The organism is Amycolatopsis arida (genome assembly GCF_900115565.1).
Taxonomy (GTDB): domain Bacteria; phylum Actinomycetota; class Actinomycetes; order Mycobacteriales; family Pseudonocardiaceae; genus Yuhushiella; species Yuhushiella arida.
In genome coordinates, this window is sequence record NZ_FOWW01000005.1 from 1 (window position 1) to 56981 (window position 56981).

51 protein-coding genes, 1 other RNA gene and 3 pseudogenes (1 of these 55 running past the window's edge) are annotated in these 56981 nt (G+C 73.9%); 15 read left to right on the forward strand and 40 right to left on the reverse strand.

Going from position 1 to position 56981, the window contains the following annotated elements:
* The 7 genes and pseudogenes from BM051_RS30515 to BM051_RS15680 form a co-directional block, all read right to left on the reverse strand.
* A pseudogene (locus tag BM051_RS30515) lies at positions 1-2126 on the reverse strand (hypothetical protein); the annotation flags it as partial.
* 8 nt (positions 2127-2134) lie between these two features.
* Positions 2135-3133, reverse strand: a complete 999-nt coding sequence (locus BM051_RS15655) for a C40 family peptidase (protein WP_092530918.1) — start codon at positions 3131-3133, stop codon at positions 2135-2137.
* 3 nt (positions 3134-3136) lie between these two features.
* Complete coding sequence (locus tag BM051_RS15660) at positions 3137-3736, reverse strand: hypothetical protein (protein WP_092530919.1); 600 nt, start codon at positions 3734-3736, stop codon at positions 3137-3139.
* A 3-nt stretch (positions 3737-3739) separates the two neighbouring features.
* Entirely contained in the window at positions 3740-5806 is a 2067-nt protein-coding gene (locus BM051_RS15665) for a hypothetical protein (RefSeq protein ID WP_092530920.1), read from the reverse strand.
* The gene (locus tag BM051_RS15670) at positions 5803-8718 is read right to left on the reverse strand and encodes an ATP-binding protein (protein ID WP_092530921.1); all 2916 of its coding nucleotides are present in this window, start codon (positions 8716-8718) and stop codon (positions 5803-5805) included. Before BM051_RS15670 ends, BM051_RS15665 begins: the two co-directional genes overlap by 4 nt.
* Positions 8719-8721: 3 nt before the next feature.
* Positions 8722-9183 carry a hypothetical protein gene (locus tag BM051_RS15675; RefSeq protein ID WP_092530922.1) on the reverse strand — a complete coding sequence of 154 codons (462 nt, stop codon included), beginning with the start codon at positions 9181-9183 and terminating at the stop codon, positions 8722-8724.
* 12 nt (positions 9184-9195) lie between these two features.
* Entirely contained in the window at positions 9196-9465 is a 270-nt protein-coding gene (locus BM051_RS15680) for a hypothetical protein (RefSeq protein ID WP_092530923.1), read from the reverse strand.
* A 627-nt stretch (positions 9466-10092) separates the two neighbouring features.
* Between BM051_RS15680 and BM051_RS15685 the strand changes: the two genes are divergently transcribed.
* The gene (locus BM051_RS15685; RefSeq protein ID WP_092531228.1) at positions 10093-11292 is read left to right on the forward strand and encodes a cytochrome P450; all 1200 of its coding nucleotides are present in this window, start codon (positions 10093-10095) and stop codon (positions 11290-11292) included.
* A 20-nt stretch (positions 11293-11312) separates the two neighbouring features.
* Positions 11313-11510: a ferredoxin gene (locus BM051_RS15690; RefSeq protein WP_092530924.1), complete on the forward strand. Its 198-nt coding sequence runs from the start codon at positions 11313-11315 to the stop codon at positions 11508-11510.
* Positions 11511-11655: 145 nt separating this feature from the next.
* Here the strand turns inward: BM051_RS15690 and BM051_RS15695 are convergent, their stop codons facing one another.
* The 6 genes from BM051_RS15695 to BM051_RS15720 all read right to left on the reverse strand — a co-directional run bounded on the left by BM051_RS15695 (position 11656) and on the right by BM051_RS15720 (position 16752).
* Complete coding sequence (locus BM051_RS15695) at positions 11656-12555, reverse strand: SCO6745 family protein (RefSeq protein WP_092530925.1); 900 nt, start codon at positions 12553-12555, stop codon at positions 11656-11658.
* A gap of 64 nt (positions 12556-12619) precedes the next feature.
* Positions 12620-12811 (reverse strand): PIN domain-containing protein, encoded by a 192-nt coding sequence (locus BM051_RS30660; protein WP_177216945.1) that lies wholly within the window; start codon positions 12809-12811, stop codon positions 12620-12622.
* 810 nt (positions 12812-13621) lie between these two features.
* An RNA gene (gene rnpB, locus BM051_RS15705) (RNase P RNA component class A) lies at positions 13622-14011 on the reverse strand.
* Between the two features lie 32 nt (positions 14012-14043).
* Positions 14044-15177, reverse strand: a complete 1134-nt coding sequence (locus BM051_RS15710) for a bifunctional RNase H/acid phosphatase (protein WP_177216946.1) — start codon at positions 15175-15177, stop codon at positions 14044-14046.
* The gene (locus BM051_RS15715) at positions 15174-15911 is read right to left on the reverse strand and encodes a zinc ribbon domain-containing protein (protein ID WP_092530926.1); all 738 of its coding nucleotides are present in this window, start codon (positions 15909-15911) and stop codon (positions 15174-15176) included. The genes BM051_RS15710 and BM051_RS15715 overlap by 4 nt, the downstream gene beginning before the upstream one ends.
* A 22-nt stretch (positions 15912-15933) precedes the next feature.
* On the reverse strand, positions 15934-16752 hold the full coding sequence (locus tag BM051_RS15720) for a Nif3-like dinuclear metal center hexameric protein (RefSeq protein WP_092530927.1): 819 nt from the start codon (positions 16750-16752) through the stop codon (positions 15934-15936).
* Positions 16753-17023: 271 nt separating this feature from the next.
* On the opposite strand from BM051_RS15720, the gene BM051_RS15725 reads away from it, so the two are divergent.
* The gene (locus BM051_RS15725; RefSeq protein WP_092531230.1) at positions 17024-17560 is read left to right on the forward strand and encodes a low molecular weight protein-tyrosine-phosphatase; all 537 of its coding nucleotides are present in this window, start codon (positions 17024-17026) and stop codon (positions 17558-17560) included.
* On the forward strand, positions 17557-18444 hold the full coding sequence (locus BM051_RS15730; RefSeq protein ID WP_092530928.1) for a fructosamine kinase family protein: 888 nt from the start codon (positions 17557-17559) through the stop codon (positions 18442-18444). Before BM051_RS15725 ends, BM051_RS15730 begins: the two co-directional genes overlap by 4 nt.
* 68 nt (positions 18445-18512) lie before the next feature.
* Here BM051_RS15730 and BM051_RS15735 read toward each other — a convergent pair whose 3' ends face one another.
* Positions 18513-19091, reverse strand: a complete 579-nt coding sequence (locus tag BM051_RS15735) for a DUF4142 domain-containing protein (RefSeq protein ID WP_092530929.1) — start codon at positions 19089-19091, stop codon at positions 18513-18515.
* A gap of 161 nt (positions 19092-19252) precedes the next feature.
* Here BM051_RS15735 and BM051_RS15740 point away from each other — a divergent pair, with 161 nt between their 5' ends.
* Complete coding sequence (locus BM051_RS15740; protein WP_092530930.1) at positions 19253-20155, forward strand: SURF1 family cytochrome oxidase biogenesis protein; 903 nt, start codon at positions 19253-19255, stop codon at positions 20153-20155.
* Here the strand turns inward: BM051_RS15740 and BM051_RS15745 are convergent.
* The 6 genes from BM051_RS15745 to BM051_RS15770 form a co-directional block, all read right to left on the reverse strand.
* The gene (locus BM051_RS15745) at positions 20088-21053 is read right to left on the reverse strand and encodes a cobalamin biosynthesis protein CobD/CbiB (protein WP_092530931.1); all 966 of its coding nucleotides are present in this window, start codon (positions 21051-21053) and stop codon (positions 20088-20090) included. The genes BM051_RS15740 and BM051_RS15745 overlap by 68 nt on opposite strands.
* Positions 21054-21144: 91 nt before the next feature.
* Positions 21145-22137, reverse strand: coding sequence for an NAD(+) diphosphatase (nudC, locus tag BM051_RS15750; RefSeq protein WP_092530932.1), 993 nt, complete (start codon positions 22135-22137; stop codon positions 21145-21147).
* Positions 22134-23498 (reverse strand): M16 family metallopeptidase, encoded by a 1365-nt coding sequence (locus BM051_RS15755; RefSeq protein ID WP_092530933.1) that lies wholly within the window; start codon positions 23496-23498, stop codon positions 22134-22136. Before BM051_RS15755 ends, nudC begins: the two co-directional genes overlap by 4 nt.
* On the reverse strand, positions 23495-24778 hold the full coding sequence (locus BM051_RS15760; protein ID WP_092530934.1) for a M16 family metallopeptidase: 1284 nt from the start codon (positions 24776-24778) through the stop codon (positions 23495-23497). The genes BM051_RS15755 and BM051_RS15760 overlap by 4 nt, the downstream gene beginning before the upstream one ends.
* A 10-nt stretch (positions 24779-24788) precedes the next feature.
* Positions 24789-25682 carry a DUF2207 domain-containing protein gene (locus BM051_RS15765; protein ID WP_092530935.1) on the reverse strand — a complete coding sequence of 298 codons (894 nt, stop codon included), beginning with the start codon at positions 25680-25682 and terminating at the stop codon, positions 24789-24791.
* A gap of 6 nt (positions 25683-25688) precedes the next feature.
* Positions 25689-26618, reverse strand: a complete 930-nt coding sequence (locus BM051_RS15770; protein WP_092530936.1) for an RDD family protein — start codon at positions 26616-26618, stop codon at positions 25689-25691.
* Between the two features lie 96 nt (positions 26619-26714).
* On the opposite strand from BM051_RS15770, the gene BM051_RS15775 reads away from it, so the two are divergent.
* On the forward strand, positions 26715-27722 hold the full coding sequence (locus BM051_RS15775; RefSeq protein ID WP_092530937.1) for a stage II sporulation protein M: 1008 nt from the start codon (positions 26715-26717) through the stop codon (positions 27720-27722).
* A gap of 1485 nt (positions 27723-29207) precedes the next feature.
* A complete protein-coding gene (locus BM051_RS28500) occupies positions 29208-29732 on the forward strand; it encodes a hypothetical protein (RefSeq protein WP_134046179.1) in 525 nt (174 codons plus the stop codon).
* A gap of 54 nt (positions 29733-29786) precedes the next feature.
* Here BM051_RS28500 and BM051_RS15780 read toward each other — a convergent pair whose 3' ends face one another.
* The 6 genes from BM051_RS15780 to BM051_RS15805 all read right to left on the reverse strand — a co-directional run bounded on the left by BM051_RS15780 (position 29787) and on the right by BM051_RS15805 (position 35383).
* Positions 29787-30125 carry a hypothetical protein gene (locus BM051_RS15780; protein ID WP_092530938.1) on the reverse strand — a complete coding sequence of 113 codons (339 nt, stop codon included), beginning with the start codon at positions 30123-30125 and terminating at the stop codon, positions 29787-29789.
* A 54-nt stretch (positions 30126-30179) separates the two neighbouring features.
* Positions 30180-31475, reverse strand: a complete 1296-nt coding sequence (locus tag BM051_RS15785; RefSeq protein WP_092530939.1) for a DUF58 domain-containing protein — start codon at positions 31473-31475, stop codon at positions 30180-30182.
* 70 nt (positions 31476-31545) lie between these two features.
* Complete coding sequence (locus BM051_RS15790) at positions 31546-32502, reverse strand: AAA family ATPase (RefSeq protein ID WP_092531231.1); 957 nt, start codon at positions 32500-32502, stop codon at positions 31546-31548.
* Between the two features lie 26 nt (positions 32503-32528).
* Positions 32529-33683: a DUF4350 domain-containing protein gene (locus BM051_RS15795; RefSeq protein WP_092530940.1), complete on the reverse strand. Its 1155-nt coding sequence runs from the start codon at positions 33681-33683 to the stop codon at positions 32529-32531.
* Positions 33680-34315 (reverse strand): DUF4129 domain-containing protein, encoded by a 636-nt coding sequence (locus BM051_RS15800; protein WP_092530941.1) that lies wholly within the window; start codon positions 34313-34315, stop codon positions 33680-33682. Before BM051_RS15800 ends, BM051_RS15795 begins: the two co-directional genes overlap by 4 nt.
* A 3-nt stretch (positions 34316-34318) precedes the next feature.
* Positions 34319-35383 carry a YciC family protein gene (locus BM051_RS15805; protein ID WP_092530942.1) on the reverse strand — a complete coding sequence of 355 codons (1065 nt, stop codon included), beginning with the start codon at positions 35381-35383 and terminating at the stop codon, positions 34319-34321.
* Positions 35384-35627: 244 nt separating this feature from the next.
* Between BM051_RS15805 and BM051_RS15810 the strand changes: the two genes are divergently transcribed.
* Complete coding sequence (locus BM051_RS15810) at positions 35628-36716, forward strand: neutral zinc metallopeptidase (RefSeq protein WP_092530943.1); 1089 nt, start codon at positions 35628-35630, stop codon at positions 36714-36716.
* Between the two features lie 152 nt (positions 36717-36868).
* Here BM051_RS15810 and BM051_RS15815 read toward each other — a convergent pair whose 3' ends face one another.
* From BM051_RS15815 to BM051_RS15830, 4 genes are all read right to left on the reverse strand, one after another.
* Entirely contained in the window at positions 36869-37288 is a 420-nt protein-coding gene (locus BM051_RS15815; protein WP_243859562.1) for a hypothetical protein, read from the reverse strand.
* 261 nt (positions 37289-37549) lie between these two features.
* Positions 37550-38554 carry a potassium channel family protein gene (locus BM051_RS15820; RefSeq protein ID WP_243859593.1) on the reverse strand — a complete coding sequence of 335 codons (1005 nt, stop codon included), beginning with the start codon at positions 38552-38554 and terminating at the stop codon, positions 37550-37552.
* A 155-nt stretch (positions 38555-38709) separates the two neighbouring features.
* Complete coding sequence (locus BM051_RS15825; protein WP_092531233.1) at positions 38710-41955, reverse strand: ATP-dependent helicase; 3246 nt, start codon at positions 41953-41955, stop codon at positions 38710-38712.
* Between the two features lie 5 nt (positions 41956-41960).
* Positions 41961-45140: an ATP-dependent helicase gene (locus tag BM051_RS15830; RefSeq protein ID WP_092530945.1), complete on the reverse strand. Its 3180-nt coding sequence runs from the start codon at positions 45138-45140 to the stop codon at positions 41961-41963.
* 130 nt (positions 45141-45270) lie between these two features.
* Between BM051_RS15830 and BM051_RS15835 the strand changes: the two genes are divergently transcribed.
* The 3 genes from BM051_RS15835 to BM051_RS15845 all read left to right on the forward strand — a co-directional run bounded on the left by BM051_RS15835 (position 45271) and on the right by BM051_RS15845 (position 47019).
* Positions 45271-45567, forward strand: coding sequence for an MGMT family protein (locus tag BM051_RS15835; RefSeq protein ID WP_092530946.1), 297 nt, complete (start codon positions 45271-45273; stop codon positions 45565-45567).
* Positions 45568-45604: 37 nt separating this feature from the next.
* Positions 45605-46435, forward strand: a complete 831-nt coding sequence (locus BM051_RS15840) for a siderophore-interacting protein (RefSeq protein ID WP_092530947.1) — start codon at positions 45605-45607, stop codon at positions 46433-46435.
* A 110-nt stretch (positions 46436-46545) separates the two neighbouring features.
* Positions 46546-47019, forward strand: coding sequence for a carboxymuconolactone decarboxylase family protein (locus BM051_RS15845; RefSeq protein ID WP_092530948.1), 474 nt, complete (start codon positions 46546-46548; stop codon positions 47017-47019).
* A 69-nt stretch (positions 47020-47088) separates the two neighbouring features.
* On the opposite strand, the gene BM051_RS15850 is transcribed toward BM051_RS15845, so the two are convergent.
* Together BM051_RS15850 and BM051_RS15855 are read right to left on the reverse strand one after the other, a co-directional pair.
* Positions 47089-47892, reverse strand: a complete 804-nt coding sequence (locus BM051_RS15850) for a uroporphyrinogen-III synthase (RefSeq protein ID WP_092530949.1) — start codon at positions 47890-47892, stop codon at positions 47089-47091.
* Positions 47885-48853 (reverse strand): helix-turn-helix transcriptional regulator, encoded by a 969-nt coding sequence (locus BM051_RS15855; RefSeq protein ID WP_092530950.1) that lies wholly within the window; start codon positions 48851-48853, stop codon positions 47885-47887. The genes BM051_RS15850 and BM051_RS15855 overlap by 8 nt, the downstream gene beginning before the upstream one ends.
* A gap of 62 nt (positions 48854-48915) precedes the next feature.
* On the opposite strand from BM051_RS15855, the gene BM051_RS15860 reads away from it, so the two are divergent.
* Together BM051_RS15860 and BM051_RS15865 are read left to right on the forward strand one after the other, a co-directional pair.
* A complete protein-coding gene (locus BM051_RS15860) occupies positions 48916-49314 on the forward strand; it encodes a DUF3224 domain-containing protein (protein WP_092530951.1) in 399 nt (132 codons plus the stop codon).
* A gap of 12 nt (positions 49315-49326) precedes the next feature.
* Positions 49327-50439, forward strand: a complete 1113-nt coding sequence (locus tag BM051_RS15865; protein ID WP_092530952.1) for a winged helix DNA-binding domain-containing protein — start codon at positions 49327-49329, stop codon at positions 50437-50439.
* Between the two features lie 35 nt (positions 50440-50474).
* Here the strand turns inward: BM051_RS15865 and BM051_RS30665 are convergent.
* The 3 genes and pseudogenes from BM051_RS30665 to BM051_RS15875 all read right to left on the reverse strand — a co-directional run.
* Positions 50475-51248: pseudogene (locus BM051_RS30665) on the reverse strand (Scr1 family TA system antitoxin-like transcriptional regulator); the annotation flags it as partial.
* A 42-nt stretch (positions 51249-51290) separates the two neighbouring features.
* Complete coding sequence (locus BM051_RS15870; protein WP_208325959.1) at positions 51291-52088, reverse strand: ABC transporter permease subunit; 798 nt, start codon at positions 52086-52088, stop codon at positions 51291-51293.
* Positions 52089-52109: 21 nt separating this feature from the next.
* The gene (locus BM051_RS15875) at positions 52110-52976 is read right to left on the reverse strand and encodes an ABC transporter ATP-binding protein (protein WP_243859563.1); all 867 of its coding nucleotides are present in this window, start codon (positions 52974-52976) and stop codon (positions 52110-52112) included.
* Positions 52977-53054: 78 nt separating this feature from the next.
* On the opposite strand from BM051_RS15875, the gene BM051_RS15880 reads away from it, so the two are divergent.
* Positions 53055-53528 (forward strand): GbsR/MarR family transcriptional regulator, encoded by a 474-nt coding sequence (locus BM051_RS15880; protein WP_243859564.1) that lies wholly within the window; start codon positions 53055-53057, stop codon positions 53526-53528.
* Positions 53525-53959, forward strand: a complete 435-nt coding sequence (locus BM051_RS15885) for a DUF6653 family protein (protein ID WP_243859565.1) — start codon at positions 53525-53527, stop codon at positions 53957-53959. Before BM051_RS15880 ends, BM051_RS15885 begins: the two co-directional genes overlap by 4 nt.
* Here BM051_RS15885 and BM051_RS29920 read toward each other — a convergent pair.
* The 5 genes and pseudogenes from BM051_RS29920 to nirB form a co-directional block, all read right to left on the reverse strand.
* Positions 53926-54216, reverse strand: a complete 291-nt coding sequence (locus BM051_RS29920) for a hypothetical protein (protein ID WP_243859603.1) — start codon at positions 54214-54216, stop codon at positions 53926-53928. The genes BM051_RS15885 and BM051_RS29920 overlap by 34 nt on opposite strands.
* Before the next feature lie 149 nt (positions 54217-54365).
* Positions 54366-54617, reverse strand: a pseudogene (locus tag BM051_RS29925) (sirohydrochlorin chelatase); the annotation flags it as partial.
* On the reverse strand, positions 54617-55717 hold the full coding sequence (locus BM051_RS15895; RefSeq protein ID WP_243859566.1) for a uroporphyrinogen-III synthase: 1101 nt from the start codon (positions 55715-55717) through the stop codon (positions 54617-54619). The pseudogene BM051_RS29925 and the gene BM051_RS15895, both read right to left, overlap by 1 nt.
* Complete coding sequence (gene nirD, locus BM051_RS15900) at positions 55714-56070, reverse strand: nitrite reductase small subunit NirD (protein WP_092530953.1); 357 nt, start codon at positions 56068-56070, stop codon at positions 55714-55716. The genes BM051_RS15895 and nirD overlap by 4 nt, the downstream gene beginning before the upstream one ends.
* Positions 56067-56981, reverse strand: partial view of a nitrite reductase large subunit NirB gene (gene nirB / locus BM051_RS15905; protein WP_092530954.1) — the final stretch only. The gene runs 1614 nt beyond the window's last position; only the last 915 of its 2529 coding nucleotides appear in the window; its start codon lies off the right edge, out of view; it ends in the stop codon at positions 56067-56069. Before nirB ends, nirD begins: the two co-directional genes overlap by 4 nt.

Here is a 56981-nt window from a genome sequence, read left to right on the forward strand (position 1 = left end):
GCGGCGTCGGGTTCAGCGGCGTCGGGTTCAGCGGCGTCGGGTTCAGCGGCGTCGGGTTCAGCGGCGTCGGGTTCAGCGGCGTCGGGTTCGGTGGGGGCGGGCTTGGCGGGGGCGGGTTCGGCAGGGCGGTCGGACCTGGCGAATCCAGGCTCGACCGTCTCGGGCCGGCCATCGGACCCGGCCCTGCCTGGCGTGGCGCCGGGCGGGCCCGTCTCCGCCGTTGCCGAGTCCGCGGCGTCCGCCACGGTTACGTCCATGGCCATGTCCGCCGTGGCCATGTCCGCCGTGTCCATGTCGGCCTTGGTCAGGTCCGCCTCGTCCGAGTCGGCCCTGGTCGGAGCCGCCTCGGTCGGGTCGATCTCGGCCGCACCCGTCGAGGCCACCGCGGGCGCGGTGGGTTCGGTGGTGTCGAAGCGTGGCGGCTCCGGCCCCGCGGGCGTGGGCTCGGTGACCGGTGCCGGCTCTGCCCCGGCCGACTCTGCCCCGGCCGGTTCCGGCTCGGTTGGGACCCGCTCGGTTGGGACCCGCTCGGTTGGGACCCGCTCGGCCGGCCTCGGCTCGGTCGAAGGCGGCTCGGTCGGGGACGACCGGGCGGGGGCCGGCGTGGCCGACCCCGTCCCGAACGGCGGGGTGCCGAACGGCGCGGGCTCCGGCGGGGTGGGCGTCGGCGGAGTGGGGTCGGCCGGAGGCGGCGGAGCCGGGCGCACCGAAGGGGCCACCGGCGGAGCCGGCAACGGTGGCGGCGGGGGGCCGGTCGGCGCGGTCTTCCGCGGAGTGGGCCACTTCGGCTGGGGCCCGATGTTCATCGGTGCCGGGATCCGCGGCGGCGGGGGCGCGGCCGACGCGGGGAACGACCCGGACGGCGGCCCCTGCGCGGGGAACGACCCCGAGGACGGCCCCTGCGCCGCGAACGACCCGGAGGACGGGCCCTGCGCGGGAAAGGACCCCGACGACGGTCCCTGCTGCGCCGGAAACGACCCCGACGACGGCCCCTGCGCCGCGAACGACCCGGAGGACGGGCCCTGCGCGGGAAAGGACCCCGACGACGGTCCCTGCTGCGCCGGAAACGACCCCGACGACGGCCCCTGCGCCGGCGAGTCGAGCGGGGCCGCCTTGCCACGGACTCCCCGGGCACGAGCACGCCTCCCGCGCGCCACCGGCCGAGCATCGGACGCGTCCCGCCCTGGCGACGCACCCGAGCCCACGGCCGGCCCGCCACTACCCGAGCCCTGCGCGGCGGACCCCGCGGCGGAGCGCGGACCGGCGGTACCCGAGCCCACCGCACCCGCGCCCGGCGCCCCCGAACCCACCGCGGAACCCGGCGACTCGCCGGCACCCAGCGGTCCGGAACCCGGCTGCCCGGCGCGCGGAGCCGGGGATCCGCCCGCCGCGGGGAAGGCCCCGGACGACGGCCCCTGCTCCCGCGCATCGTGCTCCTGTCCACCCTGCCCGGGACCACCGGCCGGAGCAGTGCCGGGCGCCGGAGGGCCGGCCGCGGGAGCACCCGACGACGAAACACCGGAGGCCGGAGCACCCGGCCCAGTACCGCCCGCTCCCGGCGCACTGACCCCGGGAGCACCAGCCCCCGGCGCGCCCACCCCAGGCCCACCAGCCCCGGGTGCACCGGGCACCGGAGCGCCCGGGCGGCCAGCGCCGCGCGGCGGGATCGGGTCGAGGCAGGGCACCAGCACCGTGGTGTGCTCCGGGTCGGCCACCTTGCGGCCACTGCGCTCGCGGTACACCATCTCGCCGTCCGCGTCGATCTCGACCAGGTAGCCCGCCTCGGCGAGCTGCTCCTCGTCGAGGTCCACCAGCTGCTCGTACCGCGACGGCACCACCCGGTAGATCGGCCACGACAGCCCCTGGTGAGCCTCGTGGAACTGGGCCAGCAGGTTCACCAGCTGCTGCTGCCACGGCAGTGACATCGACTCGGCCAGCGACCGCGGCAACACCACGTACCCCGCGTCCACCCCCGGCCAGCCGCGCGCCAGGTAGTCGGCCAACGGCGTGCTCGACGCCGGCGGCCCGGACGGGCGCGGCAACTGGGGGGCGCCGAACATGCTCCGCGGGTCCTCCGGCACCTGCTGGCCCCGCGCCTTGCCCCGCCTGCCGAACTTCTTCGCCACGATCTCTCCTAGACCCCGGGCCGTACAGCCTGTGCCACGAGCTCGGGCTCGTCCCACGACACCGAGCGGACGTGCACCGGGACGCCGCTCTGCTGTGCCTCCACCATCTTCCCGTCGCCCAGGTACATCGCAACATGGTGGATGGTCTTCGGATTCGCCGGATCGTAGGCCCAGAACAGCAGGTCACCGGGCTGCGACTGCTCCACCGGCAGCATCGCCCCCGCCCGGTACTGGTCCCGGGACACCCGCGGCAACGTGATCCCCGCCGCCTCGTAGGCCCGCAGCATCAACCCCGAGCAGTCGTAGGCGCTCGGCCCGGTCGCGCCCCACACGTACGGCTTGCCCTGCTCGCGCAGCGCGAACTGGATCGCCGCGGCGGCGGCCTGGTTCGGCGGCAGCGCCGCGCCCATCCCCTCGCCGCAGCCGGCGGCGTCGCTGACCTGCCCGAGGTTCTCCACCAGGTGGACGGCCATGGCCTCCCACTTGTGGTACCGGTCCGGGAAGCCGGAGCGCTCGACGGCCTGCGCGGCGTCGCCGGGGCGCATCCGCTCCCAGTTCGGTATCCCGGAGAGCACGTCGTAGAACTTGTTGACCTGGTACGGCGGATTGGTCACCTGCTCGGGCGTGCCCCATCCCATCGAGGGGCGCATCTGGAAGATGCCCAGCGAGTCGCGGTCGCCGTAGTTGAGGTTGCGCAGGCCGGACTCGGTCATGCCGGCCTGGATGGCCACCTGCCACGCGCGCGGGGACATCTCCCGCTGCTTGCCGATGGAGATGATCAGCGCGACGATGCCGAGCTGCTCCTCGGTCAGCCGGGCGGCGTCCCCCGTGCCGCGGTCGGGCTGGCCGGGCTGCGACGGCCCGATCGACGCCTCGCAGCTGAGGTTGGTGATGCCCTTCGCCTCGAGCTCGGCCTTGTCGGCCGCCACCTTCACCACGGTGCCCGTGGTGAGCACCGCCGCGAACAGCGCCGCGACGACGACCCCGACCAGCATCCCGAGCCGCATCGGCTACCCCGCCTGCTCGTAGTGCGCCACCCGCCAGCCGGCGTCGGTGCGCACCACGGTGATGCTCAACGTCGGCCCGTCGGTGGGGACCTCGACCTCCACGGAGCTGGTGTAGGACATGGTGGCCACCGGCTCGCCGGTGACCTTGCCGGCCGGGATGTTCGACAGCTCCACCGTGGACATCACCGGCAGGTACTCGGGGGTGGTGAGCGGGCGGAGGTTGTCCAGCCACTGCTCGGTGGTCATCCCCTCCGGGTGGTGGACCCACGCCTCGGCCCACTGCCGGGCGACCCGCATCGCGTCGGGGTCCGGCGCGGCGGGCGTGGGCGTCTCCCTCGGCTCGGTCAGCCGAGTGGGCAGCGGGGTCCTGCCGGCCACCGCGGACCCGCGGGTGTCCCCGGTGCGCTCCGCGGACGAGGCGGCGCCGGGCGGGGTCCGCCCGGCGCCGCCGTCGCCGAAGATCTTCGGCAGCACGATGCCCAGCCCGACCACCAGCGCGACGAACAGGACCAGCGCGCCGGCGAGGTGTGCCGGCGAGCGCAGGGGCCAGCCCCACAGGCGGCGGTAGACGGCGGCACGGCCGCGGTTGGTCCGGATCGGCATCGGCTACCCCCGCACCACCTGGTCGGTGTCCCGCGGCTCGTCGCGGACCTCGAGCCCGCGCGATGGGCGGTACAGCACGAAGACGGGCTTGCCGGCCACCATCTCCGGATCGACCCGGCGCGGTTGGGGTGGCCGCGGCGGTGGCACGGGCGCGGCGGAGTGCACCGGCGCCGCGGTGGCCAGCCGGGACGGCACCACCACCGGCTCGGGGTCCTCGCCGCGGTCCCACGGCCGGTCGGCGACCGGCGCGGTGTCCACCCGCCGGCTGCCCGGCACGCCGAGCCCGCCAGCGAACGGCGCCCGGTAGTCCAGCGGCACGTAGTCGCCGGGGACGCCGCTGGTCGGCACGAAGCCGGACACCCCGGCGGGCATCCCGCCGGCGGGAAGGGCGGCCCGAGCCGGCTGCCCGGGCAGCGCACCCGGCCAGCTCGACGCGGGGTGCGCGGCCGCGCCGGAGACGTCCATCCGCCGCGCGGTGGCCAGCACCGAGTGCCCACCAGCCTCCGGGCGCACCCGGCGGCCGCCGACAGTGGCGCCCAGCGGGCCGCGGACGTCGGCGTTGCCCTCCACGTCGTCGGTGTCGCGCACGTTCTGCCAGAACTCGTCCTGCGGCGTCGGGCCCTGCTGTTGCTTGCGGAACCGGGAGAGCAGCCCGCCGCGGGGAGACGGCACCGCCGAGCCGACCATGCCGACCGACATCTCGACCATCTGCCACAGCCGCCGCCCCGGCCGGCCGACGAGGAACAGCAGGACGGTGACCAGGCCGGCCATCACCATCTGGGTCAGCATGGACAGCGCCGAACCGGCGGCGAAGATCGCCTGCAGCAGCAGGGCGTGCACGCCGGCCAGCACGGACAGCACGATGAGGTTGAACGCGACCACGCCGGCCACCTTCGCCACCCTGCGCAGGATGTCGTGGTGCAGCAGCGCGACCAGGCCGATCAGTGGCGCGGTGAGGGTGAACAGCCGGACCAGGATCTGCGCCAGCAGCACCGCGGCCTTGGCGAACAGCTGGAACAGCGCGTAGACCATGCTCTGCAGGAACGCGAGGAACCCGGCGCCGGTGCGGCTGCCGTCCTCCCCGGTGAAGTAGCCGGTGGCCGGGCCGAGCTGGGTGGAGATGTTCTTGAACTCGGCCTTCTTCGCATCGACGACCTCCTGCCGGCCGTCGTCGCCGTTCACCATCTGGTTCCAGGTGAACGCCTGCGCGTCCAGCAGCGGGCGGCCGAACTGCTCGGCCTGGGGCGAGTCCGGCGCGCCGAACTCGCCGCGCAGCCAGTTCTTGTACACCACCTCGTTGTGCAGGCTGGTCGGCAACACCTCCCAGATCACCCGGTTCTCCGCATCGTCCACGAAGCCGGCCTGGATGTTGGTGCTGGTCTGCACGATGGCGCGGTCGATCTGGTCGTAGTACCGCAGCATCGCCAGCGACGACGCCGCCAGCCACATCGCGGCGAGCGCGAACAGCGCGCGCTTGCTCACCGCGGAGAGGTCGCCGCGCCAGATGTTGCGGAACATCAGGATCGCCAGCAGCAGCGCGAACAGGCCGAACAGTTGGGCGTAGATGTTGTTGTAGACCTTCTCCGCGCCCTTGTGCACCGCGTCGTACAGCGGGCTGAGCAGGCCGCCCTCCAGGACGGTGTAGTGCAGCGAGTTGGTGGCGCCGACGATGTTCTTGCCGATGTTGAACAGTTGGTTGCCGGCCCAGGTGTCGATGGTCGAGTTCGGGTCGGTGATCCCGGACAGCGGCCCGCAGTCGGTCTGGAACACGTGCCAGACCATGCCGGCGTAGCCGTACTCGCTGTAGGCGCTGTTCGCCTCGCCCTGCCCGTGCGCGGGGTCGAGCGCGCCGACCATCCCGGAACCGGGCCGCTCCGGGTTCGGCGCCTCGCCGCAGCCCGCGGCCGACGCCGAGGGGCCCAGCAGCACGGACTGCAGCCCGAGGACGACCGCGACCGCCACCAGCGCCGACCGGCGACGACCGGCGTCGGTGGATCGTCGGCGGCCGTGCCGCCGGTGCCACGCCCTGGCCAGCAGCAGCGCGACCAGCAGGGTCAGCAGGGTGGTCATGCCGCGTCCCGGCCGGTGCCGTTCTTGCCGGCGCCCGCGGTCTGTTCCCGCCGCTGCCCGGGGGGCCGCTCCTCCGCGGCGAGCACCTGCTCCTCGGTGAGGCCAACCTCCAGCTCGGCCGCCCGCTCCAGGTCCTGGTCCAGCTCGGGGTCGACCAGGTCGTCCACCGGCGGGCTGGCCACGTACGGCCGCTCCTGCTCGGCCGGCTCGGGCGCGCGCGCCTTGTCGCGCGAGTCCGGGGAGCCGGGTGTGGTGTCCATGGCCGCGCGCAGGTGCGCCAGGTGCGGCCCGGAGAAGTCGACCCGGATCCGCTCCACGCCGCCGGCGCCGTCGGCGAAGATGAACTGCCGCGGCTCGCGGTCCCGCTCCACGCCGCGCTGCGCGCCGGGGCGCCGGCCCAGCGCCGCCACCACCTGCTCGTAGCCGACGCCCACCGGCACCTTCAGCAGCCGCAGCGCGTCGGCCTGCGCGGTCTCGTCGTCGAGCCGGCCGACGAACACCGAGTCCAGCAGCGCCACGAAGCCCTGGATGCGCAGGAAGTCCGCGGGGATCTGCGAGGAGAGCAGCACCCGCACGTTCCACTTCCGGGAGTCGCGGGCGAAGCGGTTCATCAGCACCCGGCCGGTGGGCACCTCGGACAGGAAGAACGCCTCGTCGATCCAGACGCCCTTGCGCAGGTCCTTCGGCTTCTCGTACACCGAGCGCTGGGTGAGCCACGCGGCGAGGTTGAGCATCTCCACGCCCAGCGCCTCGGCGTCGGTCCAGTGCTCCCGGCCGACCCCGTCCTTCGGCAGCGTCAGCCCGGCCATCGTGAGCACGGTCATCCGGTCGTCGCGGCCCTCGGAGTACGGGTCGGCGTCGGCCTCCGGGATGAGCAGTGACATCCGCTCGCGCATCTCGTCCAGGAAGTCGGCCACCACCACCGCGTGCTCGTGGTGCTCGCTGGAGTCGCGCCGCAGCGCGTCGATGACCTGCCCGGGGTCGGCGTCGAACCGGCCGCCGACGGCACGCACCGCGCGCAGCAGCACGATCCGGCTCTGCGGCATCCGGCCGACCTCGTAGGGCAGGATGCCGGTCAGCACGTCGAGCACGAGGCGACGCCGGGTCGCGCCGGCCAGTGCCCGCTCCCGCCGCCAGGCGCGCTCGGGGTCGTCCTCGTCGAGGAAGTGCTCCAGCTGTGGCTCGGCCACCACCCGGTACGGGTTGAGGATGCCGGGCTGGGCGTTGAGCAGGTTGATCGGCCGCGCGTAGGGCCGCAGCTCCGGCAGATCGCACAGCCGGGACAGCGGGCCGGACGGGTCGAGGATGGTCCAGTGCGCCCCGGCGCGCAGCGTCTTGTAGACGATGCCGCCGCCGAGGAACGACTTGCCGCCGCCGAGCCCGGCGACCATCGCGGTGAGGCCGGAGCCGTCCCGGATCTCCTGGGCCATCCACGGGTCCCAGGCCACCGGGCGCCGGGTCGCGGTGCACGTCTCGCCGAGCAGGATGCCGCGCCGGTCGCCGACCTCCGCGGTGGCCGTCGGCACCGACGAGGCCGCCCACACCACCGAGCCGCGGCGCAGGTAGGCCCCGGAGGCCAGCGGCTCGCCGGGGATGAACTCGCGCGCCATCGCGTACTGCGCCTCGGGGTGCTCGATGGCGATCTTCGGCTTGTACAGGTCGAGCAGCTGCTGGGCCAGCCGCAGCGCGTCACGCTCGGTGGGACCGGAGACCGCGAGCCGCCACCACGACCGCACCCGGGTGGCGAGCGCGGTGAAGCCGGAGGTCATCTCGTCGTCGATCTCCAGCACCCGGGACGCCTGCCGGGCCAGCGACTGCGGCGGCTCCAGCTCGTGCTCGTCGGTGTAGTGCTTGACCTGCGAACGCACCTTGTTCATCTGCCGCTGCAGCTCGCCGGCGACGTCCTCGGGGCGGCGCACGTAGATCCGCGCCGACCACTCCACCGCGGCCGGCAGCCGGTCGGCGTGCTGCACCCACGGGTCGTCGACCTCGGGGATCTGCAGGCCGTGCATCTGGCCGACGGTGAGCACCGCGACGTGCCGGCTGATCCCGGCGTTGGAGCCGGTTCGGCCGCGGACGGTGACCGTGGGCGCGTACGGCTCGGCGTGGAGGTCGGCGGCGTCGGTGAAGCTGGCGAGGTCCTCCGGCTCCCAGGCGGCGCCGGGCACCGCCGGCAGGTTGCGCGGCGCGGGCAGCCCGAGCGAGCAGGACCGGTGCATCAGCCAGGACATCTCCTCGGCGTGCACCGGCCGGCCCTCCAGCCCGCCCGAGCCGATGACCTGGTCGAGGTGCTCCACCTCGGAGTCCAGCGCGAGCAGCTCGGCGTCCACCGCCTCCGGCAGGATCTTGCGCAGCAGCGGCGCGGCCCGCTCGACCGCGCGGTCGACCATGCCCCGGGTCTGCACCTGCACCCCGAGGTAGACCTCCTTCTCCGCCATCGAGCGGCCCATCAGCTGCTGCTGCTCGCCGATCAGGTAGTCGTCGAAGGAGAGCGCCCCCGGCGTGTCCGGGAGCCGGCTGACGGCGTTGTAGACGTGCGCCTCGGCCCACATCCGGATCGGGTAGGGCCGGTTGGTCACCCGCAGGTGCAGCCAGCGGCCCTGCAGCTCGGCGTACTGCCCGGCGATGGCCGCGATGAGGTCGCGCCGCTGCGAGTCGGAGCGGAACGACCAGCGCTGCGGCGCCAGCCGGTACCAGGCGTAGACCTCCTGGCCGGTGCGCAGCAGGTGCCCGTCGATGCTGCGCGCCGCGATGGACGGGGTGTAGGTGGGGATGGCCTGCTCACCGGGCAGGCGCCGACCGGGCCCGCCCTGCTTCGACTGTGCCGGCGGGGCCTGCCGGTGGTGCCATGCGCTGGCAGCCGAGGGCAGGTCCTGCTCCCGCTTGCGTCGGCTTCCGCCGCGACCGAACAACGACTACCTCCCGACCGCGTCCGGGAACCGGCCGCGGCGCGCTCGTGCTGTGCTCTGCTGTGGCCTGCGGTGCTGCCGGCCAGGTCGTCTCCGCTGCTTCGGCCGGGGCCGCTCGGGGCGCACCCGGATCTTGCTGGCGCTGACCGCCCCGCCGCTGCCGGTGGTGCGCTCCCGCGGGGTTCTCAGCTCGCGCACCCACATGGTGAGCACGGAGCCGAGCGGCCGCTCGTGGTTGATCTTCGAGGTGATCAGCCGGGTGATGGCGATGGTGATGACGAAGGCCCACGCCGTGGAGAAGAAGCCGAAACCGAAGCCCAGCTGCCGTTCCACGGTGAGGACCAGCAGGAACACCGGGATGCCGACACCCCAGGCCACGTAGCGCGCACGCCAGGGGAACGTGGCCTTCGGGGGGCCGAGCCAGACCGCGTCGACCCGGTAGACCTCGTCGTCGGTTCGAATCCGCAACTCGCCCGCACCTCAGCCGGTGAACAGGCCGGCGATCCACTGGCCGACGTCGACCCCGAGACCGCTGACCGCGAGGCCGATGACCGCCAGCGCGATCACCACGCCGGCGAGCCGGCGCATCACGCCGGCGTTGTCGCCCTTGCCGCCGCCGAGCCAGAGCAGCAGCAGCGCCACGGCGAGCAGCACCAGCGGGACGATGTTGTCGAGGAGCCAGGTACGCACGCCCGTGGTACCGAGCTCACCACCCTGTGCCAGGTCCGCCAGGGTCATCATGGTGGTCATTGCCTACTCCCGGGTGGGCGGAGCGTAGTAGTGCGGAGCGCGCCGGAGCGCATCCCGTCGTTGTTCGAGCACTTGTCGTGTTCACCAAACATCATGGCGTTACGAGAGGTAGTGGTCAAAGGGCGTGTTGGTGGCTCGGGCACGGTGACCCGAGGTACGGAACGACCGGTCACACCGAAATCTCGTCGTCCTCCATCATCGCCGCCAGACCGTGTGGTGATAAGCCGGTCCACCCGGATTTCGTAGTGTACGCAGACTCTCACCCGATCGAAGGGGCTGTTGCTCACTCTGGGTTGGGGACATCACCGCTGTTGGCCCGACAACCAGTGAACCATGACCTGATCGGGCGTGTCGTTGGCCTCCCCGAGTGACGGCTCCCGCGACCGCGCTCCGCGAAGTGGATCATCCGAACGGGTCGATCTCCGGAACGGAGAACCGCGAGCACACGCGCATTTCACATCGTTCGGCGACCGTTCCCTCGGCCCGGTGGACTTTCTCGCGCCGTGCACGCTCCGTGATCGCGTTCAGCTACGTCATTTCATTCAAAAATTTGTGAAACATCTGTAGAGTTGGGTTGACGTCACGGGCCCATCGCCCGTGGTGATCCCCGGCGCGGAGGAGCACGCGATGACCGAGACACCCGCACCTCTCGAGGGCCTGCCGACCGGCCGGGAACGGCCACTCGACCCGCCCGCGCCGCTGAACGACCTGCGCGCCGAGCGACCGATCACCCGGATGACCTTCGCCGACGGCGCCGAGGGCTGGCTGGTCACCGGTTACCGGCAGGCCAGGACGATCCTGGCCGACCCCCGGTTCAGCTCCCGGGCCGACCTCAAGCACCCGCCGGTCCCGGCACCACGGTTCGCCGCCGCGAAGCCCGAGCTGCCGCCCGGCCAGTTCGTGCACATGGACCCGCCGGAGCACACCAGGTTCCGGCGGCTGCTCACCGGGCAGTTCACCGTGCGCAGGATGAACCAGCTCATGGCCAGGGTCGAGGAGATCGCCGCCGAGCACGCCGCCGCGCTGCGCCGGTCCGGTCCGCCGGCGGACCTGGTCGCCGGGTTCGCCCTGCCCATCCCGTCGCTGGTGATCTGCGAGCTGCTCGGCGTGCCCTACGCCGACCGGGCGCGGTTCCAGCGGGACTCGGCCACCCTGCTCGACCTCGGCGCCGGCAGCGAGGAGGTGCTCGGCGCGCTCCAGCGGATGTTCGGCTACCTCGGCGAGCTGGTGCGCGGCAAGCTGGCCGAGCCGACCGACGACCTGCTCGGCGGGCTCGCCAGCACCGGGGAGCTGACCGAGGCCGAGCTGGCCGGGGTGGGGTTCCTGCTGCTCGTCGCCGGGCACGAGACGACGGCCAACATGCTCGCGCTCGGCACGTACGCGCTGCTGACGCATCCCGACCAGGTCGCCGCGCTGCGCTCCGAGCCGGAGCTGCTCGACGGCGCGGTGGAGGAGCTGCTCCGCTACCTCACGATCGTGCACCTGGGCACCGAGCGCACGCCGCTGGAGGACGTCGAGATGGACGGCGTGACGCTCCGCACGGGCGAGACCGTGCTGCTGCACCTGCCCACCGCCAACCGCGACCCGGAGCGGTTCCCCGAGCCGGACCGGCTGGACGTGCGGGTCCCGGCCACCGGGCACCTCGCGTTCGGGCACGGCATCCACCAGTGCCTCGGCCAGCAGCTCGCCCGGATCGAGCTTCGAGTGGGCCTCGCTACCCTGGTGCGGGAGTTTCCGAACTTGCGCCTGGCGGCCTCCGCGGAGGAGATTCCCTGGCGTAGCGACATGAGCATCTACGGGGTGCACCGCCTGCCGGTCACCTGGTGACCGCTGGGAAGGGGAACGACATGCGCATCGAAGCCGACACCGAGGTGTGCGTCGCCGCGGGCATGTGCGCGCTCACCGCGCCGGAGGTCTTCGACCAGTCCGAGGACGAGGGCACGGTGGTCGTGCTGGCCGCGCGGCCGCCGGCCGAGCACGAGAAGGCCGCCCGCGAGGCCGTGGAGCTGTGCCCCTCCGGTGCTTTGCGGATCGTCGAGGACTGAGCGCCGGGAGTCCCGCGCCCGTGCTCGGGCGCAACTCGCCGGGCCGGACTCCCGGTCCGGCGACGGGAACGGGCGGTTCGCTGTCCGAACGTTTGGTTCGCCGTCCCCGGCGTCGAGTTCGCGGTTCCGAACGTCGAGTTCGCGGTTATTGGCGGGTGCCCTGGGGGGCGGCGGCGGGGGCGGCGGGGGCGAAGACGTTGTCCGGGAAGGCGCCGACGGCGACGATGGCGCGGCTGAGGGACCGGCCGAGGTCGTGCAGGCGCTCGGCCTTGTCGGCGCCCAGCCAGGCCCACGGCGCGGCGGCGGAGGAGTTGGTCACCGCCTCGACCTCGTCGCGCAGTCGCTGGCCCTGCTCGGTCAGCGCGCCGCGCTCGTCGAGGAACCCCTGCTCGCGCAGCCGGTCCGCGGTGCCCGACCACTGCTCGTCGGACCAGCCGCGGCTGACCTTCGCGACCGGCTCCAGGAAACCCCTGCCGGTCGCGGTGTGGGTGACCAGCGCGGTGAGCCCGTTCAGGCCGGCACCGACCAGCGCGGCGACGTGCCCGTCGCCGCGGAACTCGCGGAGCAGGCTGACCGCGTGCCAGAGCACCAGGTGCGGTTCGCTCGGCCAGTCGAGGTCGGCGTGGCCGGCGTAGAGCGGCCGGCCCTCCGGGACGCAGCCCTCCGCGGCCGCCCTGGCGAGCTCGGCGGCCTCGGCCACCTGCTCGCCGGCGAGGGTGTCGGGGCCGAGCAGCCGGCGCAGCGCGGCGTCCACGGCGGCGAACCGCGCGGCGACGACGTCGGTGGGCGAAGCCAGCTCCCATGCCCTCGGGATGTGCCGGGCGACCAGCTCGGGGTTGAAGTTGAAGAACGTGGCGGCCACCGTCCCCGGGCCGACCGCACCCATCGGCGCCGACCGGCTGGCGAAGTAGCACATGCGCCCGGGACGCAGCCCGGCCCCGGTGAGGCACTCCTCGGCTTCGGGGGCGAAGTAGATCATCGAGTGCAGCGGGTCCAGCACCCGGTGACAGCGGAAGGCGATCGTGGCGGCGTCGTTCCGGTTCATGTGGTCAACGTAGTGCACACCAAGGTCACCAGGGAGCGCTCGCGCCCGATCCACCGCTGGTCGACTACGGCGGCAACGTGAACGCCGCGGCGTGCCGAGGCTTCACCACGGAGAAGTGACGCAGGTCCAGGGTGGCCAGCCGGGTGACGCCGAGCCGTTCGGCCACAGCGACCACGCAGGCGTCCGCGGTGCCCAACGAGAGTTCCGCGTACTTCTCGACGAGATCGGCCGCGCGGGCGACGTCGGTGCGGAGCATGGACTCCACGACGGACGGCCCGTCCGCGACATCACGGAGAAACGCGGCCTCGGCGCGGGCACCGGCCCGGGTTGAGCAGGTAGCCGATCTCGGCGAGTGGTGGTTCGGGCAGGACCGCCGGGTGCGCCCCGTATCGGGTTTGTTCGGCGAGCCGCCGCAAGGCCGCCACCGCGGCCGACGCCGCTCATCGGGCACGGCTTCCAGCAGCCGGCGCGCCTCCGCCCGCGGTTCCGGCTCGGCCTGCCCCGGGCTCCCGCTCCGCCCGGCGGCACGCGCGGCGCGGCCCACGTGCCAGGCCGCCACCGGCGGCGCGCCCACGGCAGACACGACGCGACCCCCGCCCCACCGCCGGCACAGCCAGTGAGACGAGGGCCACGAGCGCGAAGCTAGCAGCTACCGCAGCAGCCACACCCGGGACCGCTGCACGAGCTGCAACAGCTACATCCACCCATCGGAACACCACTCCTTCCATCCACGCGGCCAACGTGCCTGATCAAAGGTAGGTAAGCCTTACCGCTCCCCGTACCGCCTCACGGGTGATCCATGGCGGTATCGCGATGTGACCACGCATCCAGCTCCGGCTGACCGGGCGCGATCCAGTGGGTCGACTTGGAGCACCCCCACCGCCCCGAACGCGGATCGTCCAATGGAGACGGCTTCGTGTCGGGGCGATGGGGAGGAGTGGCCAAGGGGGCAAGATCAGGCCGTCAGACGTCGAGCAAGGGTGAGAAACGACGAGAACTACCGAGTTGCATTCCCGCAGCTCAGCGGCCATATCGGCGGCCCTCCCCCAGGTCGAGGAGGGTGGGGCGGACGAGTTGGCATGTAAGCCGGATTCTGTCCCCGCGCCGGGTGGCGCGGTGGGCGACCATCCATCTCGGCCTGCCGTCGCCGGCAGGCTCCAGCGGCCTACCCGCAGGCATCGGGCGGGCCGCCCTCGAACGCCTGCGCAGGAGCTCGCGCTCCCTCTTGGCCTTGCTCCGGGTGGGGTTTACCGAGCCACCCCGGTCACCCGGGGTGCTGGTGGTCTCTTACACCACCGTTTCACCCTTACCTGGCCGCAGCGGCCAGGCGGTCTGTTTTCTGTGGCACTGTCCCGCGGGTCGCCCCGGGTTGCGGTTAGCAACCACCCTGCCCTGCGGAGTCCGGACTTTCCTCGATACCGCGCGAACGCGGCGTCGCGGCCGCCCTGCCAACTCGTCCGCGCCCACCATTCTATCGCCGTGGCTCGCTCAGCCCAGGTGCGAGGTGTCGTTCACCAGCCGCACGGACGCGTTGCCGTCGGGGTAGAACTCCACCACCGACAGCGACGCCAGGTCCAGGTGCAGCCGGAACAGCAGCGCCGGCCCAACGTCCAGCCCCATCCGCAGCAGCGACTTGATCGGCGTGACGTGGCTGACCACGACCAGCGTCCGCCCGCCGTGGGCGGCGATCAACTCGTCACGGAGCCGCCGCACCCTGCGGTGCACGGCGTCGAAGCTCTCCCCGCCCGGCGGCGCGACCGCGGTGTCCGCCAGCCAGCGCCGGTGCAGCTCGGGGTCGCGCTCCGCGGCCTCGGCGAAGGTCAGCCCCTCCCACTCGCCGAAGTCGGTCTCCAGCAGGCCCTGGTGCGTCTCGACCCGGCCGCCGAGCGCGTCGGCCACCGCCTGCGCGCTCCGCAGCGCCCTGGTCAGCGGGGACGCCACGATCGGCACCGACCCAGCCTCGCCGACCAGGTCCGGCCACGCCGCCAGCCGTTTCGCCGCGGCCTCGGCCTGCCGCACCCCCAGCTCGGTCAGCGGGACGTCGTCCCGGCCGGAGTACCGCCGCTCCACCGACATCGGGGTCTGCCCGTGCCGCAGCAACAGCAGCCGGGTGGGCGTACCGGTCGCCCCGGTCCACCCCGGCCCCGAACCGCGATCCGTGTCGCCGCGCTCGGCCTCGCTCGGCGCGGCCGCGGCGATAGTGGTTCGCCCGGCCTGGGTGTCCATGGCCTCGTTGGCCAGCCGGTCGGCGTGCGCGTTGCGGGACCGGGGGACCCACTCGTAGCGGACCCGGTCGAACCGCCCGGCCAGCTCCCCGGCCCGCCGCGCCAGCGGTCGCAGCGCCGCGTGGCGGATCTTCCACCGGCCGGACATCTGCTCCACGACGAGCTTCGAGTCCAGCCGGGCGTCCACAACGGACGCGCCCAGCTCGGCGGCGACCTCCAGCCCGGCGATCAGGCCCTCGTACTCGGCGACGTTGTTGGTGGTGACGCCCAGCCCGGCGCTGCGCTCGGCGAGCACCTCACCGGTGCCGGGGTCACGCACGACAGCGCCGTAACCGGCGGGTCCGGGGTTGCCGCGCGAGCCACCGTCGGCCTCGACGCGGACCCGCCGGCCTGTCACAGGCCGGACTCCAGCGTGCGGACCAGGATCGCGCCGCAGTTGTCGCAGCGCACCACCTCGTCCTCCGGTGCGGCCTTGATCTCGGCGACGGTGTTGCGGTCCAGCTCGAGCTGGCACGCGCCGCACCGGCGGGCCCGCAGCAGCGCGGCGCCGATGCCCTTCTGCGCGCGGACCCGCTCGTACAGGCCGAGCAGGTCGGCGGGGAACCGGGGCACCAGCCGCTCCCGGTCGGCCTTCCGGCGGGCCTCGGTGGTGTCCAGGTCGGCGAGCGTCTCGTCCCGCCGGCGGGTGGCGTCGCCCAGCGCCTGCTCGGCCTTGTCCACCTCGGCGCTGGTGCGCTGGGCGTCCAGCTCCAGCGCCTCCCGCCGCTCCATCAGCTCCAGCAGGTCGTCCTCCAGCGCGGAGCGGCGGCGCTTCAGGGTCTCCAACTCGTGCTCGAGGTCAGTGAGCTGCTTGGCCGACACCGAGCCGGAGTCGAGCAGCTTGCGGTCGCGGTCCTCGCGGGCCCGCACCGAGTCGATCTCACGCTCCTGGCGGGTCACGTCGCGGTCGAGGTCGGAGGCCGACAGCCGCACCGCGACGAGCGCGTCCTTGCGCTCCCGCAGGGTGCGTTCCCCCTCGACGACCTCGGCCTGCTCGGGCAGGGTGCGGCGCCGGTGCTCGATTCGGTTCAGCTCGGCGTCGACCTTGGCCAGGTCGAGCAGTTGACGCTGTACGGCGGGTTCGGCCTTCACTCTGCGTCTCTCCCTGTCTCCCTCAGCCTGCGCGCAGGGTCCACGGGTCGGTGCACCGCGTGGACACGTGAACGTCGACGTTACCCGCCCCGGCCGCGTCGATCACGGCCGAGGCTTGCCGGCACCACGGCCACTCGCTGGCCCAGTGGGTGATGCCCACCAGCGCCGGCGCCGCCGGGCCGGTCTCCAGGTGCTCGCCGGCCGGGTGGTGCCGCAGGTCGGCGGTGACGTAGGCGTCGACCCCGGCCGCGGTGGCCGCGCCGAGGTAGCCGTCGCCCGCGCCACCGGACACCGCCACCGTCCGAATGGGACGGTCGGGGTCGCCGGCGCCGAGCACGCCGGGCACGGTGGGCGGCAGCGCGCGGCCCACCCGCGCGACGAACTCGGCGAACGGCTCGGCCGAGGGCAACTCGCCGATCCGGCCGATGCCGGTGGTGGGATCGGCCGCGTGCGGGGCGAGCGGGCGCAGCACCCGCAGGCCGAGCGCGACGGCCAGCGCGTCGGAGACGCCGGGGGTGGCGGAGTCGGCGTTGGTGTGCGCGCAGTAGAGCGCGGTGCCGGTGCGGATCATCCGGTGCACCAGCCGGCCCTTGGCGGTGTCGGTGCCGACGCCGTGCACGCCGCGCAGCAGCAGCGGGTGGTGCGCCACGATGAGCTGTGCCCCCAGCTCGGCGGCCTCGGCCACGGTCTCGCCCACGACGTCCACGCACACCAGCACCCGGGTCACCGGCTCGGCCGGGTCGCCGCAGACCAGGCCGACCGCGTCCCAGGACTCGGCCAGCTCCGGCGGGTAGGCGGTCTCCAGGGCCGCGATGACATCGGCGACGGTCGTGGTGGACATGGCCCGATCCTCGCACGCCCCGGCCTTCGCCCCCGGCCCTCAGCTCGATCGCGTGGGCGGCGGCTTACGGGTGAATCCCATCTCGATGGCTTTACCGTTCGCACAGGTGTGCGTGACGTCGGGGTGGAGGCGCCGCGCGTGTGGCCGCAGGTTCTTCCAGGTGAGGTGGTGGCCACGCCGCACGGCACGGGCATCCGGCGATCCGGTCAATGATCGGCCGTACGCGGCGGGCGGGACCGCCCCGATGATCGGCATGGGCGACACTGGCGGCATGGCGAACGACATCTCCGGATCCGCCGGCGAGGCTCCCCTGCACGTCTGCTTCGTCTGCTCGGGCAACATCTGCCGCTCCCCCATGGCGGCGCTGATCTTCACCGAGCACCTGCGCCGCGCGGGGCTGGCCGACCGGGTGCGGATCAGCAGCGCCGGCACCGGGCCGTGGCACGTCGGCGAGCCGGCCGACCAGCGGGCGACCCAGACGCTCACCCGGCACGGCTACGCCGTCGAGCACGTGGCCGCCCAGGTCGACGACGACCATCTCGCCGCCGACCTGCTGCTCGCCGCCGACCGCGGGCACGTCGAGGCGCTGCGCGCGCTGGTGGACGACCCCGGCAAGGTGCGCCTGCTGCGCGACTTCGACCCGACCGCCCCGCGCGGGGCCGAGGTGCCCGACCCGTACTACGGCGGCGCCGACGGGTTCGACGTGGTGCTCGGCATGATCGAGCGGGCGATGCCGACGCTGCTCGACTGGGTCCGCGAGCACCTCCGCGAGAACGACGAGACCGAGACCCTTCGCGAGACGTCATGACCGGGGCGACGAGCGCCACCGCCCGCGCCGCGGCCGAGCGGCACACGGGACGGACCACCGCCAGCGCCCGGCCGCTCGGCGGCACCGCGTTCCTGGTCGACCTCGACGGCGGCGAGCGGGTGGTCACCAAGCGCGGCGCCGGGCCCGGCGCGGCCAGGGCCGAGGCCGCCGGGCTGCGCTGGCTGGCCGAGCCCGGCGACGTGCCGGTGCCGGAGGTGTTCGGCGACGACGAGGACTGGCTGGTGATGCGGCACGTGCCGGGCGGCCCGGCGAGCCCGGCCGCCGCCGAGCGGTTCGGCCGTGGACTCGCGGCGCTGCACCTGCGCGGCGCGCCCGCGTTCGGCGCGCCGCCGCCGGGCGGGCCCACCGACGCGTGGATGGGCCTCGCCCCGATGCGCAACGAGCACCGCGCCGACTGGCCCACGTTCTACGCCCGGGACCGGGTCGAGCCGTACGTGCGGATGGCGGCCGACCAGGGCGTCTTCACCGCCGACCAGGTGGCCGTGTTCGACCGGCTGTGCGCCCGGCTGCCGGAGCTGGCCGGCCCGGCCGAGCCGCCGGCCCGGCTGCACGGCGACACCTGGAGCGGCAACGTCCACTGGGCCGACGACGGCCTGGTGTGGCTGATCGACCCCGCCGCGCACGGCGGCCACCGGGAGAGCGACCTGGCCATGCTGCGGGTGTTCGGGCTGCCCCACCTCGACCGCGTGCTCGGCGCCTACGCCGAGGCCGCCGCCGACGCCGGCGCGCCGCTGGCCGACGGCTGGCCCGACCGGGTCGGCCTGCACCAGCTGCACATCCTGCTGGTGCACGCCGCGCTGTTCGGCGGCGGCTACGGGCAGCAGTCGCTGGCCGCCGCCCGGGACGCCCTGCGGCTGGGCTGACCGGGGCGGCCGGCCGGACTGCGACGGTCGGTCTTCGTCGCGGACGAGTCAGGCTCACCCGGTCGTGCTCAACAGGTGATCAGCGCGGCACGAGCCCTGTCCAGGTGGTGCTGGATGACCGGGGCGGCTTCGCGAGCCAGCCGTTTCACCTCGGGCGAGTGACCGAGCTCGAGTTGCCGCTGGCCGAGCTCCAGTGTCGCGATGTGGGCCTCGACCTGCATCCGCAGCCACGCGAGGTCGAACTCGCGCCCGGACTTCGCGGCCACCTCCTTGAGTTCGCCGCGCTGCTGAGCGGTCGGGGCCATGGGCAGCAGCACGCCGTGCGGCACGGCGACGGCGAACCCGTTGGCGTCCAGCCGCAGGTGGTCGCGGACCAGCATGGCTCCGAGGTGCCGTACGTCAGCACACTGTCCCTTGACCTGCGCCGTCGACCCCGCCCAGATCTCGGCGAGGTTCCCCTGGTGCGAGGCTCTCAGGAAAGCCAGATCCTGTGCCGATAGCTGACGCGTCCCGTGCTGGGCACGAACCTCGGACAGGGCCGAGGCGGACGCGAGCGCCGTCTGGGGCGATGCCTGTGCGGCGGGGGCGGTGGTCAGCGCGAGAGCACTGGCCATCCCAGCGGCCAACAGTAACCGAATTTTCCTCATGTCCTCTCCTTGTGCCGATTCTCGTGTCGATACTTCGACCGTGAGGAGATGCCCACGGATCGTGAGCAATAATCCACTTCACGCAATCGGATGGCTTTGTCGTCGACGGCCGACGGGGACGCGCCGCGGCTCGAGTGAACCGGGCGACCTACCGTGGAGGGGTGCGGTTGAGATTCCTGCTCCGGCCGAGCTGGCTGGCGCTGACGCTGGTGGTGTTCGGCTTCGCCACCCTGTGCTTCACCCTGCTCGCGCCGTGGCAGTTCGACCGGCACGCCGAGCGCAGCGCCCGCAACGCCGCGCTGCAGGAGTCGTTCACCGCACCGCCGCGCCCGCTGGCCGAGGTTCTGCCCGAGGGTCGCGCGCCGGACGAGCACACCCAGTGGCAGCGGGTCACGCTCACCGGCCACTACCTGCCCGAGCACGAGGTGGTCGCCCGGCTGCGCACGGTCCAGGGCGAGCCCGCGTTCGAGGTGCTCACGCCACTGCGCACCGGCACCGGCGCGGTGGTGCTGGTCGACCGCGGCTACGTCCGCCCCGACGACCGGCTCGACGTGCCGCCCTACCCCGCCCCGCCGGCGGGCGAGGTGCGGGTGGTGGGCAGGGTGCGGATGGACGAGACCGACCCGAAGGCCCGCGACGCCTTTGCCGACGAGTCCACCGGCGGCCGGCCGCACAGCTACAGCGTCGACTCGCGGGTGGTGGCCAGGGCCAGCGGGCTGGACCTCCGCCCCGGCTACGTGCAGCTCGAGGCCGATCAGCCCGGCGTGCTCGGCGCACTTCCGCTGCCGCAGCTCGACGCGGGCCCGTTCCTGTCCTACGCGCTGCAGTGGATCGCGTTCGGCGTCATGGCGCTGCTCGGCTGGCTGTACTTCACGGTCCGGGAGCTGCGCCCCGGCGGCGCGCTGGCCGGCGAGCGGCCGGAGCGGCGCAAGTCCGTCGCCCAGCTGCTCGCCGAGAACGAGGACGAGGACGAGGACGAGGACGGCGGGTCCGGGGTCAGCGCCGCCGGCGACGACCACGCCGGCGCCGCAGCCCGGACAGCACCGCCAGCACCGCGGAGCTGACCCCGGCCAGCCACCCGACCACCCTGGACAGCTCGACGGCGCGGGTGACGTGCCCGCTGTCCGGGTTGCGCCCGTCCCCCAGCACCGGCAGCTCGGCCACCCCGTGCGGGTACACGGTCCGCCCGCCGAGCCGCACCTCCAGCGCACCGGCGAAGGCCGCCTCCACCCGGCCGGCGTTCGGGCTCGGATGGGCCGAGGTGTCCCGCCGCCACGCCCGCCACGCCCCGGCCGCGGAGCCGCCGACGACGGGTGCCGCGACCACGGTCAGCGCCGCCGCCGCGCGGGTCGGCAGCAGGCCGACCAGCTCGTCCACTCGCGCGGTGGCCAGGCCGAACCGGGTCCGCCGGGGTGCCCTGGTGCCCAGCCGCTTCGCCAGCAGCCCGGCTGCTCTGGCGCCGAGCAGGCCGGGCGCCCCGGCCAGCGCGCCCCACACCAGCGGCGCCACCACGAGGTCGTTGGTGTTCTCCGCGACCGTCTCCACCGCCGCCCGGTCCAGCGCGACCAGGTCCAACCCCTCGGTCCGCCGCGGGTCCAGTGTGGACAGGACGCGCCGGGCGGCGGGCAGGTCGCCGGTCTCCAGCCGGCGGGCGAGGTCGGTGCCGTCGACGGCAAGCCCGGCCCCGCCGAGCACCGCCCACGTGGTGGCCGCGGTGCCGGCGGCCTGCAGCATCGGGTGCCGGCGGCCGGCCAGCTCGGCCACCACCCCGGCGAGCAGCGCCGCGCCGACCAGCCCGCCGGCGTAGAGCGCGCCGGACACCGGGGAGTCCCCGGGCAGCCGCCGTTCGAGTGCCCGTGCGGCGCGGGCGAAGCCGGCGGAGGGCCGGCCGTGCTTGGGATCGCCGAGCGCGCCGTCGGCGACCACTCCCAGCAGCAGTCCGATGGCTCGCGCCGTGCTCACCCCTGTGGCTCCCCGCTCTACCGGCCACCCCGCGGCGGCCGCCCGCCCAGTTCCGGAGCCGACCGTACCGAACCGGACGTCCGTGGCGGCGTCAGGGCTCGGCGTCGGCCCAGGAGCGGAGCATGATCCAGGCGATGGAGGCGTTCCTGGGGAGCACGAAGCCCTCCGCGCCGGCGGTGCCCCGCTCGAACGCGGCCCGCACCACCTCGCGCGGCACCCAGCGGGCGTCCTCGATCTCGCCATCGGCGGGCCGCAGCGGCGCCGCCGCGTCGGCGCTGGCGGCGAAGCCCAGCATGATCGACCGCGGGAACGGCCACGGCTGGCTGCCGAGGTAGCGCACGCCACCGACCTCGACACCCACCTCCTCGCGGATCTCCCGCACGACGCAGCCCTCCAGCGACTCGCCGGCCTCGACGAACCCGGCGAGCACGGAGTACCGGCCCGGTGGCCAGATCGGTTGGCGGGCCAGCAGCACCTGCTCACCGTTGACCCCGACGTCGTCGTGCACCAGGCAGATCACCGCGGGATCGGTGCGCGGGTACTCCTCGCGCCCGCACGACTCGCAACGGGTGGCCCAGCCGAACTGCACCCGCCGGGCCGCGGCGCCGCACCGGGCGCAGAATCCCGCCCCGCGGTGCCAGTTGCCCAGCGCCAACGCCGTGCTGAGCAGGCCGGCGGAGACGTCGTCGAACCGGTCACCGTGGCCGCGCAGATCCAGCCACAGCTCCCCACCCTCGGCCGGCACCTCGTATTCCAGCCCCCAACCACCGCCGATCCGCGCCGTCGGGGCGGCGGGGTCGGGCTCGCCGGGCAGCGCCCAGTGGTCGGAGTCCCGCCACTCGCCGAGGAACACCGCCTCGGCCGGCGGCTCGTCGCCGAACGCCAGCGCCTTGCGGGTGGCCAGTGTCGCCGGGCCGTGCTCGGGCACGTGTGCCGGCACGCGGCCCCGGTGGTCCATCAGCACCACGCGGGCGTCCGGCCACCGGGCGCGCAGCCGTTCGGGGTCCGCCCGCAGCGTCTCCGCCCGGTCGGCGCTGGACCGGGACAGCGCTGGCGGGGAGTTCAGCTCGAACGGCCGGCTCATTCGGCGACGGCCACGTCACCCAGCGCGGCCAGCTTCGGGGCCAGCGACGCGGCGTCGCCGACCACCACGCCGGTGAACCGCGGCGGCGTGTAGAACTCCAGCGCGGCCTCGGCGACCTGCTCGGCGGTGACGTCGGCCAGCCGCAGCGGGTGGCCGACCAGCCACTCGACGCCGAGCCCCACCATCGCCAGCGCGGAGAGCTGGCTGACCAGCCCGGCCTGCGAGGAGGTGGCGATGAGCAGCGAGCCAATCGCGTACTGGCGCACCGACTCCACCTCCTCCGCGGTGGGCGGCACCAGACCCAGCCGGGCCAGCTCGTAGCGGATCTCCAGCAGCGCCGGTGCGGTCACCTCGTTCGCGGTGTCCGCGTCGACCTGCACCGTCGCGCTGGTGCCGGTGAACTCGAAACCGGAGTGCGCGCTGTAGGTGTAGCCCTTGTCCTCGCGGATGTTCTCCACCAGCCGGGAGGAGAAGTAGCCGCCGAACACCAGGTTGGTCAGCTGCAGCGCCGGGTACCGCGGGTCGGTGCGCGGCAGCGACTGCGCGGACAACCGGATCTGCGACTGCACCGCCCCTGCCCTGGGCACCAGCAGCACGTCGTCGCCGGTGACCTCCGGCAGCGGCGGCAGCACCGACGCCGCGCGGTCGGAGGCCCAGTCGCGCAACGCCTTCTCGAGGTCGCCGACCACGGTGTCCGGGTCGACGTCGCCGACCAGCACCAGCACCGAGTTGCGGGGCAGCACCGCGGCGGCGTGCAGCGCGCGCACGGCGTCCGGCTCGACCCTCGCCACGTCCTCGGCCTGCGGCACCTCGCGGGTGTACGGGTGGTCGCCGTAGCGCCGCCGCTGCAGCGCCTCACGGGCGATCACCCGCGGCTGGGTGCGGGCCACGGCCAGCCGCTCGACGATGCGCTCGGCCTCCCGGCGCACCTCGTTGTCCCGGTGCGCCGCCGCGGTGAGCACGTCGGCGAGCACGTCGAGCAGGGTGGGCAGGCCGCTGGCGAGCGCGCTGCCGCTGATCGCGAGCCGCTCGGGGTCGACCACGGTGCTCAGCTCGCCGCCGATCAGCGCCAACTCGGTGTCGATGGCGATCCGGTCCCGCCGGGCGGTGCCGGTGAGCAGGGTCTCGGCGAGCACCTCGGCGGTGGCCGGGTGCATCGGGTCGGTGCCGGCGAACGGGATCGACAGCCGCAGGTCCACCAGCGGCACGCCGGGCTTGCGCACGGCCAGCACGCGCAGGCCGTTGCCCAGCACGGTGTCCACGTGCGCGAGGTCCGTGGCCGGGCGCTGCTCGCCGAGCGGGGGCACCTCCCGCGGCCCGGTGACGGTGCGACCGATCTCCGCCGCGCTGCGATGACTCACTTCGCCTCCCCGTTGGGCCGGACTTCCAGCACCGCCCGCGAGTCGGGGCGCAGGTTCTTGGCCGCGGCGGCGACGTCCTCCGCGGTGACTCCGGCGATCCGGTCGGCCAGGTCGTACACCAGCACCGGGTCGTCGTAGAGCAGCTCGAACGCGCCGAGCGCGAGTGTGCGGGACACCATCCGGTCGTGCTCGGCGTGCAGGTTCGCGCTCCACCGCGCGGTCACCTTCGCCAGCTCCCGCGGGTCCGGCGGGGTCGTGGCGACCGCCTCCAGCTCCTCGTCCAGCGCGCCGAGCACCCGGTCGGGTGGCACGTCGGGCGGGTGCACGGCGGTGACGGAGAAGGTGTCCGGGTCGCGGGCCTCGAACGGCCCGAACAGTCCCGCGCCGGCGTTGATGTCGGTGACCAGGGACTCCCGGTGCACCAGGCGCTGCTGCAGCCGGGAGCCGTCGCCGTCGCTGAGCAGCCCGGCCAGCACGAGGTGGGCCAGGTAGCCGTCGAGCTCGTGGACCGGGTCGGGCATCCGGTAGCCGACGGCCAGCGCCGGCAGCGGCGCGTGCGCGTCGAGGTGGACGTCGCGCAGCTCCTCGGTGGGCCGCGGCTCGGCGAACGACGGCCGCTCCGGCCGGGGCCGCGCCGGCACGTCGCCGAAGTGCTTCTCGATCAGCCCGCGGGCGGAGTCGACCTCGATGTCGCCGGCGACGGTGAGCACCGCGTTGGCCGGGGCGTAGTAGGTGTCGAAGAAGGCGGCGCAGTCGTCCAGCGTCGCCTGCTCGAGGTCGGTGAAGTCGCCGTAGCCGTTGTGCGCGTTGGGGAACGTCTTGTACAGCACCGGCGGCAGCAGGATCCACGGGAAGCCGCCGTAGGGTCGGTTGAGGACGTTCAGCCGGATCTCTTCCTTGACCACGTCGATCTGGTTGGCCAGGTTCTCGGGGGTCAGCTTCGGCGCGCGCATCCGGTCGGCCTCGAGGAACAGCGCCCGTTCCAGCGCGGCCGAGGGCAGCACCTCGAAGTAGTCGGTGTAGTCCGGGTGGGTCGAGCCGTTGAACGTGCCGCCGCTGCCCTGCACGTAGCGGAAGTGGGCGAGCTTCTCCAGACTCTCGCTCCCCTGGAACATCAGATGCTCGAACAGGTGCGCGAAGCCGGTGCGCCCCTCCGGCTCGGAGCGGAAGCCGACGTCGTAGTGCACGCTGACCCCGACCACCGGCGCGGTGCGGTCGGGGGCGAGCACCACCCGCAGCCCGTTGTCGAGGACGAGTCGATGTAGCTCGGGAACGGCCATGCTCTCCACCCTACGGGGAAGGTGCGGGCGGGCGGCGGGCGGCGACGCGCTCGGCGGCGACCAGTGCGGCGCCGGCCGTGAGCAGCGCCAGGCCGAGCTGGGCGTGTCCGGTGGTGAGGGCGAGCAGCACGGTGAGGAACACGCCGTAGGCCATCACCCGCAGGCCGGCGCGGCGCAGCCGCTCGGGGTCGGTCCGGCGCGCGACGGGGAGGCACAGCCAGCCGGCGAGGCCGAGCAGCAGCGCGGCGAGTCCGGCCCAGCCCCAGGCCGCGGTCGGGGTGAGCAGGAACGCGCCGGCCAGCGTGCGGGCCGGCACCAACCGCGCGGTGGGCGGCACGGTGCCGGCCGGAAGCGCCACGGTCAGCTCCATCCGCTGGCCGGCGGCGAGGTCGCGGTGACTGAACCGGGTGAGGCCGGTGTGGTCGATCCGCGCGGCGTGACACGGCATGGTGCCAGCGACCGTGCAGGCGACACCGGTGGAGACCCGCGGCGCGGCGATCGAGCCGCGGACCAGCTCCAGGTCGGTGTCCCAGCCGCCGGCCGGCTGCCAGTGGACGCGGCCGTCCCCGGTCACCGCCCCCTCGACGGTGTAGCGCAGGGTCGAGGGCCGGGTCAGCCGCGCGGTGAGGTGGGTGCCGGTGAGCTCGGCGTGGCCGGCGCCCTCGAGCACGACGTCGCGGATCGTGACGCGGCGCTCGTGGGCCGCGCCGGCCGGGACGCGCAGCGGGATCGCCCGGACCATCGGCCGCCCTGCCGGCACCGAGACCACCTCGACCACCGACAGCGTGCCGTCGCGCTCGACCTTCATCGCGACCTCGACGCTGCGCGGCAGCGTCGGTGGTGGCGGGTCGCCCTGCGCCGGCGCCGGCGTGGCCAGGAGCAGGGCGAGGACGAGGACCCGCACCGGAGGTCAGCTCGGCGGCGCGAACGGGCGGTCGGCCGGGGGCTCGCCGTCCGGCCGCCGCTGCCCGGTCGGGGGTGTGGGTGGCTCGACCCGCTGGCCGGTGGGGGGCGTGGGCGGTTCGGTCGGCGAGCCGGGCGGCGGCACGGGCGCCGCGGGGGATGCCGGGTGGTGGCCGGCGAGCCGGGCGTGCTCGCGGGCGCGGCGCTCGGCGAGCACCGCGGCGAGGTAGGCCCACGGCGGCACGGACGGCGGGAGCGGCGCGCCGATGTGCCCGGCGACCTGCTCGGCGAGGTCGCGGCCGAGCTGCTCGCGGGCGGCGGGGCGCAGCTCGGGGTAGCGGGCGATGTACTGGCGGGCGCCGAGGGCGAGGTGGTCGGGCAGGTTGGTCAGGTCGAGCCGGGCGGCCCAGTGCGCCAGCGGCGGCGGCATGGTGAGCTCCGGCGCGGTCGACCGGGGGGCGCGCTCGCGGACCACGAGCGTGCCGGCGAGGTAGTCGCCGACCCGCTTGCCCTTCGGGGAGACCAGGGAGACCACCAGCGCGACCGCGCCGAACAGGCCGAGCAGCCAGAAGTCGACGAACACGCCGGCGAGGCCGCGGGTGAGGGCGTGCCGGAAGCGGATGGGGCCGCCGTCGTCGCGGACCACCCGCAGGCCCATGGCGAGCTTGCCGAGCGAGCGGCCGCGACTGAGTGTCTCGAAGACCACCGGGTAGCCGACCAGGACCAACACCACGCTGGTCAGCATGACGGCGGAGAGCAGTGCCTCGTCGAGGTCGGCCAGGCTGGACAGCGCGAGCAGGAGGATGAGCAGCGCCGCGGCCTGGACGAGGACGTCGAGGCCGAACGCGAGGCCGCGGCTGGCCAGCTTGGCGGCGCGGAGGTCGAGGACCACCGCGTCGCCGGTGATGAGGTCGGGGTCTGCCCGGTCTGCCTGCACCGGCCCAATGTATTGGCCGAGGCTAGGGTTCGCCGTAGGGGTTCGCCGGACGGCGGGCCCGGGCTGGACGCACGACGGACGAGCGGGTGGTGGCGGATGGACGTGGACGTGTTCGTGGCCGCGCACCGCGCCGAGTGGGACCGGCTCGACGAGCTGGTGCGGCGGGCCGGGCGGTTGCGCGGGGCCGAGGCCGACGAGCTGGTGGTGCTGTACCAGCGGGTGGCCACGCACCTGTCGATCGTGCGGTCGGTGGCACCGGACCCGGCGCTACTGGCGCGGCTGTCCGAGCTGGTCACGCGGGCCCGCTCGGCGGTGACCGGTACGCACAGCCCGGCGTGGCGGTCGGTCGGGGAGTTCCTGGCCAGGGGGTTCCCCGCGGCGGTGTACCGGGCGCGGTGGTGGTGGCTGTCGGTGGCGGCGGCGTTCACGCTGGTGAGCGGGCTGCTGGCGGCGTGGGTGGTGCGCGATCCCGTGGTGCGCTCCTCGATCGCCGCGCCGGAGGAGATCGAGCAGCTCACCGCGCCCGGTGGGCAGTTCGAGTCGTACTACTCCAGCGAGCCGGCCGCCTCGTTCGCGGCGCAGGTGTGGACGAACAACGCGTGGGTGGCGGCGGGCTGCCTGGTGCTCGGGGTGCTGCTGGGACTGCCGGTGCTGTACATCCTGTGGCTCAACGTGCTCAACCTCGGCGTGTCGGCCGGGTTGATGGCCGGCGCCGGCCGGCTCGACGTGTTCTTCGGGTTGATCACGCCGCACGGGTTGCTGGAGCTGACCGCGGTGTTCGTGGCGGCCGGCGCGGGGCTGCGGCTGGGCTGGACGGTGATCGACCCGGGACGGCGGCCGAGGGCGGTGGCGGTGGCCCAGGAGGGGCGGTCCGTGGTGGCGATGGCGCTGGGGCTGACCGGGGTGTTGCTCGTGTCGGGGGTGATCGAGGCGTTCGTGACGCCGTCCGGACTGCCGACGTGGGCGCGCATCGGCATCGGCGTGGTGGCGGAGGCGCTGTTCCTCGCGTACGTCTTCGTGCTCGGTCGCCGGGCCGCCCGCGCCGGCGAGACCGGCGACCTCTCGTCCGAGGAGGCCGGCGACGCGCTGCCGATGGCGGGGTGAGCGCGGCGCCGGACGCGCGGGCTACCTCGGCGGCGGCAGCGGGTCGTCCAGCACGATCCGGCCGCCCTCACCTCGCACCAGCACTGCCATCGCCGCGCCGGGGGTGGCTGCGGACATTCCAAGACCCGGGCAAGGTCGTCGCGAATCTACGATCGCGGTCGCGCTGGACAGGGGCTCCTCAGCCGACCGCGCCGAGGACTGCACACGCCCAGCAGGTCAGCGAACTAAGCAAGATCCACAATTAAGCGCGAGCCACAGTCGCCAAGTGTGACGAAACCTGACCACTGGATTATCGCGATAACTCGGCCATCCGAGTGAAGACCCGCCAATCGCCGTGACAGTCAAAGGTCAGCTTGCTACCTTGGAAACTAGGGAATTTTTTCTTATTATATACACGATCATAGGTGAACACCATCATTCCCCTCAGGGAAAATCGACATAACATTCGAACCTAAACATCAATTAGGGGGCAATATGATACGTAGGTCGATTGCCACAGTGGCGGCAAGCAGCGCATTACTTTCTTGGTTTTTGGCCACTCCTTCGAGCGCCAGTCAAGATATCAGTAAAGTCCCACTGGTAGGTGCAAGCGACTGCTTTAGCTGGGCGCGTCCAAGTGATGTCGTCGCCTCCCTGACACCAGCGGGAAATCCCGACCAGGCCGTAACGCTGAGTTGTGGATCGCCAGCCTATGGGATTATCCACATCGACGCTGGTCACCCGATCGATGAGAACGGCGCGGATGATGTGAACGTGAACGGTTGCTTCAATCACATCTTTGCCCGGCCATACTATGGAGTCCCTGCAGCCCCTGGAAACACCGCGATCAGATACAACAGGTCAGACGGCGGTACCGCGACGTTAGTCTGGAGAAACTCTGACGGTCAAGTGGTAACCATGTTCACCAGCGACCCTCCAAATGGGAACAACTGGTGGGCCTGCGCGAACGGATGAACCTCGTCGACAGTTTGACATCAGAACGGGTTTTGCATGCGAATTTGGAACCATAGATTCGGCGCACTTGTTACCATGATCGGCGGGGCCATGGCATCGTTAACGTTACTTGGTGGCGGTCTTGCATCAGCTACCGAGAAGGACGCCGAGGAAGCTTTGGCTGACCCTGCTCCGCCCTGCATCACGGTGACAAAAACTGACGCATTCTCGACTATCGCCCACGTGGCCAACCAGTGCCGCGTTCGTCTAACCGTACGAGTAGACATCAGACTAGCCCCCGACACCAGTTGTCAAACTTTTGAGCCGTTTCAATCAGGACAGTTCGACGAAATAGAGCTTTGGGGAAACACGACCAACGAAGGTGGCAGCATCAGAGGATTAGTAATCTGCTAGAAATGGCGCAGACGGGGATATCTCTCATCTCCTTGTCGGATAAGTAATCCCCCAGCAGCTTCGCACAATTGGCCACCGACTTCATTCAAAAGCCTCTCTCAACGACTTGCATTTGACATGCTGTGTTAACATTACTATATGACCAAATTTGACCTCAGCGTAGACTTCTCCCGAGGATGGTGCACGCTCCGTCTCTCCGAGGACGAAACTAGTATCGAGATTTCGTCGCACACGCTACAAGACTCATTTTCCGAACTTGTCCATATTGTAGCCGAATTGTCGAAGGGGTGGCAATGTGTGTCTTGTCGCTGGGCACGCGAGATCAGCGGCGGCTACTATATTGACCTTTGCCTAGATCCCGCGGGTTATGTGAACATCGCCATCCACGAGGCTGCGGCGTCGAATGAGTCTAATACTTATCAGGAAGCCTGGAGCCCCATGCGCAGGCGGGCGGTATTCACTGCGCGTGTTGCACTTGGTAGTTTTCTTACGTTGTTCTCAAATAGCCTCAGGAAAATCCGCACGTCCTGGACCGACACAGCTGGGTATATTCCAGAGTGGGGCTGGAATTATCCGACATCTGACGCCGAGGAGATTGAACGCCAAGCAAAACGATATGGCTACAAGCCCGCCGGGGTGGCTGGTACGAGGGCAGGGCAGTAGAAAGCGCCGGGAAATACAACTCGCACCAACGCGCCCGCGTTTGGAGCCAAACAACTATAGATGCACGGAAGCGTCTGCCCTGCTGAGGGAACTGATTTTTGCGGGGTAGCGGGCCGATCGACCGGCTGCCCACCAAACTCGCTCCAGCACCTGTTGACCGAGTTCCCGCTCGACCCATTCCTCGGTATGGAGGCCGATGAAGATCCGCACGGTGTCCCACTGCCCGGGCACGATCTCCTTGAGCGGCGTGGTCTCCCCGCGCACCCTGAGGTCGCGCAACCGCTGGGCGAACTCGGGGTCATAGTTCAGTGAGGCTCCGCCGCCGCCCGACCCGCATCCGGCGAGCAACACGACCAACACGACGAGAAGAGCTGCCCGCAGCCGCGACCTCATCGAGTCCCCGTCCCGGACAACCCGCGCCCGACCATGTCGTCGGTCCGCTTGCGGTCACAGGCGGCCGGCGGCTTTCAGGTCCAGGTAGCGGTCGGCGAGGGCGGGCGGCAGGGCGTCGGGCACGGCGTCGACCACCTCGGCGCCGTGCCGGGTGAGCAGGGCGGTCACGTGCCGCCGCTCGGCGAGGGTGCGCTCCGCGGCGGCCGCGGAGTACACCGCCTCCGCGTCGCCGCGGGCATGGGCCAGCGACGCCACCCTCGGGTCGGCCACGGCGGCCACCAGCAGCCGGTGCCGGGCGGTCAGCGCCGGCAGCACCGGCAGCAGCCCCTGCTCCACCGGCGCCGGGTCGAGCCCGGTCAACAGCACCACCAGCGACCGCCGCCGGGTGCGCCGCAGCACCTCCGCCACCATCCCCCGCGCGTCGGACTCCACCAGCTCCGGCTCCACCGGCGCCATCGCGTTCACCAGCGCGGGCAGCAGCTCCGCCGCGCCGATCCCCTGCACGCTGGCCCGCACCCGCCGGTCGTAGGCCAGCAGGTCCACCCGGTCCCCCGCGCGCGACGCCAGGGCGGCGAGCAGCAACGCGGTGTCCATCGCCGCGTCCAGCCGGGTGCCGTCGCCGACCCGCCCCGCCGCCGTGCGCCCCGTGTCGAGCACGACCACCACGTGCCGGTCCCGCTCCGGCCGCCACGTGCGCACCATGACGTCCCGCGCCCGCGCCGTCGCCCGCCAGTCGATCGACCGCACGTCGTCGCCGATCACGTACTCGCGCAGCGAGTCGAACTCCGTGCCCTGCCCCCGCACCAGCGCCGCCCGCCGGCCGTCCAGCTCGCGCAACCGGGCCAGCCGGCCGGGCAGGTGCCGACGGCTGGTGAACGGCGGCAACGCCCGCACCGTCCACGGCGCCGAGTGAGAGCCCTGCCGCGCGGCCAGCCCCAGCGGCCCGACCGCGCGCACCGTCACCAGGTGCGCCCGCCGGTCGCCCCGCCGGGTGGGCCGCAACGCCGTCACCACCGTGCGCGCCTCCCCGGCCGGCACGGTAATCGGATGCCGGTCCTGCTCGACGCCGGCGCTCGGCGGCCACGCGTCCCGCAGCATCCCCCGTAGCGGCCGCGGCCCGGGGTTGCGCACGGTGAGCACCACCTCGACCCGCTCGCCCAGCCGCACCGACTCCGCGCCGGACCGGGACAGCACCAGCCCCCGGACGCTCACCGCGAACAGCAGGTCCACCACCACGCCGACCAGCACCACCCCGGTGGCCAGCAGCACCCCGGTCCACGACGGGAGCAGCAGCCCGACGACGACCGCACCCAACAGCGCGAGCAGCCCGGCCCGAGCGGTCAGCGCCATGCCATCACCCGAGCCGTGCGGTCAGGGCGCGGGACCAACGTCAGCGGCGGGAAGACCGGCGACACGGGAGTCACCTCGGCACGGGGACCGTGGCCAGCACGCGCTCCAGCAGGCCGTCGGCGGTCGCACCCTCCAGCTCCGCCTCGGGGCGCAACTCGATCCGGTGCCGCAGCGCCGGCCGGGCCAGCGCCTTCACGTCGTCGGGTGTCACGTACCCGCGGCCGGACAGCCAGGCCCACGCTCGCGCGGCGGCGAGCAGCGCGGTGGCCCCGCGCGGCGAGACGCCCAGCCGCACCGACGGTGCCGTGCGGGTGGCGCGGCAGACGTCCACGATGTAGCCGAGCACCTCGGGCGCCACCGTCACCGCCCGCACCGCGGCCCTGCCCGCGGCCAGGTGCTCTGCCCCGGCCACCGCGCGCACCCCGGCGGCACCGAGGTCCCGTGGGTCGAAGCCCTCGACGTGCCGGCGCAGGATCCCGATCTCGTCCTCCCTGGCCGGCGCCGGCATGGTGAGCTTGAGCAGGAACCGGTCGAGCTGGGCCTCCGGCAGCGGGTAGGTGCCCTCGTACTCCACCGGGTTCTGGGTGGCGATCACGATGAACGGGTCGGGCAGCGGCCGCGGCCGGCCCTCCACCGACACCTGCCGCTCCTCCATCGCCTCCAGCAGCGCGGACTGCGTCTTCGGCGGGGTCCGGTTGATCTCGTCCGCGAGCAGCAGGTTGGTGAACACCGGCCCCTCGCGGAAGGAGAACTCCGCGGTGTGCGGGTCGTAGACCAGCGAGCCGGTCACGTCGCCGGGCATGAGGTCCGGGGTGAACTGCAGCCGTGCCGTCGAGGTGTCCAGCGCGGTGGCCACCGTGCGCACCAGCAGCGTCTTGGCCACCCCGGGCACGCCCTCCAGGAGCACGTGGCCCCGGCAGAGCAGGGCGATGATCAGGCCGGTCACCACCGGGTCGTTGCCGACCACGGCCTTGCCGACCTCGGCCCGCAACGCCACCAGCGCCTGCCGCGCGGCGTCGGCGTCCACCCGCCCGGTCGCGACGTCGATCTCGGTCACTGCAGAACCTCTCTCTCCAGGGCGTCCAGCGCGTCGGCCCGCTCGACCAGCTGGGCCTCCCCGCCGGTAAGCCCTCCGTACAGCAGCGCGCCCACCTCGGCCTCGCTCCGGCCGGTCCGGGCGGCCACCGCGGCGACGACGACCGCCGGCTCGGCCGCGGCCTCGGCGGTGAGGCCCAGCGCCGGCAGCATCCGCTGGCGCGCGGCGTCGCGCAGGGCGGTGGCCGCGTGCTCGGCGGCACCCGCCCTGCGGTACAGCCGCGCCCTGCCCTCGACGGTCTCCGCCCCGCGCACCACCACGGGCAGCGGCTCGACCACCACCGGGCCGAGCCGGCGCGCCCGCCACAGTGCCAGCAGCAGCACCGCCACGGCCACCTGGCCCAGCCCGAAGTACCAGCCGCGCGGAACGAGATCGTAGATCGACTCGCCGCCACCGCGCAGTGCCGCGTCGCCCGGCGCGGGCTGGTACCACACCAGCCGAGGGTGCTGACCGAGCAGCCGCATGGCGAGCGCGGCGTTGCCCTCGTCGGCCAGCGCGGCGTTGGTCAGCGGGGCCACGTCGCCGAGCACGGTCACCGTTGCGGCCCTGGCGAGCACGCCGCCGTAACACACGGTCACCACCGCCGAGTCCCCAGTGCCGGAGTCCCCAGTGCCGTAGGCGAGCCCACCCAGGGTCAGCGGCCCCGCGGCCCGCGCCGCGGGCAGCTCGCAACCCGGCGCGCGGTGCCGATCTTCGGTGGGCCCGGCGAACCGTACGCGCTCGGCCACCGCGGCGAGCGCGTCCGGACCGGGTCGCAGCAGCACCACGTCACCGGCCCGCCCGGTCAGCCGGGCTAGCTCCTCCGGCAACACCCGGTCGGGGTGGGTCACCAGCAGCGTGGCGGCACCACCGAGCGCCCCGAGAGCCTCGGTGGCCTCGGTGGCCGAGCCGGCCGGCTCCACCTCCACACCCTCGCCGTCGAGCAGCCGAGCCACCGCGCGGCTGCCCCCCTCCTTCACCGAGCGGGGGTCGAGCTCGCCACCCTCGCCGCCGGTCAGCAGGGTCGACAGCACCGCGAGGGCGACGAGGGCCAGCGCGATCCCCAGCGGCACCCGCGCGCGACGCCACACCTCCCGCGCGTCCGGGCTGGCGCTGGTCGTCGAGACCGTCATGCCGGCACCACCGGCCGCGCGGCCAGGATCGCCTCGTCCAGCTCCGCGAGCCGCTGGCACACCTCGCGGGTGGCGGGCCGGCCACCGTAGTGCACCTCGTCGAACCGCACGGCCGCGGCTCGCAGCTCCGCCGCGTGGTCCGGCAACCGCAGGCCGGCGTCGAGCGCGGCCTCGTCGGCGGTGCGGCCGGACCGCTCGTCCAGCACGCCGCGCTCCTCGAGGCCGCGGACCAGCCCGCGGAACCGGGCGCGCAGCGCGTCGTCGAGCCGGCCCTCGGCCAGCGCCCGTTCGGCCTCCGCGCGGTACTCGGCGGCCGACCGGCGCGGGTCGGCGAACACCACGCGGTCGGCACGCCGGGCCCGGCCGATCCGGCCGGTCCGCAGCCGGATCACCACCACCAGTACGACGAGCACGGCCAGCAGCACGACCAGCCCGAACGGTCCGCCGGGCACCAGGCCGGCCGCGCCGTCGAGCAGGTCGGAGACCCGCTCGAAGACCCAGCGCAACGCGCGGCCGAGCAGCGAGGGGCGGGCGGCCTCGTAGGCGGGGTCGGCCAACTCGGCGCGGGCCGCCTCCCTGGCCTCGTCACGGCCGATGTCCACCGGGACGTCGGCCGGCCACCCCGGCCGCACCGGTTACGCCGCGCCCGCCGCGCGGGCCAGCTCGATGTCCATGCCTTCCTTGCGCATCCGCTGGTCGACGTAGACCAACGCGGTCACCCCGGCGACGAACGGCTGGGTGATCGCCCCGGCGACCAGCCCGCCGAGCGCCGAGAGCCAGATGCCGGCGGTGGTGTAGACGGGGCCGGAGGGGCTGAGCATGTTGGCGCCGCTGCCGGCGAACTCGAACGGCAGCGAGATGATCATGGCGATCACCGTGGAGATCACCAGGGCGAGCAGCAGGATGCCGAAGATCCGCCACCACGAGCCCTGCACCAGCAGCCGGGACCGGCCCATGGCCTGGAAGATCCGGCCGCGCTCGAGCACCAGCGCCGGGGTGGCCAGCGAGAACAGCACGTACAGCCACACGCCGGGGAGGAGGCACAGCAGCAGGCCGACCGTGACGATGACCGTGTAGACGATCGTCAGCCCGAGCAGCGGCAGCAGCATCGGCCGGAACTCGGCCCACACCTCGCCGAACCGGACCGGCCGGCCGAGCACCGCCTTGCCGACCACGGTGATCAGGAAACCGCTGAGGAACGTGCTGGCGAGGACCGACACGACGACGGTGATCCCGGCCGCGCTGAACATGCCGCCGATCGCGTCCCACGCCTGGTCCTGGGTGAGGGTGGCGGGGTCCTGGGTCGCCGCGGCGTTGAAGTCGTCCATGAACACCGTCAGCACGAGGGCGTTGAGCAGCTGCGTGACCGCCAGCACGGCGACGGAGAACCCGAGGATCACCCCCGGGTGGCGGCGGATGGTGGAGATCGATCCGTCGAGGATCTCGCCCAGGCTCAGCGGGCGGAGCGGGATGACTCCGGGCTTGCCGTAGCCCGTGGGCGAGCCCCAGCCCGGCTGCGGGGGCGGCGGCGCGGACGGCACGCCGTACTGGTCGCCGGGCGGCTGCTCGGCGCCCGGCGAGGGCGGCTGGGCGCCGGGGTGGCCACCCCGCTGATCACCCGGTTGATCGCCGTGCTGGTCGTCACCCCGCTGGCCGCGGTCCCGCGGATCCGGTGCGGACCATCCGCCCGATTCGGTCATCGCAACGTCCTATCCCCTGGTCGTCGGCTGTGTCGGTGGGTCCCCCAAAAGTGGAGCGGCCCCAGCGTGGCAGAGCTACCACGCCGGTGCCAGTACGAAACGCAGGGCGTCGACCAAGCCGTGATGCCCGATCTTCACCCATTGGTGCGAGCTCGCTCGTTATGCTGCCCTGAGCCGCACCCGTGTGGCTCGACAGTCGTTGGGGGACGCACGCGGCCAGCCGACCGACCGGGGACACGCACAGATGACGCAACCGCCGCAGGGATCGCCTCCCGGCGCGCCCAGCTCGTGGCCGCCGCGCGGCGGTGGCGGGTACGCGGGCGGACCACCGGCGGTGCCGGCCCCGGCGCCGCCGGCACCGCGCCGGACGGGCCCGGTCGTCGCGGCGGCGCTGGCCGTGGTCGCGGTGCTCGTGGTGAGCGCCGTGGTGGTCGTGTCGCTGGTGGTCGGCGGCGGCGACCAGGCGGCCGACGCGGGCTACCCCGACTACCCGGCCGCCACCGGGCTCCCCGAGCCGAGCCCGAGCAGCTCCACCACGGCCACGACCAGCACGGGGAGCACGAGCACCACGGGCCGGCCCCGGATGTCGTCGCCGGTCACCCCCACCGGACCGCGGAAGGTGTTCGCGCTCGCCGACCACCCGCTGCTGCGGGACCCGCGCGCCGGGCTGCCCAACCACACCTGCCACCTGCCAACGTGGCGCAGCGACCCGCGGTCGGCCCAGGCGTTCTTCACCGCGGCCAGCGACTGCCTCGACGCGGCGTGGCGACCGCTGCTGGAGCGCTACGACCTGCCGTTCGTGTCGCCGGCACTGCACTTCCCGAGCGGGCCGAGCTTCACCACCGAGTGCGGCACCATCCAGGTCGGGATCGCGACCGCGGCCTACTACTGCGAGAACAACCTGTACGTGCCGTTCGCCGGGCTGCAGACCGACCAGTACGGCGACAACCCGGGGGTGTACCTCGCGCTGTTCGCCCACGAGTACGGGCACCACGTGCAGGAGGTCAGCGGGCTGATGGACGCCGCGTGGGAGCGGATCTACGAGGCGGGGCAGAACAGCCAGGAAGGGCTGGAGATGGCGCGGCGCAAGGAGCTGCAGGCGCAGTGCTTCTCCGGCATGTTCCTCGGCGCGCACGTCGACCGCGGCGGCAGCATCACCCGCGACATGTACAACAGGGCCTGGCACGACCAGGAGACCCGCGGCGACGACACGTCCGGCACCCGGGACCACGGCAGCAACGCCAACTACGCGGCATGGTGGCGCGCCGGCGCGAAGGACAACCGGATCGTCGCCTGCAACACCTTCGCCGCCCCCAGCTCCGCCGTCTCCTGACCGCCCCGCCACGGCGCCCGCGAGATCTACGTTCGGGAACGCGAGATCTACGCTCGAGCGCGAGTTCCGGTTCGTCAGACGCGGGCCATCATCCATTCCCCTCCCCACCCCGATCCGAAGCCGCCTTGCGGTCGGGGGTGCCTCGCGGGGCGTCAGATGAGGGCGGGGCGGCGGCGGGGGCCGCGGACCACCAGGTAGGCGTAGACGGCGCCGGCGAGGCAGCTCACTGCCAGGAGGGCGAGACCGACGGGGCGTCGCGGGTCGTTGAAGCCGGGGGTGGTGGCGGCCAGCCGAACCTCGACGATGCCCTCCCCCGCGTCGACCGGCACGGCGATCCGCACCTGCTCGTCCTGCCGGTGCCCGCATCCGCTGAGGGTGCCGTTGCGCTCCTCACCCCCGTGCTCGAAGTGCACCATCTCCTCGGGGTGGGGCTCGCTGCACGACGCCGGCTTGGTCACCGTCGCGGGCACGACCTCCTCCGCCCGCTCCACCGGCGACCCGAACAGCCCCGGCCCCATCCACCAGGTTACGACCACCGCGAGCATCCCGGCCACGGCGGCGACGGCGGACACCCTCCAGTCCAGCGGCGTTCGCCCCGCCGCAGCCGATCGCCGACGCACGCGCGCCATGGTTCCAGATCCACCGATCAAAGCAAGTGAGCGGAGCTTGCGGAGCGAACCGATCAACACAGCAGCCAGGCGAACGCCCCGACGAGCGTCACCGAGGAGGGAACGTGAGCGGAGCTTGCGGAGCGAACCGATCAACACAGCAGCCAGGCGAACGCCCCGACGAGCGCCAGCGAGGAGGGAACGTGAGCTAGCCGGCCGCGGCGGTCAGGGCCTCGACTCCGCCGCCGGGGTGACCTTGCGGATGTAGAGCAACCGGTCACCGGGTTCGATCGCGTCCGCCTCGGGGGCGTCCACCCGATACAGCACCCCGTCCCGGACCAGGCCGAGCACGATGTCCGACAGGTGCCGCGGCGAGCCGCCCGCCTCGCCCGGCTCGACCTGCCGCTCGGCGATCGCCAGGCCCGACTCGGGGGTGAGCAGGTCCTCGACCATGTCGACGATCCGCGGGGTGGAGGTGGCGATGCCGAGCAGCCGCCCGGCGGTCTCGCTGGAGATCACCACCTGGTTGGCGCCGGACTGCTTGAGCAGGTGGACGTTCTCCGCCTCGCGCACCGAGACCACGATGTGCGCCTTCGGGGCCAGCTCCCGCGCGGTCAGGGTGATCAGCACCGCGGAGTCGTCCCGGTTCGGCGCCACGACCACCGCCCGCGCCCGCTGCACCCCGGCGACCCTGAGCACGTCCGACCGGGTGGCCGAGCCGTGGACGGTGACCAGGCCGAGCGCACCGGCCGAGTCCAACGCGGTCTGGTCGGGGTCCACCACGACGATCCGGTTGGGCTCGACCCCGTCGTCGCCGAGCAGCGTCTTCACCGCGGCCCGGCCCTTCGTGCCGAACCCGATGACCACGACGTGGTCGCGCACCTTCGACCTCCACTTCTGGATCCGGAACGCCTGCCGGGAGCGCTCGGTGAGCACCTCCAGTGTCGTCCCGACCAGCACGATCAGGAACAGCACCCGCAGCGGGGTGATCACCAGGACGTTGATCAGCCGGGCGGACTGGGTGACCGGCGAGATGTCGCCGTAACCGGTGGTCGACAGCGACACCGTCGCGTAGTAAAAGCAGTCGAGCAACGACAGGCCATCACCCGCGGAGTCGGTATAGCTGTCCCGGTCCACGTAGACGATGAGCACCGTGGCGGTCAGCGCGAGCAGCGCGCCGATTATCCGCTTCACGATCGCCCGCAGCGGGCTGACCGCCGTCTCCGGCATCGTGATGACGCCGACGAGCGCGTGGTCGGGCTGGTCGGCCAGCGGGTCGGTGAGCGAGAACCGGCGGATCTTCTTGAGCACCCGCCGGCTCACCTTGGGTCCATGGTCTCCATCGCTCACGGACGCGGATGGTAGCCGCTCGCCGCCGGCGCCACTCACTCCTGGGGCACCCGGCGGATCAGCGCGCGGAGCCCGTCGGCGTCGAGCAGGTCCACCGGCCGCACCGTGCGGTCGGCGCGCACGTAGTGGAACGCGGCGCGCACCTTGTCCAGTGGCGCCCCGGTCAGCGCCGCCCACGCCAGCCGGTACGCGGCGAGCTGCACCGACAGCGCGGGCAGCCGGTCGTCGTCGGGCAGCGCGCCGGTCTTCCAGTCCACCACGGTCCAGCCGCCGTCGGTGTCGGCGAACACGGCGTCCATCCGGCCACGCACGGTGATCCCGTCGACATCGGTGGAGAACGGCACCTCCACCTCGTGGGGCGTGCGCAGCGCCCATTCGCTCGCCTCGAACGCCTCCTGCAGCTCGGTCAGGTCGTCGTCCGGGGCGGCGCCGGTGTCGGCCGCGCCGGGCAGGTCGTCGATCTCGAACAGCCGCTCCGCGCCGAACCGGCGTTCCAACCAGCCGTGGAACGCGGTACCGCGCCGGGCGAAGGTGCTCGGCGCCATCGGCAGCGGGCGGCGCAGCCGGCGGGCCAGCGCCTCGGGGTCGTCGGCGAGGTCGACCAGTTGGCTCACCGAGAGCTGGCCGGGCAGCGACACCCGCTCGGTTTCGCCCGCGGCGCGCGCCCGCTCGGCGAGCAGCACGTCGGTGTCGACGATCCAGCCGTCCGGGTCGTCGGCGGGGTCGGGGTCCGGCTCGTCGTCCACAGTGGCCAGTGCGGACAGTACGAGCTCGGCGCCCTCCACCACGGCGGGCCGGCGGCGGCCGAGCGGGTCGGCCGGCCACGGCGCCTCGCGCAGCTCGGTGAGCAGCGGGTTGCGGCTGTCCGGCTCGGGCTCGGGCGCCCAGTGCTCCACCACACCGGCGGGCCGGGAGTTCATTTCGGATGCCTCGGTCAGCGCGGCGATCTCGCGGAGGAACTCCGAAGGGCCCTTCGGCCGCGCGCTGGTCTCGTTCCACCAGTGTCCCGAGGTCAGCAGGCAGTGCTCGGCGCGGGTCAGCGAGACGTAACAGAGCCGGCGCTCCTCGTTCGCCTGCCGCTCGGCGAAGGCGCGCTCGTGCTCCTCCAGCGCCGCGAGCACCTCCTTGCGGTCCTCGCCACCGGTCAACCGCAGCTCGGGAAGGTCCTCGGCGTCGCCGCGCAGCTCGGCCGGCAGCTCGGGCACGGTCTTCAGCCACGACGACGACCGCCGCTTGGCCGGGAAGGTGTCCGCCACCAGGTGCGGCACGGCCACCACCCGCCACTCCAGCCCTTTCGCGGAGTGCACGGTGAGCACCTGCACCCGGTCGGCGACCACGTCCACCTCGCCGGGAGGCAGCCCGTCCTCGGCGTGCTCCGCGGTGGCCAGGTAGTCCAAAAAGGACAGCAGGGTGGCGGTGGGGGCGCTCTCCGCGTACTCGGTGACCACGTCGGCGAAGGCGTCCAGGTGCACCCGGCCCGCGCCGTCCGGCCGGGCCATCGCCTCGACGTCGAGCAGCATCGTGCGCTCCACGTCGGCGACCAGCTCGGGCAGCGACTGGTCCAGCCGCCGGCGCAGCGCGGCCAGCTCGGCGCCGAGCCGGCGAATCCGCGCGTAGCCCTCGGCCGAGTACCGCGCGGGATCCCCGGGGTCGTCGAGCGCGTCGACCAGCCCGGTCTGCTCGGCCCGCTCGGCCGGCACCGTCGAGTCGGCCTGCCGGCGGGATGGGCCGGCCAGCTCGGTCGCCCGCCGCCACAACGCGGCGAGGTCCGCGGCGGCCAGCCGCCACCGGGCGCCGGTGAGCAGCCGGGCGGCCGCGGTGCCGGCCAGCGGGTCGGCCAGCACCCGTAGCGTGCACACCAGGTCGGCCACCTCGGGCTCGTCCAGCAGCCCGCCGAGCCCGACGACCTCCACCGGGAGGCCGCGCTCACGCAGCGCCGCGGCGATCGGCGCCATGTCCGCCCGCCGGCGCACCAGCACGGCGGCGGTGGGCGGGGCGCCGGTGTCGGCCCGCTCGGCGAACCACACCCCGGCCAGCGCGTCGGCCAGCCACTCCCGCTCGGCCCGCACGTCGGGCAGCAGCGCGCAGCGGATGTTCGCGGGGCCGGCCCCGTCCCGCGCCCGCAGCCGGTCGACGCCGAGCCCGCCGGCCCGCAACGGCTCGGCGATCCCGTTGGCGAGGGCGAGCACCTCCGGCGGGTTGCGGAAGCTGGTGAGCAGGCCGTAGCGGCGCGCCGGCACCAGCCGGTCGCCGTCCCGGCGGGGGAAGTCGGTGGTGAACCGGGGCAGGTTGGCCGCGCTGGCGCCGCGCCAGCCGTAGATGGCCTGCGCGGGATCGCCCACCGCGGTCACCGGCAGCGGGTCGCGCCCGGTGCCGCCGAACAGCGCGCGCAGCAGCACCCGCTGGGCGTGCCCGGTGTCCTGGTACTCGTCGAGCAGCACCGCGCCGAACCGGGCCCGCTCCCCCGCGGCGACCTCGGGATGCTCCTCGGCCAGTGCCGCGGCGAGCGACATCTGGTCGGCGAAGTCGAGCGCGCCCTCGGCCCGCTTGCGCTGCCGGTAGCCCTCGACCAGCGGCAGGAGCTGCAGCCGGAACCGCTGCGCGGCGACGACGTCGGTGAGCGCCACCGGCGGCGCGGCACGCTGTCCCTTGGCCCGCGGCGCGTTCTCGATCACCGCGCACAGCCGCTCGGTGTGGGCGCGCAGGGCCTCGGGCTCGACCAGGTGCTCGCCCAGCTCGCCGGCCAGCGCCAGCAGCTGCGCGGTGACCGAGGCGGGGACCCGGTCGGTGTCGAGGTCGGAGTCCCAGGTGGCGACCACGCGGTGGGCGAGCTGCCAGGACGCGGTCTCCGACAGCAGCCGCACGCCGGGCGGCACCGGCAACCGCAGCCCGTGCTCGGCGAGCAGCCGGCCGGCGTAAGCGTGGTAGGTGAGCACGGTCGGCTCCCCGGCGATGATCGCGGCGCGCAGCTCGCCGGCGGGGTCGACGCGGTCGAGCAGGGTCGAGCCGGCGAGCCGGCGCAGCCGGGCGCGCACCCGCTCGGCGAGCTGGCGGGCGGCCTTGCGGGTGAAGGTGAGGCCGAGCACGCGGTCCGGGTGCACCAGCCGGTTGGCGACCAGCCAGACCACCCGGGCCGCCATGGTCTCGGTCTTGCCGGCGCCGGCGCCGGCCACGACGAGCGCGGGCTCGGGCGGGGCGGCGATCACCGCGGCCTGCTCGGGGGTGGGCGGCGGCAGGCCGAGCGCGTCGGCCAGCTCGGCCGGGCGCACGAAGGCGGTCATGGTGCTCACGGCCCGGTCACCTGCCGACCCTCGGGGCGCAGCGGGCAGGCGAAGCGGCCGGGGCAGCGCTCGCAGTCGGGGTTCTCCCGTGCGGTGTAGCGGGGCCCGGTGGTGGACAGGGCGGCGCGGCGCACCAGGTCGAGCCAGTGCTCGCCACCGTCGGCGTCGAGCGCGAGTTGCTCCCGCTCGGCGGCGCCGCTGCGATGGTGGGCCTTCGCGACGTAGACCAGCTTCGCCCCGCCGGGCTCGCGGCCGGTCTCGGCGAACGCGCCGAGCAGCGCGGCGAGCTGGTAGGTGGCCAACTGCGGGTGCTGCTCGGCGTCGGCGGCGCTGATCGCGCTCTTGCTGGTCTTGATGTCCACGACCACCGGCCGGCCCTCGGCGTCGACCTCCAGCCGGTCGACCCGGCCGCGCAGGGTCACCTCCGGCTCGCCCTCGGCGGTGGGCAGCGGCACCTCCATGTCCCGCTCGACGGCGAGCTGGGTGAGCTGGCCGCGGCTGGTCCGCAGCCACGCCAGGAAGTTCCGCACCATCTGCTCCACCCGGCGGCGCTCCCGCCGGGAGAACCACGGCGCGCCGGCGTCGACCCTGCTCCACGCCTCGTCGAGCGCGGCCTGGAGCTGGGCGTCGTCGGCGCCGCTGGCGGCGGCCTGGGCGAGCGCGTGCACGAGCGTGCCGGTGACCGCGGCGAGCTGGGCGGGGTCACTGCCGCCGTGCCGTTCCAGCAACCAGCGCAGCGGGCACTTGGCCAGTGTGTCCACTGTAGATGGAGAGACGGCGATGGTGTCGTCCGGCCGGTGGAGCGGCTCGTCGGTGGAGACCTCGGCGAGTCCGTACCAGGAGTCCGGGTGGGCGCCGGGCACGCCGGCGTCGGCGAGCTTGGCGAGCTGCCGGGCGGCGAGCCGGCGACGGGCCGCGTCGGCGGTGCCGTCGCAGACCACCGTGCGCAGCTCACCGACCAGCTCGGACAGGACCAGCGAACGCTCGGCGCGCCGCACCCGGGGTTTCGTGTCCTCTTCGGACTCATCGACCCGGTGCTCGGACAGGAACCGGGACGGCTGCTCGTCCTCGCCCTGCACCGCGCTGACCAGCAGGACGCGCCGGGTCCGGCTGGCGGCGACGTAGAAGAGGCGGCGCTCCTCGGCCAGCAGCGGTGCCGTCATCGACACCCCGGCCGAGTCACTGCCGGCGACCCCGGCGAGCAGGTCGACCAGCCGCTCCACGCCGAGCAGCGAGCCACGCAGCCGCAGGTCCGGCCAGCTGCCCTCCTGCACGCCGGCGACCGCCACCACCGTCCACTCGCGACCGGCGGCGGCGTGCGCGGTGAGCAGCGCGACGCCGTCGGCGCGGGCGGCGGTGGGGGCGAGGGTGTCGCCGGCGATCTGCTGCGCGGCGAGGTAGTCGGCGAACCCGGCGACGCTGGCCCTTGGCAACCGGTCGACATAGCGGCCCGCGGCGTGGAAGAGCGCGACCACGGCGTCGAGGTCGCGGTCGGCCTGCGCGCCGAGCGAGCCGCCGCGGGCGGCGAGCCGGGTCCACCGGGGCTCCAGGCCGCTGCCCTGCCAGAGCTCCCACAGCACCTGCTCCACGCCGGCGCCGCGACGGATGCCGGCCCTGGCGCGGGCGATGAGCGCGCCGACCCTGCGGACCGGGGCGGCCTCCGCCTCGGCGAGCCCGGCCAGGACGTCGCCATGGCGGAGGGCCTCGACCAGGAGGTCGTCGCTGGAGCGCTCCCCGCCGGCGGCCAGCTCGAGCCGGCGCAGGCCGCGGCGGAGCCGCCGCAGGGCCAGCGGGTCGGCGCCACCGAGCGGCGAGCTGAGCAGCGACTCGGCGAGGTCGGCGTCGAGCAGGTCGGGGTCGGCGGCGACGCGCAGGACGGCGAGCAGCGGGCGGACGCCGGGTTGGCGGGCCAGCGGCAGCTCGTCGTCGGCGGTGGCGATCGGGACGCCGGCGGCGCGCAGCGCGCGTTGCAGGACGGGGAACGAGCGGGCCGGGGAGCGGACCAGGACGGCCATCTCCGACCAGGGGATCTCGTCGATGAGGTGGGCACGGCGGAGCTGGTCGGCGATCCACGAGGCCTCGGCGGCCGGGGTGGGCAGCAGGCGGGTGCGGACCCGGCCCCCGGTGTCGCGGGTGGGGGTGGTCTCCCGGTGCCGGGCGAGGCCGGTGAGGTGGCCGGCGAGCCGGCCGACCGCGGTGTGCACGGCCGGGGCGAGGCGGTGGGCGCGGGTCAGCGTGATGGTGCGGGTGGCGTCGGGGTCGGCGTCGGCGAGCAGCCGGGGGTCGGCGCCGCGGAAGGAGAAGATCGCCTGGTCGGGGTCGCCGGCGAGGACGAGGTCGGCGGCGCCGCTGCCGAGCCGGCGGACCAGGCGGTACTGGAGGGGGTCGAGGTGCTGGGCGTCGTCGACCAGGAGGTGCCGGATCCGGGCCTGCTCGCGGGCGAGGAGGTCGGGGTCGGACTCCAGGGCCACCAGCGCGGAGGCGACCAGCTCGGCGGCGTCGAGGGCGGGTGGGCCGGGCAGGCCGAGGGCGTTGCCTCCGGCGCCCTGTAGGAGGGTGACCTCCTCGTACTGGCGCCAGAAGATGCCGGCGGAGACCCACTCGTCGCGGGCATGGTCGCGGCCGAGCTTGACGAGGTCCTCGGGGCCGAGGCCGCGCTCGGCGGCGCGGAGCAGCAGGTCGCGTAGCTCCTCGGCGAAGCCGGGGACCAGCAGGGCGGGGCGGAGGCGCTCCGGCCAGTCGGGGGCGCCGTCCTCGAGGTCGCCGGCGAGCAGCTCGCGGACCACGACGTCCTGCTCGGGGCCGGACAGCAGCCGGGGAGGCGGCAGCTCGTGCGCCTGGGCCTGCAGCCGCAGCACCGCGAAGGCGTAGGAGTGGACCGTGCGGACGATCGGCTCCCGGACGGTGTGGCCGGGCTGGTCGCCTTTCGTGAGTTGGTGGGTGATCCGCGCCCGGAACGCGTCGGCCGCCTTCCGGGACGCGGTGAGCACCAGGACGTGGTCCGCGCTGGCCGCGCGGATGCGCTGCGTGGCGGTGTCGGCGAGCAGGGTGGTCTTGCCGGTGCCCGGGCCGCCCAGCACGCGGGTGAACCCCGCGGGGCCGTCGAGCAGGTGGTGCGCGGCCTCGTCCCACTCCCGCTCCTCCGGCGGGGGCGGCGCAGGGCGAACGAGCCGGGCGGTGCTCACACCCGGATGGAACCACGCGCCGGCGACAACCCGAGCACCGGCACGCCCATCCCACCAGGAGGAATATCACCCGCCCAGGTGACCCTGCACCCGTGCTCCGAACGACCCGCGAACCGGGCAGAGTAGGGACATGAACGAGGAGCTGCACGAGCGGGTGCGGGAGCTGGTGGCCGCCGTACCGCCCGGGAAGGTGGCCACCTACGGCGACATCGCCGCCCTCGCCGGTGCGTCGACGCCGCGGTTGGTGGGGCGCGTCCTGTCCGAGGACGGGCTCGACCTCCCGTGGCACCGGATCCTGCGGGCGAACGGGACCCCGGCCCCGCACCTGGCCCGCCGGCAGCTGGAGCTGCTGCGCGCCGAGGGGGTGCTGGCCGACGGCAAGAAGGTGAACCTCCGCACCTATCGGTGGCGGTCTAACTCAGGTTAGCCTTCCCTAAGCAATCCGCACTGGGGAAGGTCCGATCATGGAGTACCGCACGATGCGGGTCAGCCACGTCCGCCAGCTCACGCCGCACATGCTGCGCGTCGGCTTCGCCGGCGACGACCTGCGCTCGATCCCGTCCGGCGCGCCCGACCAGTACGTCAAGCTGTTCTTCCCGCGCGCCGGCCAGCCCCGCCCTGAGCTGCCGCCGCCACCCGACGGCGAGACCCTCTCCTGGTACCGCACCTATCTCGCGATGCCGGACCACGTCCGCCCGCCCATGCGCACCTACACCGTCCGCGCCCTGCGCCCGGCCTCCGGTGAGCTGGACGTCGACTTCGTCGTCCACGCCGACGGCGGCCCCGGCTCCACCTGGGCGACCAGGGCGCGACCCGGTGACGAGGTCGCCCTCCTCGGGCCGCACGGCCTCTACGCCGTCCCGGACGGCACCGACTGGCAGCTCCTCGTCGGCGACGAGACCGCGCTCCCGGCCATCGCCGCGATCCTGGAGCACCTCGACGCCGGCACCCACGTCCGGGTGATCGTCGAGGTCGCCGGCCCCGCCGACGAGCAGCCGCTGCCCACCGCCGGCTCCGCGCACGTCACCTGGGTCCACCGGAACACGGACGCGCCGGGCCGGCGGCTGTTGGCGGCCGTCCGGAACGCCACCCTGCCGGGCGGCACCCCGTACGCCTGGGTCTCCGGCGAGGCCGGCATGGTCAAGCTCGTCCGGCGCCACCTCGTCCGCGAGCGCGGCATCGACAAGCGCCGCATCACGTTCACCGGCTACTGGCGCCGTGGCGTCAGCGAGGAGGACACCGGCAGGGAGTCGGTCCGCCGGGGCGACACCGGCCAGCTGCCGACCGCCGACTAGCCCGCGGGCCGGACGGGGGCTGGTGAAGCACGTCACATCCGCCCCTGTCACATCGTGCCGAGCCGTTCCGTCAGAGAGGTGTAACCGACGACAACGGCAAGGAGTGCACTGTGGACGCTCGCTTGAACCTCTTCGACAACCCGGTCACGGCCAAGGCCCTTAAGCACCTCGTCTCGGCGAGCAAGGTGGTATCGGACTCGGCGCTGCCGGCCGCGACCCAGGAGCTGGTGAAGATCCGCGCCAGCCAGATCAACGGCTGCGGCTTCTGCACCGACATGCACACCAAGGACGCCGCGCAGGCCGGGGAGAGCTCGGTACGCCTCAACCTGGTCGCCGCCTGGCGGGAGGCCACGGTGTTCACCGACGCCGAGCGCGCCGCGCTGGAGCTGACGGAGCAGGCCACCCGGATCGCCGACGCGGCCGGTGGGGTCACGGACGACGCCTGGGCGAACGCCGCCAAGCACTACGACGAGGACCAACTCGGCGCCCTGGTGTCGCTCATCGCCCTCATCAACGCCTTCAACCGCGTGAACGTCGTCGTCCGGCAGCCCGCCGGCGACTACCGACCCGGCCAGTTCGGCTGAGGACGAACACCGGCACCCGCCCCGGGCATCCCTCACCAGGGGCTCGGGGCGTCGCCCTGCTCCGGCTGGCTATCGGCGCAGCTCGGCCACCAGCAACTTCACCAGTGCCCCGAGCCGCTGCCGCTCCGGCTGCACCGTGCGCACCCCGACCTCGGCCAGCGGCGCGGCGGTGACCGGCCCGACGCAGGCGCACAGGACCCGACCCAGCGCCGCGACGAACTCGTCGAACCGGCCGGCCTCGCGGGCCAGTGTGAGCAGGTTCGCCGCCGCCGGCGCGCTGGTGAACGCCAGCGCGTCCACCCCGCCGGCGATCACGTCGGACACCAGCGACCGCGCCGGCCCCAGGTCGTCCGGCCACTGCCACCGGTACGGCTGCACCTCCAGCACCCGCGCCCCGCGCCGGGCCAGCGCCCCGGTGTGCTCGGGCAGCGGCGTGCCGTGCAGCTGCACCACCACGCGCCGGCCGTCCAGGTCCTCGGCACGCAACCGGTCGAACAGCTCGGCGTTGCTCTCCCCCGGCGCCGACCACTCCTCGCGCAGCCCGTGCCCGCGCACCGCGCCCATCGCCTTCGGCCCCCGGACGAACAGCCGCGCCGCGCTCAGGCAGTCGACCAGCGAGGCCCCCAGCCCCCAGCCGCCGGCGGCGGTCAGCCAGCCGCGGAACCCGGCACCCGTCGTGACCGCCACCAGGTCCACCGGCGCGGCCAGCACCTCCTCGGTGGCCGCGCGCAACCGCTCGTCGCCGGCCAGCGGCACGATCCGCAGGGTCGGTGCGTGCCGCACGGTCGCCCCGTGCCGGCGCAGCGCGTCGATGAACTCCTCCGCCCTGCGCTCGGCCGTGACGCCGATCGTGGCGCCGCTCAGCTCACCCATACGTCGCCGCCATCCGTCGTGCCGCCTCGGCCACCTCCGCGCGCAGCTCGGCAGGCTCCAGCACCTCCAGCTCCGGGCCGAAGTGCAGCAGCTGGCCCAGCGCCGGCCGGCCTCGCTCCACCGGTAGTTCCACGCGCAGCCACCCGTCGTCGTCCGGCTCCCGCCCGGCCGCGCGCAGTGCCCGCGCCCCCACCGAGCCCAGGTAGAACGGTACGAGGTCGCGTCCGAGCGGGGACAGCCGGACGACCGCGGCGCGCGGGTAGAGCCGGCGTTCGAACTGCTCGGACCACTCCCGCCAGTACGCCGCGAGATCGAAGTCCTCCGGCCGGGTGAACTCCTCGTCGAGCACGGTCAGCTCCCGGACGCGGGAGACCCGGTAGGTCCGGACCCGCCCCTCGCGCCGGGCGGCGAGGTACCAGGCGCCGCTCTTGAGCACCAGGCCCAGTGGCTCCAACATGCGCCGCACCTCACTACCGTCCCATCGGGCGTAGCGCACCGCGACCCGGCGCGCCCGCCACACGGCCTCGGCGACGGTGGCCAGGTGCGGGAGGTGCTCGATGTCGCGGTGCCAGCCGGGCACGTCGACGTGGAACCGCTCGGCGATCTGCCCGGCCCTGCCGCGCAGCTCGGCCGGCAGCGCGGCGTGCAGCTTCAGCTGCGCGGCGGCGAGCACCGTGCCCAGGCCCAGCTCGGCCGCGGCGGCGGGCAGCCCGGCCAGGGACAGCGAGCGGGCCTCCTCCTCGGTCAGCCCGGTGAGCCGGGTGCGGTAGCCGGCGACCAGCTGGTACCCGCCGGCCCGGCCGCGGTCGGCGTACACCGGGACGCCGGCGGCCGAGAGCGCCTCGATGTCCCGGTAGACGGTGCGCACGGACACCTCGAGCTCGGCCGCGAGCTCCTCGGCCGTCATCCGGCCGCGATTCTGCAGCAGCAACAGCACCGACAGCAGCCTGCTCGCGCGCACGGATCCAGTATGCCGCGAAAAACCTGACATGACCTGACAGGTATGGCGGCGAGAGTGGGGCCATGAGCGAGAACACCTTCACCATGAAGAGCTGGACCGAGAACGTCGTGAGCGGGCCGGAGGACGGGCCGCGGTTCGCCCACGCCTCCGCGACGTTCGAGTACACGGGCGTCATCGAGGGCACCGGCGTGTGCGACTACCTGATGTACTACGCCGGCGAGGGCTACGTCGGCGCCGGGCAGACCTCGCCCGGGTTCGAGCGGATCGAGGGCGGCGTCGACGGGCGCAGGGGGAGCTTCGTGATCCGGCACGACGTGGGCTACGGCCCGGACGGCGTCGAGGGCACGTGGCGGGTGGTGCCCGGCTCGGGCACCGGAGAGCTCGCCGGGCTCACCGGCACCGGCACGATCGCCGGGAGCTCCGAGACGATGGCGTACACGTTCGACTACGCACTGTCCTGAGAGGAGCGCCGGGTGCTCGAGGTCGACCGCCAGCAGGTGATGGCCTACCGGGTGGCCACGCAGGGCCTGCTGCGCACCGCGTCCGATCCGGCGGCCCTGCGGGTGTTCGACCTGGGCGTGCAGGACAGCACGCGGGACACGGCGCTGCTCGCGCTGGTCGCCCGGTCGCGCGCTTCGGCGTCCCTTGTGGGCGACTCTCGGTTCACCCTCGCCTGGACGCACCGGGGCGCCCCGCACTTCCACCGGTCGGCGGAGCTGCCCGGGCTCGCGGCCGCCCTCCTGCCGCTGGACGACGCCGACGCACGGGCCCGGATGGCGTGGCGGCGGCGGGACGTGGAGCAGGCCGGGATGCCGGTGACCGAGGCGATCCGGGTGACCGCGGGCGCGATCCGGGAGGTGGCCACCGCGCCGATGACCAAGGGCGCGGTGAGCGGGGCGATCAGCCCGCGACTGCCGGAGGGGCTCGTGCGGTGGTGCCGGCCGTGCGGGGTGACGCACGTGCACGAGCAGTTGATGCGACTGAGCGCGCTGCCGGCGGGGGTGGGGCTGGTGGCCGGCGCGTCACCCGCGACCCTGATGCCGCTCGACGGCGTGCCCGGGGTGCCCGCGTCGCCGGACCTCGCGGGGGCCACCCGGATCGTGCGGCACTACCTCGCCCTGCACGGCCCGGCCACGGCGGCGGACACGGCCGGTTTCGTCGGGACGACGGGGAAGGTGGTGGAGCGGTCGCTGTGGCCGGACGACCTGGTCGAGGTGCGGGTGGACGGCCGGCGGGCGTTCCTGCCGGCCGAGGACGCGGACCGGTTGACGAGCCCGCCGGAGCCCGCCGCGGTGCGGTTGCTGCCGCCGTGGGATCCGTTGTTGCAGGCGCGGGACCGGGCGGTGTTGGTGCCGGACAGGGCGCACCACAAGGAGGTGTGGAAGATCCTCGGCAACCCGGGCGCGCTGCTCGCGGGCGGCGAGATCGCCGGGACGTGGCGGGCGAAGGTGTCGGGGCACCGGCTGGCGCTCACGGTGAGTCCACTGTGGCCGCTGTCGCCAGCGGTGCGCGCGGCGGTGTCCGAGGAGGCCGAGCGGGTGGCCGCGGCCCGTGGCCTCGGCTTGGGGTCGGTCACGTGGAAATGAGCCCAGCCAGCAGTTGCCGGGAAGTCCTCCGCGCTCAGCGCCTGATCGGCGAGCCGGGTGAAGTGCCGGCGGTGCCGCGTGACGGCGTCGGGGTCCTCGACGAACACCCCGACGCCGGCCGCGTCGGCGTACACCAGCGGCTCGTGCTCCGCGAACTGGAAGACGGTGAACCCCGCCGCGCCCCGTGCTGTCGCCATGGGGATCACCCGGATCGACACCCGCGGCCGGGCGGCGAGCGCGAGCAGGTGCGCGAGCTGGTCGCGGTCCGTCGGCGCGGCACGCAGGAGCGGTTCGTGGAGGAGGACGTCGAGCGCGGGGCCGTCGCGGCGGCGGAGCAGCCGTTGCCGGTTGAGCAACGGGGTGACGGCGTCGGGGTCGCGCCCCTCGGCGGCGAGCAGCGCGGTGGCGTAGTACTCGGTGCGCAGCAGCTCGGGCACGGTGGTCGTGGCGACAATCAGCAGCCGCAACGCGAGGTCCTCGTGGAACGCCAGTGCGGGGGCCGGCCGCCGGCGGAGGGTGTACCCGGGCTCGGCCGGCTCGCTCTCGCGGAGCACGCAGGCGATGTCGGTGGCGGCCGTGGGCGCAGTACGCGAGATGGGCACGGATGTCGGTGTCGTGCTGCGCGCGCTTGCCCGACTCCAGCCGCGGGCCAGGGTAAACTCGCCGCCCCGAACGTAGAACTCATCGTCCTGGACGTGGAACTGGCCGACGTCGGGAACAAACACGGCGACGTGGAGGGCGGACACGCGTGCACAGCGCGCGGACACGTGTGCACAGCGGGCGGACACGTGTGCACAGCGGGCGGACACACTGGGCCTGGGCCGGGGGGCCGGCCCCCCGGCCCAGGCGGGTCAGGTGCGGAGGTCGCGGGTGGTGAAGGTCCACGTGCCGGCGGCGACGAGCGCCGCGGCGAGGAGGGCCAGCACGCCGGCGTCGGCCCACTGGACGCCGTGGCGCAGCGGCTCGCCGCCGATGTAGTAGTGCAGCGGCGACAGGTACCGCAGCCAGTCCACGCCCAGCTGCCCGGCGAAGGTGTTCGCCACGTACGCCGCCACGCCGACCCCGGCGGTCACCCCGAGCGCCAGCGTCCGGCCGCCGAACGCGGCACCGACGGCCAGTGCCAGCGCGCCGAACACGACACCCAGCATCGCCGTGTTCAGGCACTGCCCGGCGAACTGCGCCACGCTCACCGACTCCAGCTCGGCGGCGCCGCGGATCCCGAGCAGGGCCAGCCACAGCACCGCGCCGATCGCGACCGCCCCGGCGGCCAGCGCCGCGAACCGCTCCAGGAAGAACCGGGCGCGGCTCACCGGGTGGGTGAGCAGTACGTCCAGGTACCCGGACTCCTCGTCGCCGGCCACCGCCCGCGCGCCGGTCGCCGCGCCGTAGCAGATCATCAGCAACGGCACGATCAGCCCGAACACGCTCGAGCCGAGGTAGCCGGCGGCCGACGAGATGTCCTGCATCCGGAACGCCTCCCGCATCGCGGGCGAGAAGCCCGCCACCATCTCGGCCATCGCGCCGCCGCCGGCGAGCTGCGGGTAGAAGGCCGCGTAGGCCGCGGCCACGGCGGTGGTCCCGACGGTCCACCCGGCCAGCGCCCGGCGGCCGTCCCACAGCGACTTGGTGTAGACGTTACGCAACAACACAGTTGTGTCCTTCGTAGTAGGTCAGGAAGAGCTCTTCCAGGTCGGGTTCCTCGCTGAGCAGGTCGACCACGGTGTGCCGGGCGACCGCCTTGAGCAGCGCGTCCGGACTGCCCACCACGCGGCAACGCAGCGTCCGCCCCTCCACCGCCACGTCGTCCACTCCGGGCACCGAGACGAACGGCTCGGCCACCACCGGCGCGGCGAAGGTGACCCGCACTTTCCGCACCGCCCGCTCACGCAAGCCGGCCACCGTGTCCAGCGCGACCAGCCGCCCTCGCGGATGATCCCGACCCGGTCGGCCACCCGCTCCACCTCGCTCATGATGTGCGAGGACATGAACACCGTCTGTCCGGCCGCTCGCGCCTCACGCACCATCGCCAGGAACTCCTGCTGCACCAGCGGGTCGAGCCCGGACGTCGGCTCGTCGAGGATCAGCAGCTCCGGCTGGTGCGCGAACGCCTGCACCAGCCCGACCTTCTGTCGGTTGCCCTTGGACAGGCTCCCGATCCGCGCGTCGAGCTCGAGGTCCAGCCGCTCGGCCAGCTCCACGATCCGCGCCCGCGCCACCCCGCCACGCAGGTTGGCCAGGAAGGTCAGGCACTCGTCCACCCGCTGCCGGCCGTCCACCACGAAGTCCCCCGGCAGGTAGCCGACCCGACGGCGCGGCGCCGGCCCCGCGGTCCGCGGGTCCCGGCCGAGCACCATGGCCCGGCCCCCGGTGGGGCGGATCAGGTCCAGCAGCAGCCGGAGCGTGGTCGACTTGCCCGCGCCGTTCGGGCCCAGGAAGCCGAACACCTCACCCCGCTCGATGTCGAGGGTCAGCCCGACGAGTCCCCGCCGCCGGCCGTACTTCTTGCTCAGCCGGTCCAGCTCGATCACCTTGGTCATGGCCGCACCATACTCAATATTCGGAACTTTGCGAAATCTCGGAAGTGATAGGATTTCGTTAAGACCGAGGAGGACGAGGTGGGAGACACCCGCGAGGCCGCGGAGGACCTGGCCCTGACGCTCACCCGCTACGGGATGCAGCGGATGACGGCGCGGGTCCTCGCGGTGCTGCTGTTCACCGACCAGGAGACGATCACGGCCGGGGAGATCGCCGAGCAGCTCGGCGCCAGCCCGGGCTCGGTGTCGGGAGCGATCAAGATGCTCACCCCCACCGGGCTGATCGAGAGGGTGCCGATGCCCGGCAGCCGCCGGGAGCACTACCGGTTCCCGGACGACGGCTGGCCGACGCTCATGTCGTCGCGGAACGCGGCCGTACGAATGATGCAGGAGACCGCCGAGCGCGGCATCGCGGCGGCCGCACCGGACAGCCCGGCCCACCGGCGGCTTGCCGACATGCGCGACTTCCACGCGCACGTCATGCGGGAGATGCCCGCGATCATCGAGCGCTGGCACGAGCTCAAGCGCCGGCGCGACCAGGCGGCAGAGTCATGAGCAGCACACTCGCCACCCTGCGCCGCAGTGTCTTCGCTCGGCACAGCAATCCGTGGAGCGCGTGGACCCGCTGGCTGTCCGCTCCGCTGACCCTGGTTCCGGTGTGGACCCGACGGTGGCGGCACGCGGCGCCGGTCGCGCTGTGGATGGTCGCCAACGCCGTCGTCTTCCCCAAGCCGGCCGATGACTCCGCGTGGGCCACCCGGGCCATGCTCGGCGAGGAGCGGTGGATCGTCGAGCGCCCCCGGGACACCGCGATGGCCGTCAACGCGGCCTCCAGCATGGCGCTGCTCGCCGCGCTCATCGCCGCCCGCCGGCGCCGCGCCCTGCCGGCGGCCGGGGCGACCGCGGTCAGCATGGGCCTGACGATGGTCTACTGGAAGCTGATGGTCGACTCCTACGAGGCCAGCGAGGTGGCCGCCGCCGAGTAGCGGCGCAGCACCAGGCCCACCACCTCGGCCGGAACATCGCCGCCGCACAACGGTTCCGCGACCACGTCCGCTGCCGTGGCGGCCAGCCGGTGCTGGAACAGCCCCGGCGCCAGCAGCCACGACGCCACCGCCACCCGGCCACCGGCGACCCGTGCCGACGCGACGGCCTCGGCGATCGACGGCCGGGCGGTCGCGGCGTAGCCCACCCGCACGGGCGCGCCGAGCCGCCCGGCCAGCGCCCGCGCCACGACGTCCACATCGGACAGCGCGCGCGCGGGTCGCTGGACCCCGCCGCGGCGAGCACCACCGCGTCACCGCGCCGCAGGCCGGCCGCCACCAGCCGCCGGCGCAGCACGTCGACCAGCTCGGGCGCCGGGCCGAAGGCCTCGGTCACCACGACGTCCGGATGGCCACTCGCCGCCACCTGCTGGGGAATGTCGGTGCGCACGTGGTACCCGGCGGCGAGGAACGCCGGCACCACCACGGCGGACCCACCCAGTCCCCGCAACACCGTGGTCACGTCCGGCTGCCGCACGTCGGCGAAGGCCACTCGCACCGGCACCCCGGCCCGGCGCACCGCCGCGGCCAGTCGCCGCACCGCCTCCGCGCCGGCCGGGTCCCGCGTCCCGTGCGCGGCCAGCACCACCGTCGCCCGCATCACGACCCGCTCACCGCCAGTCGGTACCCGCGCTTGACCACCGTCCGCACCATCCGCGCGTCCCCCAGCGCCGCGCGCAGCCGCCCGACCGCCGTCTCCACCGCGTGCTCCTCACCGCCGCCGGGCAGCACCGCGGTCAGCTCGCGCCGGGACACCACCCGCCCCGGCCGCTCGGCCAGCGCCCGCAGCACCGCCATCGGCGCCGGCGGCACCTCGCGCAGCTCCCCGGCGACCACCACCGCCTGGCCGCGCAGCTCGAGCTCCCGCCCGGCCACCCGCAGCCGGGGTGACCGGTTGGCGAGCGCCTGCGCCACCGTCCGGGCCAGCGCGCCGATCCTGGCCCGCTCGGGCCGCAGCGTCGGGATGTCCCGCGCGGCCAGCGGGCCCGCGGTGATCGGCCCGACGCAGGCCACCGCCACCCGGCTGCGGAGCGCGTCGACCAGTGCCGCCTCCCGACCGGTGCGCGCGGCCATGGCGAACATGCTCGCCGCGGCCGGCGCGCTGGTGAACGGCATCGCGTCGACGAGGCCGTCGAGCACCGCGTCGATCAGCCGGTCCAACGGCCCCGGGTCGGCGGGCCGCACCCACCGGTACACCGGCACCTCGACCACCTCGGCGCCGGCCGCGCGCAGCGTGTCGGCGAACTGCGGCAGCGGCTCGCCGTGCTGCTGCACCGCGATGGTCCGGCCACGCACACCCCCGTCGAGCAAATGTCGCAGCACCTCGGCGTTGCTCTCCGACGCCGGTGAGTACGCCTCGGACAGGCCCGCCGCCCGCACCGCGCCCTTGGCCTTGGGCCCGCGGGCCAGCACCGCCGCCGCGCGCAGCCGGGCCCGCAGCTCCTCGCCGACGCCCCAACCCTCGGCGGCCTCCATCCAGCCGCGAAAACCGATCCCGGTGGTCGCGACCACCGCGTCGACCGGCTCGGCCAGCAGCCGCCGGGTCGCCGCGTGCAGCTCGGTGTCGTCGGCCAGCGGCACGATCCGGATGGCCGGCCCGTACCGCACGGTCGCGCCCTTGCGCACGAACAGCGCGCCGAGCTCGTCGGCCCGGCGCGCGGCGGTGATCCCGATCGAGTAGCCCGCCAGCGGCAGGGTCACGGCACGCCCACCTGCACGACGTCCCCGACCACCCGCACCGGGTACGCCGGCACCCGCACCCCTTCGGCGTCGAGGCACTCGCCGGTGCGCAGGTCGAACCGCTGCTTGAGCATCGGCGAGGCGACGAACTCCACGCCGCCGGTGTCGCCGAGGATCCCCCTCGACAGCACCGCCGCGCCGCAGAACGGGTCCACGTTGGACAGCGCGAACACCTCGCCGGCCACGGTCCGGAACACCGCGGCCTGCGCGTCGTCCGGCAGCAGCGCCGCCACCCCACCGCCGGTCACCAGGTCCGACACCGCGCACACCGGCACCCACGAGCGCCGCGCCGCGTGCTCCGCCACCGCCGTCATCGCCGCACCACCTCCGGCATTCCCAGGGTCACCGGTACCTTCTGCTCCCGCTCCACCCGGAAGGAGATCGTCGGGTCGGGCGTGCCGGGCGCGTTCACGAACGACGCGAACCGCGTCAGCTTGTCCGGGTCCTCCAGCACGCCCCGCCACTCGTCGGTGTAGCCGGCCACGTGCCGGGCCATCGCCTCGTCCAGGTCGGCGCAGATGCCGAGGCTGTCGTCCACGATCACCGCGCGCAGGTGGTCCAGCCCGCCGTCCAGCTCCTCGATCCACGGCGCGGTGCGCTGCAGCCGGTCGGCCGTACGCACGTAGAACATCAGGAACCGGTCGATCGTCCGGACCAGCGTCTCCTTGTCCACATCGGACACCAGGAGCTGGGCGTGCCGGGGCATCGCGCCGCCGTTGCCGCCGACGTAGAGGTTCCAGCCCTTCTCGGTGGCGATCACCCCGAAGTCCTTGCCGCGGGCCTCCGCGCACTCGCGGGCGCAGCCGGACACCCCGGCCTTGATCTTGTGTGGGGAGCGCAGCCCGCGGTAGCGCAGCTCGAGCTCGATCGCCAGGCCGACCGAGTCCTGCACGCCGTACCGGCACCACGTGGAGCCGACGCACGACTTCACCGTGCGCAACGCCTTGCCGTAGGCGTGACCGGACTCCATGCCGGCGTCCACCAGCCGGCGCCAGATCCGCGGGAGCTGGTCGACGGTGGCGCCGAACAGGTCGATCCGCTGCCCGCCGGTGATCTTGGTGTACAACCCGAAGTCCTTGGCCACCTGGGCGATCACCATCAGCTTGTCCGGGGTGATCTCGCCGCCGGGGATCCGCGGCACCACCGAGTACGTGCCGTTGCGCTGCAGGTTGGCGAGGAACCGGTCGTTGGTGTCCTGCAGGGTGGCCTGCTCGCCGTCGAGGAT

Excerpts from the sequence above, each read along its gene's own strand:
- BM051_RS15655 (WP_092530918.1), bottom strand. The coding sequence starts at position 3,133 with ATGCGGCTCGGGATGCTGGTCGGGGTCGTCGTCGCGGCGCTGTTCGCG.
- BM051_RS15660 (WP_092530919.1), bottom strand. The coding sequence starts at position 3,736 with ATGCCGATCCGGACCAACCGCGGCCGTGCCGCCGTCTACCGCCGCCTG.
- BM051_RS15665 (WP_092530920.1), bottom strand. The coding sequence starts at position 5,806 with ATGACCACCCTGCTGACCCTGCTGGTCGCGCTGCTGCTGGCCAGGGCG.
- BM051_RS15680 (WP_092530923.1), bottom strand. The coding sequence starts at position 9,465 with ATGACCACCATGATGACCCTGGCGGACCTGGCACAGGGTGGTGAGCTC.
- BM051_RS15685 (WP_092531228.1), top strand. The coding sequence starts at position 10,093 with ATGACCGAGACACCCGCACCTCTCGAGGGCCTGCCGACCGGCCGGGAA.
- BM051_RS15690 (WP_092530924.1), top strand. The coding sequence starts at position 11,313 with ATGCGCATCGAAGCCGACACCGAGGTGTGCGTCGCCGCGGGCATGTGC.
- BM051_RS15695 (WP_092530925.1), bottom strand. The coding sequence starts at position 12,555 with ATGAACCGGAACGACGCCGCCACGATCGCCTTCCGCTGTCACCGGGTG.
- BM051_RS30660 (WP_177216945.1), bottom strand. The coding sequence starts at position 12,811 with ATGCTCCGCACCGACGTCGCCCGCGCGGCCGATCTCGTCGAGAAGTAC.
- BM051_RS15720 (WP_092530927.1), bottom strand. The coding sequence starts at position 16,752 with ATGTCCACCACGACCGTCGCCGATGTCATCGCGGCCCTGGAGACCGCC.
- BM051_RS15725 (WP_092531230.1), top strand. The coding sequence starts at position 17,024 with ATGGCGAACGACATCTCCGGATCCGCCGGCGAGGCTCCCCTGCACGTC.
- BM051_RS15730 (WP_092530928.1), top strand. The coding sequence starts at position 17,557 with ATGACCGGGGCGACGAGCGCCACCGCCCGCGCCGCGGCCGAGCGGCAC.
- BM051_RS15735 (WP_092530929.1), bottom strand. The coding sequence starts at position 19,091 with ATGAGGAAAATTCGGTTACTGTTGGCCGCTGGGATGGCCAGTGCTCTC.
- nudC (WP_092530932.1), bottom strand. The coding sequence starts at position 22,137 with ATGAGCCGGCCGTTCGAGCTGAACTCCCCGCCAGCGCTGTCCCGGTCC.
- BM051_RS15760 (WP_092530934.1), bottom strand. The coding sequence starts at position 24,778 with ATGGCCGTTCCCGAGCTACATCGACTCGTCCTCGACAACGGGCTGCGG.
- BM051_RS15775 (WP_092530937.1), top strand. The coding sequence starts at position 26,715 with ATGGACGTGGACGTGTTCGTGGCCGCGCACCGCGCCGAGTGGGACCGG.
- BM051_RS28500 (WP_134046179.1), top strand. The coding sequence starts at position 29,208 with ATGACCAAATTTGACCTCAGCGTAGACTTCTCCCGAGGATGGTGCACG.
- BM051_RS15780 (WP_092530938.1), bottom strand. The coding sequence starts at position 30,125 with ATGAGGTCGCGGCTGCGGGCAGCTCTTCTCGTCGTGTTGGTCGTGTTG.
- BM051_RS15785 (WP_092530939.1), bottom strand. The coding sequence starts at position 31,475 with ATGGCGCTGACCGCTCGGGCCGGGCTGCTCGCGCTGTTGGGTGCGGTC.
- BM051_RS15795 (WP_092530940.1), bottom strand. The coding sequence starts at position 33,683 with ATGACGGTCTCGACGACCAGCGCCAGCCCGGACGCGCGGGAGGTGTGG.
- BM051_RS15805 (WP_092530942.1), bottom strand. The coding sequence starts at position 35,383 with ATGACCGAATCGGGCGGATGGTCCGCACCGGATCCGCGGGACCGCGGC.
- BM051_RS15810 (WP_092530943.1), top strand. The coding sequence starts at position 35,628 with ATGACGCAACCGCCGCAGGGATCGCCTCCCGGCGCGCCCAGCTCGTGG.
- BM051_RS15820 (WP_243859593.1), bottom strand. The coding sequence starts at position 38,554 with ATGCCGGAGACGGCGGTCAGCCCGCTGCGGGCGATCGTGAAGCGGATA.
- BM051_RS15825 (WP_092531233.1), bottom strand. The coding sequence starts at position 41,955 with ATGACCGCCTTCGTGCGCCCGGCCGAGCTGGCCGACGCGCTCGGCCTG.
- BM051_RS15835 (WP_092530946.1), top strand. The coding sequence starts at position 45,271 with ATGAACGAGGAGCTGCACGAGCGGGTGCGGGAGCTGGTGGCCGCCGTA.
- BM051_RS15840 (WP_092530947.1), top strand. The coding sequence starts at position 45,605 with ATGGAGTACCGCACGATGCGGGTCAGCCACGTCCGCCAGCTCACGCCG.
- BM051_RS15850 (WP_092530949.1), bottom strand. The coding sequence starts at position 47,892 with ATGGGTGAGCTGAGCGGCGCCACGATCGGCGTCACGGCCGAGCGCAGG.
- BM051_RS15860 (WP_092530951.1), top strand. The coding sequence starts at position 48,916 with ATGAGCGAGAACACCTTCACCATGAAGAGCTGGACCGAGAACGTCGTG.
- BM051_RS15875 (WP_243859563.1), bottom strand. The coding sequence starts at position 52,976 with ATGACCAAGGTGATCGAGCTGGACCGGCTGAGCAAGAAGTACGGCCGG.
- BM051_RS15885 (WP_243859565.1), top strand. The coding sequence starts at position 53,525 with ATGAGCAGCACACTCGCCACCCTGCGCCGCAGTGTCTTCGCTCGGCAC.
- nirD (WP_092530953.1), bottom strand. The coding sequence starts at position 56,070 with ATGACGGCGGTGGCGGAGCACGCGGCGCGGCGCTCGTGGGTGCCGGTG.